Source organism: Deltaproteobacteria bacterium RIFCSPHIGHO2_02_FULL_44_16 (assembly GCA_001798185.1).
Classification (GTDB): Bacteria; UBA10199; UBA10199; order 2-02-FULL-44-16; family 2-02-FULL-44-16; genus 2-02-FULL-44-16.
Genome location: MGRM01000012.1, coordinates 52232 through 109902, shown reverse-complemented (window position 1 = coordinate 109902; position 57671 = coordinate 52232). Strand labels below are relative to the sequence as shown.

Sequence of the window (57671 nt, the reverse complement as noted above, 5' to 3'; positions counted from 1 at the left end):
ATAAGTGGCGTTGACCTTTTATGTTGAATCCGCAAATGTGCGTGTTTCTTCAGGAGGTATCCATGGTTCACAAAGTGATTATTCTTGGCTCAGGCGGTGCGGGACTCACGGCTGCTATTTATGCAGCCCGCGCTGATCTTCTGCCGCTTATTATTGATGGAACGCAACCCGGTGGTCAGCTCATGATTACCAGTGACGTTGAAAATTATCCCGGTTTTGAAAATCCGATTCTCGGTCCTGAGCTGATGGACGCCATGCGCAAACAAGCAGCACGGTTTGAGACGAAATTTGTGAACGGGACGGTGACCAAAGTCGACTTTTCAAAACGACCATTCAAGGTCGAAGTCGATGGAAAAAATGTATACGAATCTCACACCATCATTGTAGCAACCGGTGCGAGTGCCAAGTTGCTTGGGCTTCCCGCGGAGATGAAGCTTATGGGCAAAGGAGTTTCTGCGTGTGCGACATGTGACGGTTTTTTCTTTAAAGGTCAGGATTTGGTGGTCGTGGGTGGGGGAGATACAGCTCTTGAAGAGGCAACCTATCTCACGAAATTTGCAAGCAAGGTCACCATTGTTCATCGTCGCGATGAACTCCGTGCATCAAAAGCAATGCAAAAGAAAGCTTTTGAAAATCCGAAAATCGATTTTGTGTGGGATTCTGCTGTTGAAGAAATTCTCGATGTCAAAGCGGATAAAGTCACCGGCGTTCGCATGAAAAATCTCAAAACAGGAAAAGTTTCGGAGATTTCATGTGGAGGAGTTTTTATTGCGATTGGCCATCAGCCAAATACGGATGTTTTTCGCGGTCAGCTTGAACTTGAGCCGAACGGATATATCGTGACGAAAAAATCTTCGATGGAAACGAGTGTCCCCGGAGTCTTCGCAGCAGGTGATGTCCAAGACCACGTCTATCGTCAAGCAGTCACCGCGTGTGGCACCGGCTGCATGGCAGCTATTGATGCGGAAAGGTATCTGCATACTCTTGAATAAGAAGTCATTTCAAAAGAGATAATGATTCGGGTGACGCCGGAGGCTATTTCGGAAGCTTCCGCATATAAGCGGAGCTTACGGAATGCCGCAGGCGGCAGGACCCGTAACAAATGAACTTTTGAAATGACTTCTTATTTATGAAACGAATTTTTATTTTCGGGGTATTTTTTCTTCTTCCACGTATTGGCTTTGCCAATGACTTTCCCGCGCTCGGGCCACTGACGAATCGCATCCAGCATCCGATCTATCTTCAAAACTTAGGTCTCACTCCCATGCGTCCAGTTGCACTTCCGCAGGGGAAGTTGGAGTTACGCACTGACGTTGCGTTTTCAAATCTGTTTGAAGAAGCAGTTGCTGAGCATAGTGACGCTGATCTTGATATGGAGTTGTTGCGAACAGCAATTATTGCTCAGCTCGGACTTGGAAAGGGTTTTGAAGTAGGGGCCGAACTCCCTTTCTATCGTTTTGATGGCGGTTTTCTCGATTCCTTTATCGAGGACTATCATAGTCTCTTTCATTTCCCGCGCGGTGGGAGAGAAACGGTCAATAACGGTCGCTTTTCCTATCGACTGACTTCGTATGGTGTCGATCGCATCAACTATCCTGATCTTGGATGGGGAGTGGGAGATGTGACATTGCATCTTAAACACCAATTTCAAGAAACCCAGAAAAGGGCGTTAGCCCTTGCGTGGTTTTTGGATTTTAAGATTCCAACCGGTCAACAAAAACGTGGGCTGAGCAGTGGCAGTCCTGATTTTGGTCTTGGAGTTGCGCTTGAGAAAAAACTGGGAAATCGATTTCATCTCTATGCCAATGCGGGACCCTACATCACTCCTGGCAATTCGAAGATTGAAGATTATATGTACGAAGTCTCATTTCAGTTTATGGTCGCCGGAGACATCAATCTTTACAAAGACTGGTCAGTAATCGCTCAGTTGCAAGGCGGTTCGCCATTACTCAAGAGCTTAAGCGATCAATGGGGCGGTGTTCCCCTCGATCTTATTGTTGGGTTGAAAGGTGATCACAAAGAACTTTTGGGAAAACAAGATTTTATTTGGCAATTTGGTTTTGCTGAGGACATTACCGGACACGGCCCGTCAGTCGATTTCACGCTCTTTGCTTCGATTGGGATAAGAACTGCGTCATTGTTTGGTAAGTAATAATAAAAAACCAATTTCAAAACATTTAATTGTTACGGGTCCTGTCACCTCCGGCGTTCCACCTCCCCACCCATAAACCGTGGGTGGGGCACCCCTGGGATACACCGTCGGTGCCACCCGAATCATTTGTCAGTTTTGAAATTGGTTTTTTTAAAACGGCACATCATCGTGCACAGCATCAGCATCAAAAGAAGGCATCGATGGAGCTGTAGCAGTCGCACCTTCAAACGCCTGCGACTCTCCTTTGCTTCCACCTAAAAAGAGAACGCGCTGAGCTACGACTTCTGTCGTGTAACGCTTGTTGCCTTCTTTATCTTCCCATTGACGAGTTTGAAGTCGTCCTTCGATGTAAGCTTGACGACCTTTTGCAAGATATTGCGCGCAATTTTCAGCTTGCTGTCCCCAAACCACAATACGATGCCACTCGGTTTTCTCTTGTTTCTGTCCACTTTTATCGTTCCAGCGCTCCGAAGTAGCGACACTAAAATGAACCACGGTTTGGCCGCTTCCAGTCACTTTTTTTTCAGGATCTTGTCCTAAATTGCCGATGAGAATAACTTTGTTCAGACTTGCCATAGAAAACTCCTTTTATTGGGTAACCTGCGCGATCTTTTTTTCGAGCTCATGTGCCGTCATCTCCCACAAACGAAATGAAGTATCAAGCTTCCATTGCGGCGCTAACTTTTTTGCACGAACCAGTGCATCAAGGGATGCTGCGACATTGCCTTGGGCAAGCAGGTTTTCGGAGAGAGCGAGATGGTTTTCAGGATATTCCGGAGCAATGCGCAGCGCTTCACGAAGATGCTGTTCTGCTTTGGAAAGATCGCGAATGATTCCATTAGAGCGCGCCGTGGTTTTGGGAAGATTGGTGTAGAGCTGGCCTAAAAGACGATGGCACCCGGCATAATCATAAGAGGGATCAATGGAGATGGCCCGTTCACAGTCGCTGATCATCTGTTTGACACCGTCCTGATATCCAAAGATGTGAGCTTTATAATAGAGACCAACATGAGTGGCGCGATAGTAATAACAGGCTGCTTCTTCTGGAGCGCGTTCAATACATTTTTCTGCAAACTCACGGCCACGTTGTGCAAAATTTTTGATCTCGGAAGCTTCTGTTGCATGTTGAGCGCTTGACGAAGCTTCTTTTGCTTTTTCTGTCAGCTCTTCAACCGTCCAGGAAAGACCATTCCCTGTTTTGGCGTGTTCAGTTTGGGGAGAAGCGCAACCAAAAAAAAGTGCTCCCCCTCCTGCAATGAAGAGCAAAAGAAAAAATTGTTTCATAGGTGCTATTCGTATCATGCCTGGATATCGACATTCAAGCGTTTTCTTGACCGAAGTGAATGTGAATGGTAGTCCCTCAAAATTATTCGGCGGCGTAGCCAAGTGGTAAGGCGACGGTCTGCAAAACCGTTATTCACCGGTTCGAACCCGGTCGCCGCCTCAATTCGCGATTGCGAAGTAAATTCGCAATCGCTTTACCTTAAGGGGAGATATTGCTCTCCCCTTAAGAATCCCCATCGAGTTTTTTTTGATATGGCTGATTGTTGGAAATTTCGTATGCCCGGGTGGCGAAATCGGTAAACGCAAAGGACTTAAAATCCTTCGGGGAGTATATCCCCTTGCCGGTTCGAGTCCGGCCCCGGGCACAAGAAATAAAATGATGTTTTTTTTGTGCCAAGTGCACAACATGAGCATGCTCTGAGCCGATAATAACGGTGAGGAGCGTGCGCTGTGTCAACCCCAAGTGTCTCACAATATCTCGTAAAAACAGCACTTCGTGTCAATACGTCCTCCGAGCACGAGGTCGTGGCGATGAACCGTCGTGCCGGAGAAGAGCAGCTTGTGGCGCTTGCGCGTTCAAGTGAGGTGGAAGAGATATGGATCTATATTGAAGGGACAAATGCTGTTGGTCAAAAAGTTACAAATTGGTATGAAATCGGAACCGAAGAAAGAAAAACAAGGGCAGAATATGAAAACGAAATACTATTAGATATTTTGCTTTTGTTTCAAGATGGCTTCGAGACACAAATTTCTGTTTATCATATTCATCCTCAAAAATCGGTTTCTCTTGCTTCAAGAGCTAAAGTTGAAACACCATCTCCAGAGGACGTCAATCAAGCCTTTGACGATGCGAGAATTATTTCTGAAGTGGGTTTTAACGTTACCTTTGATCATCGTATCGTGACAGGAACTGGCATTTACAAAGCTTCGCTTTCAAAAGAAGTATTACAGCAACCTGAAGAAGAGTTTGAGAATTATAGAGATCATGTAGTTTCAAGAACCAACACGTTTCGCAAGTTTCTTTCTCCTACCACCGCTTATGTCTCTGGCAATGACCGCGATATTGCAGTTCAGAACCAATCGTTTGCCAAGGCTCTTTCGCAAGAGCCACTTTTTTGGTTAAGCTTCGAAACGTTTGTGATGCCCTAAAAAATCAATCTCAATACTGGACCTTTTCTCCTTCCTTTGGCATAGAGTCTTTCACTTTATCAAAAGGAGGGTGTGATGACACAGCAAGTTCCAGCACTTCAATTTATCGACAACGATCTTGTTCGTGAAGATCGAGGATTTCTACCGTACCCAGACCCACTTCCAAAACTTCCGAAAGGCAACGAAGAGTTTGCGCTTTATGATGACCTTGCGGCTGAACTTCCGCAGATGCTCTATGATGGGACGATTCGTGCGAAGCTTGAAAAAATCCCGGTGTTGCCAGTTGAAAAAATGAATCATGAAGCAGCGCTTGTGGCATTTCGTCACCTCTGTTTTCTTACGAGTGCGTATGCTTGGGCTGATTGTGTCAATGACATCGATGCTCCACATGCGAAAAATATGCCGCAAGGACTTGCAATTCCTTTTGTAAAGCTTGGCAAGAAACTCAATATGCAACCAATTCTTGCTTACAATATGTATGCAACGCAGAATTGGACTCGTGTTGATCAAAAAAAACCGATCCGTTTTGAGAATTTAAAACTCATTCAACATTTTACGATTCCACCTTATACGCGTGACGAATATGGTTTCATCTTGCCGCACGTTGAAATCGAGGCCAAAGCCGCGCCTGGGCTCCGTGCAATTCCGGCAGCGCAACTTGCGGTGGTAAATGAGAACAAAGAGGGTTTTATCAATGCTTTGAACAGCATGCACCATGCATTGCTCGATATGGGAGAGACATTCAAAACCATTCCGAGTGTCTGTAGTCCTGAAGTCTATTTCAAACATGTTCGTCCTTGGATCTTTTACTTTCAAGATATTACCTATGAAGGTGTTGGACATTTTGAACGATTGAAGGGGGAGACAGGCGCTGAGTCGCCGTCTATTATTTCATTTGATTGTGTGCTCGGCGTACATCATCAGCCGAGTGAGTTGATTGATCACTTAACAGAGCTCAAAGATTATCGTGCTCCACGCGAACGTGAATGGATTCTCGCGATCGAAGCTGGTCCTTCACTACGCGCCTATGCCACAAAAAATAAAACTGACGCAAATATTCGGAAAGCTTTTAACGAAGCTCATGACGCTCTTGCCGCATTTCGAATGTTGCATCTGGAAGCAGCGATTCAGTACATCAAAAAGAAAGGTCGCGGTCCTATTGCCACTGGTGGCACGGACTATGAGAAGTTTTTAGGAAAATTGATTGAAGAGACAAAAGAGAATCGAATCTAGGTTCTGTTGCAAAATCATTCTTGATGTCATCCTGACCCGCCACGATTCTTAGCGGGGAAGGATCCCATGAAGATCTCAACGAGATTCTTCACTCCGTTCAGAATGACAACGGGTACGAAAACCTTGTCATCTCTACCAAAAAGAGCTAAACACATAAAAACAACAGCAGGGGGGATGATGCCAGTTGTTCGATCTTGTCTTCTTTTTTCTATCTGTTTTTTCATTTTCGCCTGCGGCTCAAGTTCAACAACAAGCACGAGTTCTACGACAACGAGTACAGCCTCTGCTTGGGATGTAGTGACATCCAGTGGTACGGTCATTGACGGGACCGATTTTATCGGCACCGATCAAAGTGGTCTCATTGCAACAGGTGGAGTGACGCAAGGATCATCTTCTGGTGATTTTGATATTGCGATTGTCGATTCCGATACGACGAATGGTTGGGCAGTTGGAAGTTTGGGCGAAGTGCTCAAATCAACTGATAGTGGCACTACTTCAACTCGTCTCGATTTTTCAACACTCTCTGCTTCACGGCTCCGGGCAGTTGCTCCTGTTACTACCACACATGTCTGGATTGGCGGACAGGATTCCGTTAATTTAGGAGCATCGATCTGGGTCACGACAACCGGTGGCACGAGTTGGAGTTCTCAATTCAATACGGTGACTGCATTTCCCAATCGAAGTTTAACAACACTTGATCGTGTGAATTCTCTTTTCTTTTTCGATGAAAATACCGGTTATGCTGCCGGAGGTTATAGTGGCAATGTCAGTTTTATTCTGAAAACCACCAATAGTGGAAGCACATGGACGACAGTCTATGATACTCAAACAACAGGAACAAATGACGAAATCAATCGTATCTTTTTTGCCGATACCTCAAATGGCTATGCTGTCGGAAATCGCGCGGCAATTCTTGAAACGACTGATGGAGGAACAACGTGGACAAATATTTCAAGTACGTTCACCTGTCCCAATTCAGATCCCGATAGTTGTGATCTGCATGAAGTTTCCTGTTCAGATGTGAATACGTGCTATATCGGAGGAGAGGGTGGACTCATTGCAAAAACGACAGATGCTGCTGCCACCTGGACCGTGCTGACAACAGGAACGACCGAAGATATTTCTGCGCTGGATGTTCGTAGTGAGAAGATTTGGGCTGGTGGATTCAATGGAACCATTCTTTATTCTGAAAACTCTGGCACAACATGGACGGCTCAAACGAGCAATACAACCTACATTGTGCAAAAAATCGAAATGGTGAGTGATCTTGTTGGATACGCAGCTTGCGGAAATACAGCGACAAATACGGGTGCAATTTTGAAAACAACAACGGGAGGAAAGTGATTGAAGTCTTCGGAAACATCTGAAGTTCTGTCACGTCTTCAAGATGAACTCTCTTCCTGGTCGCAATCTTCTGAACAGCGACGGCTTTTTGCATATGCTGTTGAACGTCTTCAAACCTACGTTTCGGAAGAGAGTGAACTTTTCTTTATTTCGCTTCCATCGGCTGTCTATGAGGGGATTACCGCAAAAAAAGTTCCCATCTTGCTTCCAGTTCTCACGTCAATACTCTATTTGGGAATCGATATCCTCGATGATCTTGCGGATGGAGATTTGCAACACGAGGGAAAATTAACTCCTCAAGAAGGATTGATATTAGGAACAACACTTGTCAGCACGTTTCCTCACCTTCTTCTTGCAAAACTCTCTCTTTCGCATGAGCAGAAAAATCTCATGCATGAAACGATTGCGCGTGGGCTCCTCATCATGAGCGATGGACAGCAACAAGACATTGCATCTGTGAACAAGAGTAAAGTATCGACGAACGCAGTTGAGTTAAGTGTCATGAAAAAGAGTGGCGAGGAATTAGCGATGTTTGCAGCCCTTGCAGCACATACGGCAAATGCTCATCCAGAATGTGTTGAACATTATATGGCATACGCCAGGGCTCTTGGTGTTGCGGGTCAACTTTCGTCAGATTGTTATGATCTTTTTGAATCTCAACAGAGTAAGGATATCTCCAATGGCACGAGAACCTTTCCAATCGCTTTTTGTCTCGAGCGTTTGAAGGGAGTGGAAAAGCAAATTTTTTTGACGTCGCTTCAAGATGCAAAATCTTCTCTCAAAAGTCGACGTGCAATTCAAACACAGCTGAGTGCAACAGGAGCAAAGTGGATGACAGCGATTGTGACTGAAATTTATTGCGAGAAAGCACGTTCTGCGCTTATGGAAGCGCGACCTTTTGAGCCTGCAGCAAAAGTGCTGCAGAAGCTTATTCGCAACGCTTCATTTTTTTCAAAGGAGGAGGACGATGGGAAAAAAAGAAATCGACATGTTGTTCGACAAGTGGATGAACGACCAGATGTTTCGCAAGAACATGCGGCAGAATCCTGAGGACACGTTGCAAACAACGGGAGTGAAACTTACCCCCGAAGAAATGTCAGTGTTCCGCAAGATTGATTGGAAACTAAGTGATGAGGAACTAAAAACCAGAGTTTCTAAGATACCTTGATCAAAAGGAGGATATATGGTGCGCAAGGAGATTGAAGGATTGGTTGAGAAATGGACGAATGATATGGGATTCCGAACAAAGATGCGCAAAGATCCAATGGGAACGATCACATCGACAGGAGTGAAACTAACAAACGAAGAAATGGGTGCATTTCGCAAAATTGACTGGAGTTTAAATGACGAAGAACTTAAGGCAAGGATAAATAAGTATTAGTCATGAGAACGAAAATCATAGGGAGGTTATATGGTGCGCAAGGAAATTGAAATGTTAGTCGAAAAATGGACAAGTGATGCTGGTTTCAGAACCAAGATGCGAAAAGATCCGATGGCAACGCTTACATCAACAGGAGTGAAGCTGACACCAGAAGAAATGAATGCTTTTAAAAACATTGATTGGAAGTTGAGTGATCAAGAATTGCAATCACGTGTCAGTAAATGGCTTGCTTAAACAAGGAGGAAGAATGGCACGCAAAGAGATTGAAATGTTAGTTGAGAAGTGGGCGAATGACATTGGTTTTAGAACGAAGATGCGAAAGAACCCGATAGGAACATTGCAATCAACTGGTGTGAAGCTAACGGCAGAAGAAACAAATGCATTTCGCAAGATCGACTGGAAATTAAATGATCAACAGCTTACAGCAAAAATGAATAAGGGGATGTAATCAATATAAAATGACATCCAAAGATTACGTCAGGTTGCTCAAGAAAGCGTCCTTGTTTGCTTTATTTTCCGACAAGGCGCTTTCTTTTTTTTCAGAACATTTTCGGGAAGAGGTTTTTTCTTCCGGAGTGAAGATTGTCGCTGAAGGAGGAGAAGGGGAGCGCTTTTTCCTGATCCTTCAGGGGAGAGCCGAAGTTGCTGTTTCATCTTCCTCAGGACCAGTCGTCATGGCAACACTTGGTCCAGGAGAATATTTTGGCGAGATTGCGCTTCTTTCAAAACATCAAAAACGGACCGCTTCGGTATTTGCTCTTACCACACTTCATGCACTTTCACTTTCTCGTGAGGATTTTCTTGCCGCTCTTGATGAGTCGCCAGATGCAAAAAAACTTTTTGAAGAGACGGCCGAAATATTGCTTCGAGCCTCATTTCTGAAACAACTCTCTCCTTTTTCTTCACTTTCGGCTGATCGACTCAAAAAATTTGCAACATCTCTTCAGTCGAAAAGTGTTCGGTCAGGAGAAATTCTTCTTCGCGAGGGAGAAATGGGATCAGAATGTTATCTGTTGAGACAGGGAAAAGTTGAAGTGACAACTTCAGATCAAGTGGGAAATAAAAAGCCCCTCGCTTTTCTTGAAACCGGAGCAACATTCGGGGAAGCGGCTTTGCTTTCAGGAGAGAAACGAAATGCGACAGTCAAAGCCGTTGAACCTTCAGAGCTACTCGTTATTTCGCGCGATGCATTGCTTCAGTTCTTGCACGATGAGCCGAGCGCCCGACTCCAATTTATTGATCTTTTGCAACTTCGCGATCGTCCATGCCGACGCAAAACAATTATCATTCAAGAATATGAAACGAAAGATGGAATTCGTTCTTTCATCCTGAACGATCCAACGGCGCATCTTTATTATCGGCTGACACCAGAAGGATTGTTTTTGTGGGAACTTCTCGATGGTGATCATACACTCAAAGAACTCACCTTATCCTATTTTGAAAAATACAAAGCTTTTGCCCCTCATGTGATTGCCCAGCAAATAAGTGACCTTGGTGCTGCAGGCATGATTGAGGGGAGGAATGCGAAAACAAGAGACTTGAAGAATACGTTCCATTCCCGTCTCGTTTTATGTTTCAGTGTTCTTTCACGCATTCTTCAGTGGAGATACTATATTTCAGATGTTGATGCATGGATTGCAGGCATCTTCCAAAAAATATCTTGTTTGTTCTTTTCCAAAAAAGGCCAATGCATTATTGGCTCTGTTGTCCTTTTCGGTCTTTTCTCCTTTTCGTCTCAGAAGGTTTCGATTGTTTCTGCATTTCAGCGTGCGATGACTTTTCCCATCTGGTTATGGTGGCTTCTTCCTCTCTTTTTCATGAGCATTCTTTTTCACGAAGCAGGGCATGCGCTCACGGTAAAACATTTTCAACGTCGCGTGCTTGGAGTCGGTTTTGGCTGGTATTGGGTCGGCCCCATGTTTTTTGTCGATACCTCTGATATGTGGACTGCATCACGTTTCCCCCGCATGTCTGTTACACTCGCAGGCCCTTATGCTCATATGATTCCAGCCGGGATTGCTTCGATCATGGCATTCGTAATCGATCATGCGATGTTCGATTCTCTTGCGCTCCTCTTTGCTTCTCTTTCGTATGTTGTTGTTCTTTTGAATCTCTGTCCTCTCCTTGATTTTGATGGATATTATTTTCTTGCAGATCTTTTGGAATCACCGAACCTTCGCGCACGTACTTTAAGATTCCTAAAAGAAATGTTTCATGGAAATGTGAAACTCGTGCGACATCGATCAGAACTCATCTATATTGCGTCCTGTATGGGATTTGGTGTGATTTTTCTCCTTGCTCTTTTGCTTCTTGTGTTATGAAAGTTGTCATTCCCGCGAAAGCGGGAATCCAGAAATATCCAAAACACTGGATCCCCGCTTTCGCGAGGATGACAAAAATGTGAGAGAAAATATGAATTTTGATCAACAACGTTTCAACGATTTTCTTCTTACCCATAATGTCGTCGGTTTTTTCGAAAAACCAATGACGCTGAAGTCGGGCCGTCAGTCGTGTTGGTATGTCAATTGGCGAAATGTTTCCAATGATGTTGTTCTCCTGGATCAATTGACCGATTTTGTCATCGCTTTTGCTCACAGCAAACGTCTGCAGTTTGATGGATTTTACGGAGTTCCTGAAGGTGCAACGAAGCTCGGTATTCTTACCAATTATAAATGGGCGATGGCTCAATCAGACTGCGTTCCAGGAAAATATGTTCTTTCGATGGGAAGGGCGAAGCCTAAAGAACATGGCGCGCTGCAGGATAAATATTTTATCGGTGTTCCAAAAGGAAAAGTGATTGTGCTTGAAGATGTGACGACTACTGGCGGTTCACTTCTTGAAACACTCGAATCTCTTGCTCAAGTAGAGGTTGAAGTTGTAGCGGCAATTGGACTGACGAATCGAATGCAGAAAAGAGATGATGGCAAAAGTGTTGAAGAGGCTCTCGTAAAAAAAGGAATCACGTATTTTGCCATGAGTCGAGCAACCGACTTTTTACCTGAAGCAATGAAACGATTTCATCCATCGCAAGAAATTGTGAAATCGCTTCAACAGGAATTTGCTGAAATAGGTGTTAAACCATGTAACTTCAATATCGAAATGGCCGCAGGAAGCGTTTGTCGAGCGGCGTCTTCAGACGCCGGAAACGAAGCCTCAATACCCGGCAGGCTGAAGCGCAGGCAAAAATCTGGCGTCTGAGGATTTTTGCCGTAGCGAGACAACGCCTCCGAGAGACATTTCGATATTCTGTTAAGGAAACATTATGATCCTCGAACAAAATCGAAGTATCATTCCAGCGTGTGATGTTTCAGTAATACAATATGAGGCGCTGATCAAGGCAACGCATGATCTTCCAGGAATCGGCGCTTATAAAATTGGATTCATGCTCGGACTTTCGATTGGACTTCCGAAGGCAGTAGAGATCGCTCGCCGTTATACGGACAAACCCCTTATCTATGATCATCAAAAAGCTGGAACTGATATTCCTGATACCGGTATTTCATTTGCGAAAACGTGCAAGGATGCGGGAATTGATGCGGTCATTTTTTTTCCTCAAGCAGGGCCTGAAACCGAGAAAGCATGGATTGAAGCAGCGAGAGAACAAGAACTCGGTGTTATCGTTGGTGGGGTGATGACACACAAAGCTTATACGCTTTCTGATGGTGGTTGGATCGATGATAAAGCGATCGACAAAATCTATCTTACTGCGGCTCGCTGCGGTGTTACCGATTTTGTCGTTCCAGCAACAAAACTTGAGATCGTTCGTCATATCCGACGAATCATCACTGATGAAGGTGTTGATGCCTCTTTTTATGCTCCTGGTATCGGTGCTCAGGGAGGAGATTATGTTCAGATAGCAGAAACCGCAGGCTCGAAATTCCATGCCATTATCGGTCGGGCGTTGTACGGAGCAAAAAATATGAGAGTTGCAGCTGAAACTTTTTGTAAGTTGATTGCTGAGAATGCCTTATGAAAGAAATTGAAATACTCATTTCAGAAAAAGAAATTGCGCATCGCATTCAAGAACTCTCTCGCGCAATTGAAGAGGAATATCGAGGGAAAGAGTTGGTAGTGATTGGAGTCTTGAAGGGGGCTTTTATTTTTATGGCGGATCTTGTTCGCGCTCTTTCTTTTCCGATTGCATGCGATTTTTTACGCGTCTCCAGTTATAAAAATGATCGAAGCACCGGTATTATTCGCTTCGAATTTGACACCACTCAACCGATTCAGGGGAAAGATGTTCTTCTCATTGAAGATATTGTCGATACCGGTTCCACACTTCGTCATCTCATCAAGCATCTCAAAGACAAAGAACCAAAATCCCTCAAAGTCGCAACGTTGCTGTATAAAGAGACCGGAAATGGAGGTCGAACGCTTGTGGATTATATCGGCTTTGAAGTTCCAGATCGTTATGTGATCGGATATGGACTTGACTCGGAGGGACTTTTTCGGTCGCTTCCTTTTATCGGCGCTTTTACTTCTTCGTCATCCCCGTGAAAACGGGGATCTCCTGAAAAAATAATTACGGTAACCACGCCAACGTCTGGCGTCGTCACGGCCCTGGATCCTATGCTCAAGGCAACAGGTGGAGTCTGGATTGCGCATGGAAGTGGAAGCGCTGATCGCGATGTGGTCGATGCACTCGACCACATCAAGGTCCCACCTGCTTCTCCGCAGTATACACTCCGCCGCGTGTGGTTATCGAAAGAAGAGGAAACCGGTTATTATTATGGCTTTTCGAACTATTTTCTTAAAATCCACTTGTTGAGATTTTTAACGGTACACCTCTTTTCGATGGCCGATGTCGATGACAATGACAAGCAGTTTTGACTTTTGAATCTCGTAAATAATCCGATACGTGCCAACGCGATATTTGTAATATCCTTTCAATACTCCTCGAAGAGGAATACCTATTTCTGGGTCTTTGGCGAGATGATCAAGGGCAATCGCGACCCGTTTTCCCATGTGGGGTTGCGCATGCATGAGGACATCGAATGCTTTCTCTGCTTGTCGGGTGAGTTCGAGGATATACACACGCTGTCCTTAGAGTTGGTTTGCAAATCCTAGTATGTCATTGCGAGGAGCGTTAGCGACGAAGCAATCTCCTGCAGACAGTGATTGCTAGAGATCGCCACGCCCTCCGGGCTCGCGATGACACTCTTTAAACATGCTTTAAGAAAGATGATATTTTTTCTTCACGCTTTTCCAATCAACGGTTTTACCTTTTTTAGCTTCTTGAATCCCTTTTCGAATGCGTTTTAAATTTTCTTTATCTTCTTGTTCATTGAGAGTCTCAAGAAGACTTTCGAAATCGTCGAGTGCGAGAAGAATCGCAATAGGCTCTCCATGCTTGGAAATAATGTAGCGTTCAAGGGCTGTGTCAATCTTTTCAATCACTTTGGGAAGCTTTGGTCGCAACTCTTTAAGCGTAATATAGTGATACATGGTTCCTCCTGGCGTCGTCTGAGAGTATACAGAAAAGTGTACACTACGTCAAGAGGAGAGAGGTTTAAAACCCGCTCGTTTTCACAAATTTTCCTTCATTATCGGCGACCATGCCTTTGGCATTACCGAGTTGCTCCATGAGAACAACACCGCCTTGAGGACCTAAGATAAACATGGTGTATGCCATGCCTTGCGCGAGAGCGGCTTCCTTCATTGCAACCGTGGCCCCTTTGCAACAGACAGGAAGAGATTGCTTTGTTCTGGGATCGATCGGAGGAGTTTGGCGAAACTGAGCTGCGCTGACGGTAGCAACACCTGCGTTGCCAACGGTGAGTTTCATGGCGCGATGCGCATAGGTTCCTTCATCATCCTGAACTTGAATGCGCCAGGGACCGTTGAGCGAACGTCCTACTCCACGAAATGTATTTCCTACCTTGACCATCGCATGATGGATGCCAGCTCCATAAAGATAGCGAATAAGGTAATCGGCAAGATAGCCATCAAAAATAGCGTCGAAACGAACCGTCATTTTTTTCTTTTGAAGACGTACGCGCGAACCTTTTTCATCGAGTTTAATATTTTCATACGTGCCTACCGGAGACTCTGCGGCAATATCAAAAGCGCCTTCGGTCCATTCGGAAAGTCTGGCCGCAGCTTTAAAAATATTCAGCACTTCTTTGCTCACCGGATAAAATTTGGAACCACTGACTTGATTTAAACGAGCGACTTCGCTTTGGGGATTTTTCCAGTCGATGATTTCATGAAGGCGTTTTGCTTCACCTGCTGCGATTTCGAGAATTTTCTCGATCGTTGCCTGATCTTTGACATAGCCTAAAATGATGATGGCCCCTTGAGAGTTTCCGATTTCAAAGCGGCGACTCATTTGTCGTATGTCTTCTGTTGTTTGGGCGTGTGCAGATGATGAGAAAGAGAGCCATAGCAAAGGAAGGATTAACGCGCAGATACCTCTGAAAAAAGTCCGAGTGAGTGTCATCGCGAGCCCGAAGGGCGTGGCGATCTCCCGAGCAGAGCATCTCCAGGAGATTGCTTCGGAGCTTACGCTCCTCGCAATGACTTCTCGGTGATTTTTCAGAAGTTTCATTTTGGTTTCTCCTTTTTCTCATTTTGTTTCAATCCTTCAGAAATAAAAAGTGCTCCTGTTTGATCTACAATAATTCCTTCGAGCCCTGGAAATTTTTCAAGATAGCGAATACCGGTGAGAGCATCGAAGGGCGCTATTGCGACTGCAAACGCAATGGCATGGAGCGCATCTTTGGCCATCACCGTAATGCTTTTGACTTGTCCCTTCACCGGATTTTTTGTTTTTGGATCGATCAGAGGAGGAGTTATTTTTTCAGGAATAAGTTGTGCGACAGCAATATCCGACAAGCGATACTGAAAAGCTCGATGCGCATACGCATCTTGAACTCCTGGGATATCGATCTGAAGTCCCCATGGCGTGTGAATATCTCGGCCGATATGTTTGGAGACAGGTCCCACCTTCACTTCCGCTCGCTGAAAACCCGCTTCTTGAATGATCGCAAGCGCTGCATCGCACGCTGTTCCAGAGAGAAGCCAACGAAGATCAAATTTGAGATGTTTTTTGGTGAGCACCATTTCAGATGAAGCGGGACGTAGCTCAACGCGACGATAATCGCGCTGAACAAAAATTCCTTTTTTTGAAGGAGCGGTAATGTCAAACCATCCGTTGGTCAGTTTTGCGAGTTCAATGGCTTGTTCAAAGAGAAGAAAATAACCTTCGGGGAGTTTCAAAGGGGTATGTGGCTTTAAATGATTGAGTTGATCATGTAAGTTTCCCGTCGCAGCAGCGGGCGCAGCCCCGAAGTCCTGATCGAGTTTTCGAATCGCTGCAAGAGCGCGGTCAATAGTGGTGTTGGCGCGTTGTTCTTCTGATGCATTATCGACAATGGTGATTTCAAGAAGAGATCCATCTGTCAGCGCGGCTTCTTGAACGAATTGTCGAAGTTCCGTAGAAGCCATGAGAGGTCGGTTGCATAGACAAAGAAAAGTCATGAGCGCAAGAAAATGTTTCATGAAAGAAGTTCTCGTAAATAAAATCCGGTATATGAAGTAGGGTGGGCAGCAAGCTCTTCAGGTGTTCCTGTGGCGATGAGAAAGCCACCTTTTTCTCCCCCTTCAGGTCCCAAGTCGATACAGTAATCAGCAGACATGATCACGTCAAGGTTATGCTCAATGACGACAATAGTATTTCCTTGATCGATAAGCCGGTTGAGGACAGTGAGGAGTTTTCGCACATCATCAAAGTGAAGACCAGTTGTTGGTTCATCTAAGATATAAAGAGTTCTCCCGGTTGCGCGTCGCGCAAGTTCGCGCGAAAGCTTAATGCGCTGAGCTTCGCCGCCTGAAAGAGTTGTGGCTGATTGGCCAAGCTCAATGTAGCCCATGCCAACATCGATGAGCGTTTGAAGTTTATGATGAATCGACGGAATATTTTCAAAAAAAGTAAAAGCTTGATTCACGGTCATACTTAAAACATCTGCAATAGAAGATCCTTTATAATGAACCTCGAGTGTTTCGCGATTAAAGCGTTTTCCTGCGCAGACTTCACACTCGACATGCACGTCGGGGAGAAAATGCATTTCGATTCGAATGATGCCATCGCCTTCGCACGCTTCGCATCGGCCCCCTTTGACGTTAAAAGAAAACCGACCTGGTTTATATCCGCGCGCTTTCGATTGAGGGAGTTCTGCAAAGAGATCGCGGATATGCGTAAAAATACTCGTATAGGTTGCGGGATTGGAGCGAGGAGTTCGGCCAATCGGAGACTGATCGATATCAATGACTTTATCGAGCTTCTGCCATCCAATGATGTCATCTACCTTTCCTGCGGTTTCCTTGGATTGTTCGAGTCTTTGCTTCAGACCTTGTAAAAGGGTTTCATTCACAAGCGTCGATTTTCCCGAGCCTGAGACTCCGGTGACGCAGGTAAGAACTCCCAAGGGAATACAAATATCGATGTTTTTGAGATTATGCTCGCGTGCTCCTTTTATAATAAGTTCGTCCAGCAAAGAAGTGCGACGATCTCGTGGAACATCGATTTTCTTTTTTCCAGAGAGATATTGTCCGGTAAGCGATTTAGAATTTCGTTTGATATCACTCGGAGTTCCGGTGGCAACGACATAGCCCCCCCTCACACCCGCTTCAGGCCCGAGATCAATAATATGATCAGCGTGCTCCATGGTGTCGCGATCATGTTCAACGACGATAAGCGTATTTCCCAAATCGCGTAATCGTTTCATGGTTTGAAGAAGACGATCATTATCGCGTTGATGAAGACCAATCGAAGGTTCATCAAGGACATAGAGAACACCCGTAAGTGCAGATCCAATCTGCGTTGCCAGTCGAATGCGTTGATCTTCTCCTCCTGAAAGTGTTCCACTTGTGCGATCGAGTGTGAGATAGTCAAGTCCCACATCAATCAGAAAACCGAGACGTTCACGAATCTCTTTTAAAACTTTTTCCGCAATCGTTGCCTCTTTTTTGGTGAGGTCAAGCGTCGAAATAAAACGCATGCATTCGCGAATAGAAAATGCCGTGACGTGTGAAATGTTTTTTCCACCAATAAGAATACTTCTTCCTTCAGGACGAAGACGAGTTCCTTGGCACGTAGGACAGGGACGACGATTCATAAAACATTCGAGTTCTTCACGAATGTCCATGGAGCTTGTCTCTTTCCATCGTCGTTCGAGTTGAGGAATGATTCCTTCAAAACGTGTTTTTATTTTTTCTCGTTCTGTCCCTTCAAAGGCAAAGGTAATTTCTTCTTCCCCCGAACCCATAAGAATCGCATTTTGAATGTGAGGAGGAAGTTTGGCAAATGCCGTGCGAATATCGAATCCATAATGCTTTGCGAGCGCTTCGCAGAGATTAATATAGGCTGTTGAAGCTTTTGTTCGCCATGGCGCAATCGCTCCTTCGCGAAGTGAAAGGTTGTGGTTGGGAATGACGAGATTCGGATCGAAATAGAGTCGCGTCCCAAGACCTTCGCAAGCTGGGCAAGCTCCACGAGGACTGTTGAACGAAAAGAGTTGAGGATTAATTTCGGGATAACTGAGCCCACAATAAGCACACGCATGTTTTGCGGAGAAAAGAATTTCTTGATTGTCATCCTCGCGTAAGCGGGGATCCAGTGAATTTTTTGAGATTCCCGCCTTCGCGGGAATGACAGCATTGCTTATCAGTTCAATCTTCACAAGCCCTTCGCCTTGACCGAGAGCAGTTTCAAGAGAATCGGCAAGACGCGTGGTGATATCATCTTTAATCACGAGCCGATCGACATAAAGATCGATGTTATGTTTTTTCTTTTTATCGATCGTGATTTTTTGATCGAGTGACACCACATTGCCATCAACGCGCGCCCGTACAAAGCCCTGTCGGGCCAGTCGTTCAAGATCCTTCGTATATTCGCCCTTTCTGCCGCGTACGATCGGAGCTAAAATTCCGATCTTTGTTCCTGAAGGGAGTTTTAAAATCTGATCGATCATTTGTGAAACTGTTTGTGCCTGAATCGCACGTCCGCATTTGTAACAATGGGGCCGACCCGCACGAGCAAAGAGAACACGGAGATAGTCATAAATTTCAGTAGAGGTACCGACCGTTGAGCGAGGATTTCGGGAACTTGTGCGCTGTTCGATCGAAATCGCAGGGGAGAGTCCTTCGATAGAGTCGACGTCGGGTTTTTCCATCTGCTCCAAGAATTGGCGAGCATAGGCTGAGACCGATTCGACATAGCGCCGCTGGCCTTCGGCATAGATGGTGTCAAAGGCAAGTGACGACTTCCCTGACCCGGAAAGCCCTGTAATGACCACGAGTTTATTCTTCGGAATCGTCACATCGATATTTTTTAAATTGTGCATCCGGGCCCCTCGGATGACCAGTTCCTGGCGCATATCCTTCTCCCTGGCGAAAACAGAGTATCCAAACAGAATCACTCATGAATTGCAATCAAGCTCTTGTTCATCTCATCAACAAGGAATCAATAAGGAAGCAACCTTTTGAGAGATGAGACGATCAAACAGACTTGGGTGAAGAAGGAGTTTCTTATGTGCTACGCAAGTGGTGAGTTTACAACAATCAACACTTCTCAGGGAGCTATTCGTGTTGTTGCGAATCGAAACGGCGAAGTATGCAGAGATGATCTCCCCCTCTGTTTTGAGACTGAAGATATTCGGAATTTTTTGTCACCAATCGTCACATCGACAGCGCCACAATATCTCAATGATATCGTCAACATTGATTATATAGACGAAGCCAGAAAATTATTATGGCAGCACGGCATCCGCGATCTGCGTCCTGAAACAACTCCTGAAGCATTGAGAAAATATATTGAACGCTATCAAGCTTTGTATGTGAAAGTGGTTCATCCTGAATCACATGCTAGTATTATCGCTGATCTTTCAACACTTGCTCTCAATGCAAGAAGAGATGGTATTGTTATTGATACAACCCATGCTGCACTTTTATCCGCAATGGATGCATTCCATATCGAGGTCCCTTCAGAAAACGACGAAACCCGGCTAGAAAACGTACGTGCCTCAGCATATGGCACGCTTCAAGATGAAGATGAAAATACAACATGGATTTTGAGAACGAAAATTCCAGAGCAACATAATCCTTATAAAGCCTGTTTGGTCGAATTAATGCGTCGATTGTATGGTTTTTCCAGCACATCAGACATTGGTTTTGATAATTTTAGAAGATGTAATGGTTATGAATCAGATGCTTATTTTCGAGTGAGTGCTGAGCTCGTTTTTTCTGCCGTTCACAAGGCTCGAGAGTATTGGAATCAGAGGGTCAAAGTCATTGCTCTTGCGAAAGTGATTGAAACATCAAGTGCGATGCTCAGTTTCGAAAGAATGGTTAATAGAGTAGATGATCTGAAGCGTCTTCCTACTTCTTTGGACACTGACACAGGTAATGTCTTGCAGTATCAAATGGAAGTGAGTCGTCATCAAGCGGTATTAAATCAACACAGAAATTTATTAGTACATTATGAACAAGCCTATTTTGCCTTCTTCGCTGCTGCTGGAGCTTTTGGTATAGATCCTTCGGAGGATATTGAAATCCGCAATGCAGAAACAATAGTCATGCAACGTGGTTATCTTCCCTATCTTCAATATGCGTATTATCAAAGATCAGGAGCAAATCTTACGAATATGGAATTTGAAGAAATTATGCGGCCATTTATTGATACCATCAGAGTGCCATTTCAACCGGAAGAAATCCGTAATGCACGATGGCTTCTGATGCAAGTTTCGGATGTATGGATGGTCAAAGCAAAACGCCTTGCAAGTGAAGAAGATGCAAATATAGAAGATCTCCATATAATGGTCTTCCAAGCAGTGCGGAATAGTATGCTCGCCAGAGGCGCTGTGCCGCAGATAAAGCCAATTTATGAAGAACGAACTCGGTTGAAGAGTACCCCTATGATCCCACCACAAAATTAAATTCCCAAGATATCTTTTCTAAAAAGAAGCATCTTCTCTACTTGCGTCTTGGTTGGAGCTTCAGCATACCATGTGTCCTTGCTACGGAATCCGGAGGAACTTCTCCTCTACCGTAATTTATCTTTCTTGCTGAAATTCCTTGATCAAAGATTCAACAATGTTTCGATGCGATCCTGTTTTTGCAAATATTTGACGTTGACGTACCGCGCTTGGACCTGATTCCAGTATTTCAAAAATTGATTCCAGCTCATCTACACAATGAAGCGATTGCGCAATGGGATTGAGTTCTTGCAAAAGAAGCTTCACGGCATCGCGTATTTGCATACGTTCGCTGCTCTCTTGGGCGACAATCATTCCATCGAGACCATAGCGTGTCGCTTGCCACTTGTTTTCAGGTGCGAGCCAATATTGCTGCATATGAATGTGAGGAGATCGAAGTTGACGATCGAGTCCATCATCAATCCAGACAACGAGACAGTGGATGAGTGCAACAAGGGCAAGAGTTTCGCGAAATGTCGGGAGACCATCACATACACGTATTTCCAGAGTGCCGAAATCAAAGTGAGGACGAATGTCCCAGTAGAGATCCTTGATGGATCCGATAGCTCCTGTTGCTATGAGGGTTTCATAGTATTTTTGAAAACCTTTCCAGTCAGGAAAATAATAGGGAAGTCCTCCTGTTGGAAATGATTCAAGAACCGCCATTCTGCTTGAAGCAAGTCCCGTGTCAGTGCCTCCCCAAAAGGGAGAGCTTGCAGAAAGTGCCAGAAGATGGGGGAGATAGGAGATAAGGACATTGAGGATGTGGATGGCGCGTTCACCATCACGAACGCCGACATGCACATGCATTCCAAAAGTTGTCCAGCGCCGCGCGAGCCATTGATATTTTTCAAGAATCGAAAGATGACGCGTCGTTGGCACGACACGTCGTTCACGCCAATCCTGAAAGGGATGTGTTCCTGCAGAAGCGAGTTCAACCCCTAACGGTTCGACAATTTCTCGCAGTTTTGCACATTGTTTTCGCAAGCTTTTTTCCACTTCACGAATGTTCTGACAAATATCGGTATTCACTTCGATCATCGCTTCTGTCAGTTCAGCCTTGATATGAAAGTGTGGCAATTTGGATGCTTTTTGAAGGATTTGCACTGCAGCGCGCGAAAGATTTTTTGTTTCACGGTCGATCAGCTGGATTTCAAGTTCAACGCCGATCGTTGGTTTTGGTTGTGATGTAAAAGTAATCGTCATCGTTATAATCCGATATGTTTTTTTCCTTCTTGAAGCATGACTTCAACCTGTTTCATGCTTGGCGCTTCAGCGTAGATGCGAATGAGTGGTTCGGTACCAGAGGCGCGAAAAAGAAGCCAGGAATCATCATCAAAACGAAAATGATGGCCGTCAATTTTTGTATGCTGTGCTTGTTTATGTTCTGCACACGTTGTCACATTGAGCAAGTTAAATTTTTCTCGTACCTTCTCGATATGTTCTGGCGAAAGATGGTAATCGTTACGACGATAAAACATGGGACCACATTCTTTTTGTAAATCCGCAACAAGTTGACTGAGTGGTTTTTTTGTTACTGCCATGTGCTCCAGAAGAAGAAGATGAGAAAAAAGTCCATCTCGTTCCGGAATGTGGAACGGGAATCCATAGCCACCACTCTCTTCGCCGCCCATGAGAACTCCCGGTTCGTTCATCGCAGGAGAGATATACTTGAAACCAACAGGGACTGTTTCAACTTCAAGTCCATATTTTTTGCCGAGGCGATTGACCATCTGTGTGGTTGAAATCGACTTAATAATTTTTCCTCGTAGTTTTTTATGTTCCACGGCGTGACGAATCAAGAGAGAGAAAAATTCGTGCGTGGTGATATACGTGCCATGTTCATCAACGACAGCGGCACGATCTGCATCTCCGTCGAGAATGAGGCCACATGTATATTCCCCCGATTTCATACGTTCAAGAAGTTCATTGATATTGGGTGCAATGGGTTCAGGATTTAAACCGCCAAAATTTGGATCTGCTACTGTGTGGATCTCTTCAACATGATCGCCTAATATTATTTTCATCAATCCCGTTCCAGCGCCATAGAGAGGATCAACAAGAACTGGTTTTTGAAGTTGACGCATGATGTTTGGAAGGTCGACATAGGACATAATTGTTTTTAGATATTCTTGGGAAGGATCAAAAAAAGTGAGAAGTTTGTTCTTCTGAAGTTCTCCCTTTTTTGGTTTTCGGTGTTGAGCGTGATTTTTTCGGATCTGTTCTTCGATCGATCGGACATAGTTTTCCGATGCTGCTCCACCGGTGTGTTCTTTAAATTTAATGCCATTCCATTTCGGAGGATTGTGGCTAGCTGTGACCATAACACCGGCTGTTGCGTTTTTATTTTTCGTCATCCATGAGACAGCAGGAGTCGGACAATAATTTTTCGAAAGAATGACAGGAATTTTATTTCCTAAAAGAATGGAGGCAATAAGCTCTGCTGACTCAGAAGATTGATTACGCCGATCATAGCCCACAATCACTGGCCAGCCTGTGTGTGGAAGTGCAGGATAAAGATCGCAAAACGCTTGAATAACATCTGCGATATTTTCCGGCGTAAAATCTTCTCCCACAACAGCGCGCCAGCCGTCAGTTCCAAATCGAATCTCAGGCATGTTTTCTCCTTTTAATGCGTTATAAACATGTAAAAAAAACACCACAACATTTTTTATGGCTTGTCGAAGAAGAGAAAGAAGATAAAAGTAACGTCATGAAGGAGACAAACCATGGTTAAGATTCAAGAAGTCACGAAACATCAGTTCATTGAAACCCTTTCCGACTCTCTCTCTCTCTCTCTCTCTCTCATCTGAACAAGCCTCAGCCATAGGTGATTTGTACGACATTGCTGATGGTACTGTAGACGGTCTTATTCATGCTCAAGCAAGATCAATCACAACTGACGATATCCGAAAAACTCTCGGTGGGAGTCCACTTCTCTGGAGCAATGTGTTTGTCGATGGTATAGCAAAGAGCGCAGCTCAGATTCTCCCAGAAGAAACTCAAGAAACAGAAATTCCATCCATTGCTTTAGCAAGTATCGCACTTCCTTGGACGCCAGAGCTTCTTGGTGTTGGTGAAGGTATTGGTGTTGCAGGTGTTGGGACAGCAGTTGCCACGGGTGCAGCGATAGGAACTGGACTTTTGGGAATAGCGGCTCTGGCAGCATTACCTCAATCGATGAATCCAACGTATGATGTGATTCAATGGGATGAAGCGAAAGTACAAGAGCTGATCAGGCAACATCGACCTGATCTTTATTATGGCCAAGGTGGATCTGGTGCAGTGAGTATTGGTCCCATGCCCGGAACAGCATCAGATGACTTTGCAGGTCCGATGGAAACTCCGAAAGCAATGGCAATGGGAAAAGCTGATGAGACATCCAACCAAATACAAGGGGCTTCCGCTGAAAAGGATCCTACAGACGATGAGCTCGAGCAAAGATCTAGTGGTTTGTATCACGCTTTGATGAACCTAAGAGGAGGAAGACGCAAAGCAATAGGAGATCGAATTTATCATTTAGCTCTCAGATCTTTGCGAAAGGAAACAGATAGAAGTCACCGAGAAAGAAAGATTCTTTTGGGAATAGCTAATAAAGCACGGGGTTGTAGAGCAAGCGATCTTAGAGAACTTGAAGTGAGAATGGGTATTGTAGAAGCTGCATTTAATGCCAATCAACCTCTTGAACAATTTACTCCAAACGCGAAAAGGGCTGTTCGTGAACCTTTGCGTATTGAAGAGGCACAAAGGATCGCTCGAGCTGCAGAAGAAGATGCTGCCATTTTGAGAAAAGATATATCGCTTTTTACCACACATCTTGGAAGGATTCGTCAAAGAAATACTCTTACTTCTACCCAGAGAGAAAAGCTTGCAGAGTTAGAACCGCAGATAAGAGAAAATATGACTCGCTCTGAATTTGAAGCTACCCTCAGAGATGCCAGAGAGACATTTCCAGGAGAATTTTTGGAAACGCTTCCAGTGAATGTGAAAAGAAAAAGGTAGAAAATAAAATGGAAATAGCATCTTCGCAAACACTTTAGAGATGTAATAATGCTTTTTGAAAAGTTTGAGAATCAAGAGATATTGAAAAAAAGGTAAGCCAAAAGCGCAGCGACTGAGGAAACCATTGCCCTCGTCCTGGATGCGCGACAACAGATTTGATCGCAGCTTCACCATAGGTGCGATAGATCCATTGTACGGCTTCCCATTGTCCTCGATTCAGAACAGAGGTGATTACGACGGTTTTCTGCGTCTCCCACTCAAGCTTATCCGGGTTGGCAAACCAGACACAGGCTAAAACACTTTCAGGGATTTCTTTTGGGTTCAATTTTAGAGCCATTGTTTTGCGAGTCTCACGCTTTCTTTTTCAAAGAAGCTTTTTATTGTTGTCCATGAAATTTTTTCTTTGAGTTCTGTCCCGCGTCCAGATTCATCTTTTTCAGCATCATCAAAATAGGTAAGAGCTTTGAGGCAAACATGAGGGTCGAATTGAGAGAATTTTTTCCTTGTCCATAAAAACACCTGTTGCAAGGAATATTGTTTTGCAATGACATACATATCGATAAAGTCTCGCCGTAACCCCCGTTGGGAAATTGCAATGAGTTTCATTGCAGCAATATCTGCAATAGAACTCATTTCAAAATATTCCGATGAAATGAGAGGTTGTACATGTGGATAAGGATAGTGAAAGAAGCTCAAATCAACTCTTCCTATTTGTCCAATAAGCGTTCCATATGCCCGTTGGGTCACTTTTAATAAAGGCAGATTTTTTACAGCTGCATTTTCAAAACTTTGTTCATTGAATGGTGTCTCGGTATAAAAATCAAAATCGATCGATGTTCGATGGCCAATTTGAAGCGCTAAAGCTGTTCCCCCCGCAAGATAAAAACCAAATGACTTCAGAAACGAAAGATGGGGGAGTAATTGTTGTCGTTGAGTGTCGAGGATTTCCCAATGCATATTTGTTTATCTCCTTGTGGAGTGAAATTAGCACAGGTTTGCTTACTTGTCAGCGAATTGTTCCACGTCGATCGCCATCTTTATGGCAGCGAGCATGGCATGAGGTGAGACAATCCCTTTCCATGCAATGTCTTCGGCCGTGCCGTGCCCTGGGGAAGTTCTTATAAAAGGAAGACCAAGGGTGATATTCACTGCATTTTCAGGGTAGCGTGATTTCATCGGGATGAGTCCCTGATCGTGATACATGGCAATGACGGCATCATATTTTTCTTCCATCTTTCGCGCAAAAAATGCATCAGCAGAAAAGGGACCTTCACAGAAAATATCTTCTCGGAGCATTGCATTTCTTGCAGGAATAATGATGTCGAGTTCTTCTCTTCCGAGTTCCCCGCTTTCTCCTGCATGGGGATTGAGTCCAAGAAGAGCGATCTTTGGGGAAGCAATATGAAAAGAATTTTTGAGTGCAGATGCAACTGTTCGAATGGTTGCCGTTAATTTTTCTTTTGTCAGTGATTGCGAGACAGCGCTGAGAGGAACATGGGTTGTTGCAAGAGCAACTCGAAGTGGTCGTGCTGATGGCGTTTGTTCCCACGGCGCAAAAAACATTACCGCCCCTCCCGGAAGCACCTCCGGCGTCACCCGAATGATTGGAGTTTTACAATGAATTTTTGCCGCGAGATATTGTGTATGACCTGTGAAATGAGGAACAACAAGCTGAATCCGCTTTTTATTCACAGGCGCAGTTACAATCCCGTCGATCTTTTTTTGTTTTGCGTCATTCATTGCACGGTCAAGAGCAGCAAGCGCTATTGTTGCGGCATCGTGTTTTGAAAGTTTACGATGAGAAAGTTTTAAGTTTGAAGTGAAGACAATCTGTTTTTCAGGAATTGTTATTCCCGTGAGAGCGCTCGCTTCTTTGAGAATCGTAGAATCGCCATAAATAAAAACAGATTCACGCGTTATCGGCGAGAGTTGATCCCACGCTTTCAACGCAATTTCCGGCCCGATCCCAAGTGGATCGCCTATGGTGATAGCAATATACATAGAAGTCATTTCAAAAATGAGAATGAATTACGGGTGACGCCGGAGTGTGTTCCGGGAGGGTCTCCCCCGCTATTTATAGGGGGAGGGCCGGAACACCGCAGGCGGCAGGACCCGTAAGCAATAGATATTTTGAAATAACTTCTATGCATTTCTTTGTTCTCGTATGACAACGCCTCCGAGAGACTTTTTCATTATCTTATATCAATAAACGCCTTATGACGTTGTTGGCTCAGATAGTTGTTCAAGGCTTCCTGAATGCGTTCTTCATAGAGCACATCATAAATTTCCTCGCGAAGACGTTCAAAGTCAGCGCTGCTCAGCGTTGGCAACGCAATGAGTTTCACAATAAAAATAGCTTTTTCAGTGACAATGGGACGACTTACTTCGCCAACCTGAAGCATATGCACGGCGCGGGAAATTTCCGGAGCGAGAGATTTTAAATTCACCATTCCTAAATCTCCTCCTTTTTCAGCGTATGCATCTTTGGAATGTTTTTTTGCGAGTTGGGCAAATGCGTTTTTTGTTTTCGACGCATCTTGAGAAAGAGAATAGGCTTGTTTTACAAGCGTATCAAATTGTTCTTGAGACGTGATTCCTTCGACCGGAAGAAAAATTTGGGCAATATGCGCTTCATGAACTCCACGAAATTTTTCCTGATGCTGTTGATAATAGTCGCGTAAATCTTGATCGCTGATCTTCACTTGCGGGCCGATCACTTGATTCATGAATTTAAGTTTTCTAATTTCAAGACGAATCTGTTTTTTGTATTGTTCGTAGCCGATTCCTTTTCTTTTTAATTCTTCTTGCAGAAGTGGAAGAGAGATTTGGTTCTGTTTCAAAATATTATTAATAGCTCGAGCTAAATCATCGTCCGTAACTTCAATTTTTGCCTCTTCTAAGGCTTGTTCAAAAAGAGCATCGTCGATGAGCTCATCGAGCACACGCTGGCGAAGTTCTTCTTTCGATAGTTTGCGCGCCTCTTTTTCTTCGATCGATCTTTGTCGCGTGACCTGAAAATCATTCAACTCAGAGAGAGTAATGACGCGATCATTGACGATAGCTGCTATGCGATCAATGATTTCGGTATATGCAGTGTGAGAAAAAGTCAGAGAAATAAAAAAAGAGAAACAAAATATTGAAAAAGTCCGCAGGAGGCGATGGTCGAGCGGCGTCTTCAGACGCCGGAAACGAAGCCTCAATACACGGCAGGCTGAAGCGCAGGCAAAAATCCGGCGTGTGAGGATTTTTGCCGTAGCGAGAAATCGTCTCCGAGAGACTTTTTCAATGATTTTCTTCAAGTGTCATCTCCTGTAATTTATCTTCATAGACCGTGATGGGTGTGATGGCTTGTAATGAATCAATAAGAGCGAAGACTTCTTCGGATGAAAGCCCATGCGTTATTTTCTCAATCAGAAAACGACGTCGTTGTTGCGATCTCCAATTTTCGTAAGAAAGTTTTCTCTCTTCAAGCGCTTTTTTTGTCATCGCGAGATCGACACCAATCTTCTTTAAATTCTGATCCAACTCTTCTTCTGAAATCTCTTTTCCTCTTCGTTTGACTTCAGCAAGGAGAAGTTCTTCTTGAATACGTCGTGTCAAAATGGATTTTCGAAAGAGTTCAAGATTTTCATCTGCTTTCAGAAAAGAGAGATCGTAATTGTTTTGCGCGAGTTTCATTGACATCTCTAGATCATAAGCGCTGATCGCGGTGTTGCCCACACGAGCAATCGTCTTTTGCTGTTGTGAGCAGTGCACGGCGGTAAAACCGAGAAGGAGAGAGAAAATGAAGAAAAAAGATTTCATGAAGGTCTGGCCGTAACATAGCTGAGAAGCTCTCTCAAGAGGGATTTCAGGCTCTCCATGGCCTCAGCGTGAGGATGAAAGTGAATATGGTTCGGAGGGACGAGTTTCAAGGTTCCTTGATGCTTTGACTGAAGTTTCAAGAAGATTGTTGGATCGATAGGGGTTGAACTATCACATTCACAGTTAAAACGTGTGCCATCAAAACTGACAGAGAGGAGACGAAGTTCACGAGCGAAAATTTTTATGTTCATGACATCGATCAGATTTTTTACTTCGAGGGGAAGCGCTCCAAAACGATCGATCATCTCTTCTGCAAGCATGTCGACTTCGTCTTCTGTGCGACGATTGGAGAGACGTCGATACATTTCAAGTCGAGCTCCATCATCCGTAATATAATTCTGCGGGAGAAGAGCTGTCATACTGAGGTGGAGTTCAGGATCGATTTCGCTGAAATCTTTTTCTCCGCGATATGTGCGAATTGTGCGTTCTAAAAGTTTGATGTAAAGTTCATAGCCGACATCGGCAATATGACCTGATTGATCTCGACCGAGAAGATTTCCAGCGCCACGAATTTCCAAATCATGCATTGCGATTTGGAAGCCACTTCCAAGCGCAGTGAATCGTGCAAGAGCGCTGAGTCGGCGTTTGGCGATTGCGGTGGTGGTCCCATCAGCAGGAATCAAAAGATACGCATACGCTTTTCGATCTGATCTCCCCACGCGACCGCGAAGTTGATAAAGTTGAGAGAGCCCAAGCATGTCAGCACGATGGACAATGATGGTATTTGCATTTGGAATATCGAGCCCTGACTCGATAATCGTCGTGCACAGTAAGACATCATATTGATGATGATAAAAATCGACCATCACTTTTTCAAGTTCAGTTTCATTCATCTGTCCATGTCCCATTGCAATGCGTGCTTCAGGCACAATGGTTTTTAATTGTCTTAAAAGAGATCCAATGGTTTCCACGCGATTATGCACAAAAAAGATCTGTCCCCCTCGAGCGATCTCTTGTCGAATTGCATGTCGGATGAGGTTTTCATCAAACGGAGCCACGTGTGTTGCGATGGATTGTCGATTTGCGGGAGGAGTGTTAATGATACTGATATCGCGCATCCCCATTAGAGAAAAATTGAGCGTGCGGGGAATGGGTGTTGCCGACATAGAGAGCGCTTCCACCGTGGCCTTCAGTTTTTTCAGGCGTTCTTTATGTTGCACGCCAAAGCGTTGTTCTTCATCGACGATCAAAAGACCGAGGTCTCGAAATTCAATATCTTTTTGAAGGAGACGATGCGTGCCGATGAGGATATCGACACTCCCTTTTTTCACTTTTTCCAGAATTTCTATTTGTTCTCTTGTACTTCGAAAACGAGAAATCATTTCAATGGTCGCAGGAGTTTTTTGAAAACGCTGCGTGAAGGTTTCAAAATGTTGAAAAGCAAGAATCGTCGTTGGGACAAGCACTGCAACTTGTTTTCCTGCCATGGTTGCTCGCATTGCCGCGCGCATGGCAACTTCTGTTTTTCCGTATCCGACATCTCCGCAGATGAGTCGGTCCATTGGCTGTGTTGTTTCCATATCGCGCATGACATCTTGAATCGCACGCTCTTGATCGGGAGTTTCATCATAAGGAAAAGCTGCGCTGAAAGCTTCATAAGACTCGTCAGGAGGAGGAAACGCTGTTCCGGTGCGAAGTTGTCGCTCAGCCGCGATTTTCAGAATTTCTTTCGCAATGCTTTGCATCTCTTGCCGCACTCGCTTTTGAATACTCTTCCAACGCGTTCCCCCAAGTCGATCCAGAAGTGGAAATGACTCTCCGGCTCCGATATAGCGTTGAACAAGATTCATGCGATAGACAGGAAGATAGAGTTTGTCATCACCGAGATAAGAAAGCAGAAGATAATCTCCAACCTCTTTTCCAAAACTCAAATGCACAAGTCCGCCAAAACGCGCGATACCGTGATGTTCATGAACAAGATAGTCTCCTTCTGCCAGCTCTGAAAAAGACGTGAAGGGTTCTGAAGGTGGAGGAGCGCTCGTTGCACGTCGAAGTTTTTTGGTTCCAAAAAGTTCTTCTTCAGAAATAACTATGAGTTTTTGATCATACCAGCGAAATCCTTTTGAGGCGCGTCCAAGAACGAACGAAAGTTGAAGGGAAGATCGTGAAAGAAGAGGAAGAATGGGTTCATGTTGAAGTGTGGCTGTCAAGTTATCGCTTTGCAGGAGATCCGCCAAGCGCATAGCCTGCACGTCAGTATGACAAACAATAAAAATACGATGTTCTTCTGCAAGCCAGGTTTTTATTTTTGTGCGAAGCGAAGAGAGCATGCGGTCGCTTGAACTTTCTTTTTCAACCAACGCACGCAACTCAGTATTTCCTTCGAGAGAAAGAGTTTGTGGCGCTGAACGAAGCGTATTGATTTCCAGAAACTCTTCGGAAGATGAAAAGTGTTTGATAAGCTCGGAGAAGGGAAGAAACAGATCTTCTACCGGAACAATTCTTTCGCGGTTCTGTGAAGTTTCAACCAGAGAACGAAGAGAAGTGAGAAAAGTAGTGGTATGCGCTTCGCCCACATGCGGTTCGTCGATAAGAACGGTGGCATGCGACGTGTAATCGTTAAAAGTTGACGTGGTTTCATGAAAAAGATGAAAAAAAGAATCGAGCCCGGGAAACGAAATTCTTTCGCGTATTTGTTCGGTTAAAGAGCGTCGCTCGCTTGCAGGCATTTCAGAGCGTTCAGCGAGTATCCGTATTTTTTGCAACGCTTGATCGCGCGTTTTTTCGGAATAAAGAAAATCGCGAAGTGGATGAAGTTTTACCGAATGGATGTCCTCTTTTGAACGCTGAGTTCCAGGATGAAAAAATCGGAGTGAAATAATAAGTTCATCTTCAAGTTCCAGTCGAACTGGCGAAGCAAGGTGAGGTGGCCAGAAGTCGACAAGCGCTCCTCGTTTGGCAAGTGTTCCGCGTTCATCGACAAGAGGACTCTCTTCGTATCCAAGTTCGAGAAGTTCTTCCAAAAAAGAATCACGCTTCAGCAGTTCGCCTTTCTGAATCGAACGAATGGTGTTGCCGAGAAATGAAAGAGGCGGAAGCCTCCGAATCACGGCTTGGGCTGAGGCAACAATGAGAGATGGCTCTTTTCGTAAAAGTCTCTCCATGACTTCAAGACGGCGTGCCTGAAGGATCACATCAGGATCCATTTGTGTATAAGGAGCCACGTCGAGTTCGGGAAAAAGAAAGAAACGCTGACGATATTTGTCAGGGAGAAAAAGAGCGACATCATCAAGAAGCGCTTGGGCATCTGTCTCTGTGGGAAGGATGACGACAAAAGTATGTTGCGGATGTTCTTCCCATGCTTTTGCCAGCACATATCCTCGCGCAGATCCATAAAGGCCGTTGATGGTGCGAATGGGTTTGTTTTCTTGGGGGAAGATATTTTTGAATACAGAAGACATGAGCGGTCTTCCTTAATAACTCTGATGACAAAATTCAATAGACCTCTTGCGGAGTTGGAAATAGCGTAAAAAATTTCGACAGCATTTGAAGTTTGCGTTCCTTTTCTCAATCATCTATAGCCGCGCCTTACCATCATGCGTAAGACATCACTTTCACTCATTTTTTTGGTCGTCTTTCTCGATCTTGTCGGTTTTGGGATCGTGATTCCGGTGCTTCCGTATTATGCAAAGATTTTTGGCGCGAGTGCGACTGAGCTTGGTTGGCTCATGGTCTGTTATTCCGGAATGCAGTTTCTTTTTTCTCCGTTTTGGGGGCGACTTTCTGATCGGATCGGCAGAAGGCCCGTGCTGCTCACGTGCATTCTCGGTATTGCGATCTCGTTTCTGATTCTCGGATCTGCGCGGTCGCTCCTCTGGCTCTTTATCGGGCGTCTCTTCGCAGGACTTTTTGGAGCAAATATTTCGGCGGCATCTGCCTATATTGCTGACATTACGCCTCCTGAAAAGCGCGCGAAGGGGATGGGGCTCATCGGCGCTGCATTTGGACTGGGGTTTCTGTTCGGGCCAGCGCTTGGAGGTTTGCTTTCAAAATGGGGATATCATGTTCCAGCCCTTGTCGCCGCAGCGCTCGCTGCCATCAATTTTCTTTTTGCTTTTTTGAAACTGGAAGAGCCAAAACTCACTCTCGAAGAACGCACTGCGCATCGACATCATTTTACGTTTCGCAATTGGATCGAAACCGTTACCTCTCGTCAGGTTGGATTTTTCATTGGACTTTTTTTTCTCATGACCATGGGCATCGCCCAACTTGAGACTTCGTTTGCTCTTTATCTCTTAGCTCGCTTCGGGCTCGATGCTTTGCATGCAGGAGTGATCCTCGCGATGATGGCAGTTTGCATGATCGCTATTCAGGGAGGAGGGATTGGTCCTCTTGTGGCACACTTTGGAGAACGTTTTTTGGTGGCAACTGGAGCTCTCCTCATGACTTGCGGACTCGTGGGTGCCATGCTAAGCCCCACCGTACATTGGTTTGTCGTCGCTTTACTGTTTCATGCGGTGGGATATGCGCTTGTCACTCCTTCCCTTTCTGCGCTGACATCTAAAACAGTTGAAAGTAGAGTGCAGGGAGCGACGATGGGAGTTTATCAGTCTGCAGGAAGTTTAGGTCGTATTGTGGGACCACTTCTCGCAGGTATTTTATTTGATCGAGTCGGTATGTCCATGCCGTTTTATGTTGCTGCAGGATTTTTTATGATCGCGTTTATTTTATCAGTGAAAAGTTATCGTAGTATGTCATCCTCGCGTAGGCGGGGATCTCATGAGATTCCCGCTTAAGACATGCGGGAATGACAGAATTCTATTTTATAAGGAGTCATAATATGAAACCACGACGACATAGTCACGAAGTTACGATTGGAAATGTAAAAGTCGGTGGAAAAAATCCGGTCATTGTACAGTCAATGACAAACACTGACACTGCTGATATTGAAGGTTCTGTAAAACAGGTTATCGAACTTGCAGATGCCGGCTCTGAGCTTGTTCGCCTCACGGTCAATGTTGACGATGCTGCCAAAGCAATCCCTCACATTAAAGAAAAACTTCTCGCGAAAAATTATGAAACTCCTCTCATCGGTGACTTTCATTATAATGGGCACACGCTTCTGACAAAATATCCCGATTGTGCTCAGGCGCTCGATAAGTATCGCATCAATCCCGGCAATGTCGGTTTTGGACAAAAGCATGATGAAAATTTCAAGCAGATGATTGATGTCGCGCTGAAAAATAACAAACCTGTGCGCATTGGCGTGAACTGGGGTTCCATTGATCAATCAATTGTAATCCGCCTGATGGATTCGAATACGAAAGCGGCCCACCCGAAAGCAGCGGGTGACATTATGATCGATGCCATGGTGGAGAGTGCGCTCAGTTCTGTGAAGATGGCGAATGAGTATGGAATGTCGGACGATAAAATTGTGATCAGCGTAAAAATGAGTGTGCTGCAAGATATGGTGAAAGCTTATGAAATACTGGCCAGCAAGTGCAATCATGTATTGCACTTAGGGCTTACGGAAGCTGGTATGAGTTTTAAGGGAGCAGTCTCATCATCTGCAGCTCTTTCGATTTTATTGCAGCAGGGGATTGGAGATACCATTCGTGTTTCACTGACCCCTCAACCAGGTGCATCGCGCACAGAAGAGGTTCGACTTTGTCAGTACATCTTGCAATCGCTTGGTGTGCGACAATTTAAGCCGTCTGTTACCGCATGTCCTGGATGTGGTCGTACAACAAACACGCTTTTCCAAGAAATGGCACTCGATATGGAACAATTTTTTGATGCGAAACTTCCGGAGTGGAAAAAGAGAGGATACAAAGGTGTTGAACAGCTTCGTATTGCGGTGATGGGATGTATTGTGAACGGTCCTGGTGAATCAAAGCATTCAGATATCGGCATCTCACTTCCAGGAACCGGAGAACATCCGAAAGCGCCGGTGTTTATCGATGGCGCGAAAGTGACAACGCTCGAAGGTCCGCAGATGATGACAGAGTTTAAAAAGCTCGTGGAAGATTATGTTGAACGGAAGTATGCTAGCAATGAATGAACAATGTATTGATTGCTTGCTCCTCAGCGAAAACTCTCGAAGGCCGCGTCCCGATCCGGGTCATCCCGTCTCGGTCGCTTACGCTCAGCGATTTTGTTGATCATATCCCGTTTGAGAAAATCGCTTCCGCGATACCTTCTGCGAGTTTCCCCTTCGCGCAAGCAATGGGATAAAAAGTTTTAAAATGACTTCTCACAAAATGAATAACACTTATCATTGCCTTACCTTACCAGTACCCAAAAAATTAGGCCCAAAGCCGTTGCTCATTTTTGACCAAAAACTTTTGGCGTGTATCAAGGGTTTTTCTTCTTGGATGAAACAGTTTCCACTTCGATATCCAGTTATTGCCGGAGAGAAGCTCAAATCGATTGAGTCCTTTTCATATCATCTTCAAAAAATAGTTCGACTCACGAACTCTCTTTCGCGAAAGGATCTGACGATTGTTTGCATTGGAGGCGGATCAGTTTGTGACTTTGGCGGATTTGTGGCGAGTGTGTTGAAGCGTGGAGTTCGGCTCATCCATATTCCAAGCACATGGCTTGCCGCTATCGATGCCGTGCATGGGGGAAAGACAGCGCTGAATGTCGGCGGTGTCAAGAATCAGATTGGGACATTTTATCCCCCAAAGAAAATTTTTATTGTCCGTGAACTTTTAGAAACACAACGTGAAGCGCTTGCGCAGGAAGCTATGGCAGAACTCGTGAAGATCGCGCTGATTGATGGGAGTGAATGGGTCAATCGACTTCTTTCCAATGCCAATTTCGATGCAGCGCGCCTGTCTGCTCGATCCTCGCGCGCGCCCGCTAAACACCTCGCGGGTGCTGACGAGGAACGTCGCAGCGGCGCAGCGATTTCTCAGATAATGTGTGCCTTTCTGAATGAAGCGGTTCGAGCAAAATATCGCATTGTAAATGCTGACCCATACGAAACAGGACCACGACAAGTGCTCAACCTTGGTCACACTGTCGGACATGTTTTTGAAACGTACTACGGTTGGTCTCACGGAAAAGCAGTAGCAAATGGTCTTCGTTTTGCACTTGAGTGGAGCAAGCTGAAGTTCCATTTATCTCAAATGCGTGAGGTAGAAAATCTTCTCGAAAAGTCTTTGATTAAATTTTTTCCGAAGCGCATTGAAAAAATCCCAGAAAAAACTTTTCGTCAACTTCTTCTCAGCGACAAAAAATCTCTCTCAAACGATAAACTCACATTTGTCTTTTTGAAAAAAATCGGACAACCAATTCTGAAACCAGTTTCCGTAGATGAGATTGCGCAAGAAGCCAAAAGACAAGGATGGGTCGAATGACATTTTCTTATCACGGTTCACTCCCGGCATCGAAGTCGATGCTCAATCGACTTCTTTTGATTCAATATTATTTTTCGAATATGAATTCTGTTATGTCATCCCTGCCCCCGCCTAAGACATTCGGGGGTAAACTCCAGCAGGGATCTCCTGAACTTCATGAGATTCCCGCTTTCGCGGGAATGACAGCACAGTTTCAAATTGAAGGGGATTCGCAGTGTGATGATGTGCTGTTGATGCGAAAAGGATTAGAATCCTTAAAAGCAAATACTCCGATTGACTGTGGAGCAGCAGCTTTTGTGTTCCGGCATCTTGTGCTTGCAGCATCGCGCATTCCAGGAAAGCATCTTCTTCGTGGTACATCTCGTCTTCTTGGTCGTCCTCATGAACCTGTACAAAGTATTTTGAGGCACCTTGGTGTTTCTGTTCAGATCACAGAAGATTCATGGATGGTGATTTCGGAAGGATGGAAGCAGCCAACTCTTCCACTTCGTATTGAGACAAATGTTTCAAGTCAGTTTCTCTCAGCTGTCATTCTTAATGCATGGCAGCTTCCTTTTGATCTGCATCTTCTTCCCTCCGGAGATGCTGTTTCAGAAGGATATACTGCCATGACCATTGAACTTGCGAAACGTGCTGGAATGAAATTTCAATTCGATTCCAACAAAATGATTTTGGCTGCTCAGCAAACACCGCTGGCAGGAACATATTCTGTTGAATCAGATGTAAGTAGTGCTTTTGCGGTCTGTTCACTTGCAACGGTTGCAGGAGAAGCGATTATTCAAAATTATCCTCACGAGAGTCTTCAGCCAGATCGTATTTTTCCAGAACTTCTCAAAGTACTCGGAGCAAATGTTGCTATAGATGGCGATAAACTTTGTGTGAGGCAAAAAACGAAAATGTTATCTCCTTTACGCTGGAATTTTCGAAATACTCCCGATCTTTTTCCGATTGCAGCGATTTTATGTGGTCTTGCACGTGGGACTTCATCGCTTGTGGGAGCTCCACATCTTGCACATAAAGAATCAGATCGTATTCTCAAAACAGCGCAGCTGTTGCAGAAAATGGGATGTCCTACGCGACGTAGAGATAGCGGACTTGATATCATGGGCCAAGGTATGGCCTTTGGCGCTAAGGCAGTTGAATTCGATCCTGATGACGATCATCGATTAGTTATGGCGGCGGCAATTGCGAATGCCGCTGGCCATAAGATAAAGGTTCACAACAAAGAATGTGTGCGCAAAAGTTTTCCAGAATTTTTAGAGATTGCGAAGGAGTATTTATGATCACTCTTCTTATCGATGATATCGTGAAGGGGTCAAGTCTTGACTTTTACTTTATTGCAACAACAATGCCTAAAATTTTAAAAATTTCACACAACAAATTCTAAGAATAGTCGAAAATAGGAATAGAAGGGGTTCAAGAGGAGGTTTTTATGACGCAGCCAGTGCAAGCAATTGGATTCGCAGGATTTGGGTACTCAGATGAAATTAAAGGGCAGAATAATCCAGCGGTCCAAGTTAACTTTGGCCTTGGTCTTATGGAAAAATTGAGTGTTTCAGAAGGAGAATTTGAAGGGATGATTGTGCGGCATGGACTACTATTCAATTTAGATCTAAATCTGGGAAGGAATAGCGTGTTTACGGCAGCCCCCACCTATACTTTAACAGATTACGGCACAAATTTAACGTTAGGTGTTCAGCCAAAAGTAGGGGTGCAATTTGGTGACCAAACGACGCTTGCTTTTGGGGGCCGTGTTTTCCTTTTTTCAGATATAATCGTAGTACCTTTTATTGACTTAACTTGTACGCCACGAACAGATGAGCTAAGAGTTACGGGTGGTATTCAACAATTTTTTGACGTCTTTGCACTTGGGGAAGCCATAGCGACAAGTCTAGCCAAGTTGGACTAAAAGTTTAAGCATTCCACTACATTTTGGTCGTGGCCAATGTCGAAGGGTCAAGTCTTGACTTTTCATTTCTCTCGAATAGACATGATCTATGTCTCGCCCACTTCGTGTTCAATATCCAGGCGCTTGGTATCATGTGATGAATCGCGGCGCGGGAAAGCAGCAGATTTTTCGTGATGCTCGAGACTATACGGCATTCTTAACTCTCCTTGGTGAAACATCACTCATGTGGAAATCAGAAGTGCATGCTTACTGCCTGATGCCAAATCATTATCATCTCTTAATCAGAACACCGCTTGCGAATTTATCTCGGGTCATGCGTCACATCAACGGCGTCTATACACAGCGATACAATAGGCGCTGGAATCGAGACGCGTCGCTTTTTCGGGGACGTTTTAAGGCGATCCTCGTTGAAGAAGATGCTTATCTTGATGAGCTTGTGCGCTATATCCATCTCAATCCCGCAAAGGCAAATCTTACTTCAAAGGCGCATCATTATATATGGTCGAGCTTTCCGTATTATTTAGGCAGATCAAAAAAACCGCAGTGTCTTGTTACTGACATCATTTTGCAGCGATTTGGACAGCGACAGAATAAAGCACGACGCGAGCTTGTGCAATTTATCGCTGCTGGAATTCCTGAAACTCTTCGAGCAACTTTGGACGGAACTCGTTGGCCGAGTATTTTGAGCAAAGATTCTTATCAAGAATGGATTACACAGAATTATCTATCACCTCGTTCTGATTCCGAAGTTGTTGTTCGATTGCAAGAGCCTCGGATATTATCGATTTTGCAAATCAGAAAAGTGGTTTGTACTCTTTCTCAACTTTCTTGGAGAACAATGAAAAGAGGAAAAGGATCAGATGCCCGTTTTTGGCGAAAGACTTTTATTTTAGCTCTCCGACAAGAATTAGGTTTAAGTTATCAGAAAATGAGACATATCGTCGGACACATTCATCCCTCCCAGGTTTCGCGCCTTATCAATATCGATCGGTTCAAGATAGAAAAAGATGGGCGCTGGAAACGACTTGATTGTGAATTGAAAAGTGAAAAGTCAAGACTTGACCCCTTTGGACCATCATGATCACGATTCTCATCGGACATCGGGGGGCGGGGAAGACATCGCTTCTGAGAAGAATTCAGTCGTATGTTCCACATGCGACAACGGTTGATCTGGACGAAGTGATCGAAAAGGCCGAAGGCCCCATCAATGATATTTTTTCTCGGCAGGGAGAAAAAAAGTTTCGCGAATTGGAAAAAAAATACTTTGAACAAATTCTTGCTTCTGAAAAACAGAAGCCGCTTTATATTTCAATCGGTGCAGGTTTTGAAGGAGACTTTCCACAAGATGTTCGTGTTCTTTGGGTTCGACGTGAAACCGACAAATATGGACATATTATTCCTGGACGCCCGCGTTTGAATCCTCAGGCAAGTGAACTTGCTACGTATCGTGAGCGTTTTCTTTCGCGAGAAGATCGTTATCGTTCTGAGTCGCATGAGATTCTCACGATTCCTGAAGGATTCAATCGTCCAAACAACGAAGAGAAAAACTTTTTCTCTCATCAATTAAAGAATGTGGGTGGCATGATAACGATTTTGCCGAACCAAAAATTAGATCAACAATGGTTGAATGATCGTCTTCAGTTTGGAATCGATGCATTTGAACTGCGCGATGATCTTTTAACTTCTGAACAAAAAGAGTGGCTGTTGAAACATGTTCCAGAAGGGAAGCTTCATTTTCCAGAGAGTGTGCATGACCTGCATCATCGAGATGAGGGAGAGACCTTATCAGATGTTCTTGCTCATCTTGAAGCCACGAATAATGCGAAGAAACCATTGAAATTGGCCGTGAAAATTCACTCCTTTCAAGAACTTCTTGAAGGGGATGAATGGATGCAAAAGGATCCTCACAACCGTTCCTTTTTACCGCGATCAGATGATGGACGGTGGCAATGGTATCGTCTGCTGCGATATCAGATGAAGCTCAATTTTATTCGAGAGGATGAGTGGAGCGCGCTTGATCAGCCGCTTCTCTTAGATTGGGTGAGGCGGCCGCCTCATGCCAAAATATTTGCCGCAGTTCTTGGTGATCCTGTTGCGCACAGTTTTACTCCCGCAGAGCATTCTGAATTTTTTGCATCCAAAGAAATTCCTGTTTTTCGTATTCGTATGACTGAAAATGATTGGAAGAGTGGCGCTTTGGATATTTTGCAGAAATTTGGTTTACGCTATGCCGCTGTCACATCGCCATTGAAGTATAAAGCAGCGATGCTTTGTAGGGGCGCACGGCCGTGCGCCCCTACATTCTCATCAATAAATACGATTATGTGGAATGATGTCACACAAGAATGGCTGGGTATAAATACAGATTATCTGGGATTTGAAGTTCTTATTTCCGACATCCGAGACAAAAAAAATATTGTTGTCTGGGGCGGGGGTTCGCTTCTTCCCATGCTTCAACATTTTCTTCCAGACGCATCTTTTTATTCTTCGCGAACTGGAAAGTTGAAGCAGGGAACTCATCTTGAAAAGCCTGATGTTATTCTTTGGGCAACTGGACATGAAGGATCACATCCGCCTCTTTCTTGGAAGCCAAAGCACGTCGTTGATCTTCATTATCACGACTTTTCTCCAGGCCTTGACTATGCGGAGCGAATCGGAGCAGCGTATATATCGGGTATGACAATGTTTCAGAAACAAGCAGAAGGACAGAGAGAGTTTTGGAGAGAATATGCCCGCTAATTCTTTCGGACAACACTTTCGCATTACCACGTTTGGTGAAAGTCATGGGATCGCACTTGGCGTTGTGATCGATGGATGTCCTGCAGGAGTTTTATTTGACGAAACGTTGCTTCACGAATGGATGCAGCGCCGTCGACCTGGATCGAGTTCAGTGGTTTCATCTCGAAATGAATCGGATATTCCTGAAATTTTAAGTGGCATGTTTGAAGGAAAAACTTTGGGAACACCGATTGCAATAATTGTTCGCAATCAAGATGCTCGTTCTGAAGATTATCAGAAGATAAAAAACAATCCGAGGCCAGGACACGCAGATGATGTGTGGCAAGAGAAGTTTGGTCATGCTGACTATCGCGGTGGAGGACGAGCTTCAGGTCGTGAAACAGGAGCGCGCGTAATGGCAGCAGCGATAGCACAGATGTTTGTGCAAACAATCTCTCCAGAAATTTTAATTCAAGGAGTGATCACCCAAATTGGTCCACTGACATTGACTCCCGAAGAGCAAAAAAATCATTTCACAGGACGAGTTGAAAAATTTCTCTTGCAAGCAAAGGAAGAGGGGAAAAATTATGGTGGAGTGGTTGATCTTACGATTGCGGGAGCTCCAAAAGGTCTTGGACAACCTGTTTTCCACAAATTCAAATCAGATCTGGCATCGGCATATATGAGTGTTGGCGCAACGTCGGCCGTAGAAATTGGAGATGGTTTCGCTTCTGCATCAGCAGAAGGATCAGAGTTTCATCGACGAGGAGAAACAGAATCTCCCTATGGTGGAATTCGTGGAGGGATTACAACAGGCGAACCGATTTCTGTTCGCGTTGCCTTCAAACCTCCGGCATCTGTGCTCGATGTTGCCAAAAAAGGTCGCCACGACCCTTGCATTGTCCCACGAGCACTTCCTGTCTGTGAGGCCATGACCTGGCTCGTTCTTGCGGATCACCTCTTATGGCAACGATTGGATCGAATTATATAGGGCTTCTCCTCCTGCGCAACTTTTCCTCTTTCTCTCCGATACAAAAAGGATCATAAGTTCTTTACGAGGCTTCCCATGGCTGGTAGTACCGTTTATAGTGATCAAAGGCTTTATCTTCTGAATTCTCATACTATTAATGAATTGTATGCTTTTCTTCGCACAACGCAGTCGTCTGCTGAACTGACGTATTCAACAGAAGCTGGAGTGTTTACGTTTGATGCACAGGTAGCTAAAAATCTTTTGCGTACTTTAGAAAATTGGGATGCGAGTGAAAGTGTTTCTGGAAAACCAAATAATGATATCGATCCAGCGACCATTTATTCAAAGCTGGATACAAAGCGTTTCCATGCGAACAGCGGTTTTGAACTGCCATTTAAACGTTTTCAACCAAATGAGCTTTGGTTGCAAAATTATCGTCATATTGAACAAGCCATGGCAAATGGCTGGATACGACTTACCCCTGAATCGAATGTTGGAATTTATTCAGATCAAGAAAACCTTTGGCAAGTGATTACAGACGCAACTCTTTCTGGTGCAACCCCGGAACGTTTTTCTGAGATTGCACAATATTGCGGTTCAGCCTCCAGTACTTATCTTTATGCTCTTAAGTGGTGGTCGCCTTTTAGACATACTTCAACAGTAAAAAGAGACACTCATGAACTGACGCAAGTTATTTATGCGAATTTTTCTCAATCGCTTGATAATGCTGCCGGAGATTGTGTTCATGAAAGAGGACATGGTCTTTATCTAAAAGCCGCAGTGGATGGCGGGTACAAGCTCTTTCGAGATCTTATCCTTGCTCGCGCTGTGAAAGATCCAAAGTACCGTCATGCTGCTTCTGTAATGCAAGAAGTCCTTGAATGGTCGCAAGCAAATCCACGTTTCGCCGGTGCCACCCAGTATGATACTCAGTATACGATTGAAGAAATGGGAGATGTGGCATTTTTTCAACACATTAATTCTTCCTTTATTGATCAGGACCGAGCAGAATGGTCGAAGCATTTTGCCAACGCGTTAAAGATGAATCAGGAAGATTTCAACCTGTTCAACCGCAACCGCTTTGGTATTCCTGTTGGCACTGCTCTTTATTGGGGATTTTTTATCCATCGTGCTGAAGGACAGCAGGTGAGCCCCGACATAATCACCAGTTTAAAAGCGAAAGTAAAAAAATCCCTTCAAGGGGATGCACGAGCGCTCAAACTTTTTGATGCTATGTTGACATTAGGAAAAGTAGTCGATGCCTATATCGCTTCACCAGAATTCACAGCTTTGATCCGAGAATACATTCCACAGACATTCGCGAAGAAATAATTTACTTCACCATTCCTTTATACATCCACGCCACACCGCCGGTGAGGCTTCGATATTCAACCGACGAAAACATTGTTGTTGCTTGCATGAGTTTTACAAATTTTTCGCGACAAGGAAAATATTCTGAGGAATTGTGAAGGTATTCATAAGCATCACGTTTCCCCGTGATGAGTCCGCCTAATTTTGGGAGAAGATACTTTGAATAAAACTGATAACATTCTTTCCAGATCGGAAATGTTGGCTGACCAAACTCGAGAACCATCACACATCCACCAGGACGAGTAACGCGAGCAAGTTCGGAAAGACCCTTTATCGGATCAGCCACATTGCGAATACCAAAGGCGATGCTCGTAATGTCAAAAGAATTTTCCGGATATTGAAGTTTTAAGACATCAGCTTCTTCAAAAGGGATTGTCATCCCTTTTCTGGACGCTTTTTCGGTAGCAAGTGCGAGCATTGCAGACGAAAAATCTGTACCGATGACTTTCCCTTCAGATTCCACTGCCTTTTTAAAGGCAATTGCAAGATCACCTGTTCCAGTTGCGCAATCCAGAATATTCATTCCCTGCGAAGCGCCGCTCCACGCAACAACTTTTTTTCTCCAAAGATGATGAATGCCGCCAGAAAGAATTGTGTTTGCACGATCGTATCGATGCGAGATGGCGTTAAACATCGATTTGATTTTTGTCGCATCAGGTGAATTCTTGAGGAGAGAAGTCATTTCAAAACTCCATCATTCGGGTGACGTCGGAGGCTATTTCGCATGTCTCCGCATGTCAGCGGAGACTGCGGGATGCCGCAGGCGGCAGGACCCGTAACAATAAACCGTTTTGAAATGACTTCTTTCACATAAACCTCATCATCGGACGATCAACAGCCTTCCCAATACGCTCTACTTTTGCCATGAGTGAAATAAATGCATCGCCGTCGATGGATTGATGTCCATCTGAAAGAGAGGCTTCGGCATTAGGATGAACTTCGATGAGTAATCCGTCGGCTCCTGCCGCAATGGCAGCAAGTGACATTGGCTCGACGAGTTCACGTCGACCAGTGCCATGTGAAGGATCAACCAGAATCGGAAGTGATGAATGGCGCTTGACATAAGCGACGGCGGCAAGATCAAGAGTGTTACGGGTTGCAGGTTCAAAGGTTCTAATGCCGCGTTCACATAAAATAATATTCTGATTTCCTTCACTCTCAATATATTCAGCGGAGAGGAGCCATTCTTCAATCGTAGCTGAAAAAGAGCGTTTCAAAATAACCGGTTTTGAAATTTTTCCGAGTTCTTTGAGAAGAGGATAATTAAACATATTACGTGTTCCCACTTGAAAAACATCAATCGTTTCCAAGAGCGGCTCAATCTGTCGTGGATCTGTTACCTCAGAAACAAGAGGAAGACCAATTTGTTCGCGAACAGAGCGAGCAATGCCAAGTGCAGCTTCTCCTAAACCTTGAAATGATTGCGGGTGCGTTCGGAGTTTATAAATCCCACCGCGGAGAAGATGTGCTCCTCCAGATTTGGCGGTTTTTCCAGCTTGCAGAAATTGGGCTTCAGATTCGATCGAGCAGGGTCCAGCAATAACGACCAGTTCTTTGCCACCGATTCGAACGCCTCCAACCTGAACGACGCGAGTTGACTTGACCATAGAGGGCGTATTAATCACGTTATTTCCTCTGATTCAAGAGCCGAATTTATGGATGATTTTTTGACATCTGGTGCAATTTTACAAATTGCGTCAAATCGCTATCTTCTGGCCAAAGGGCCTTTTGAAGAGAATTCCACTCGCATTTCAAATCGTCTAGCTTTTTTCGTCCCGGATTTTTTTTTAGATGATCTCACTCCATGGAAGCATCCTGCATCTTATGACGAAGTCGATAAAAAAGAGATCCTCTCTCTCCTTCAAGATTTTTCTTCTCCTCATGTAAACATTGTATGGAGCGCTCCCAATCCAAGCCTCTTTCGCGAACTCTTTTTCGATCTTCAGAAAAATATTGCTGCTGATATTCTTCAAAAAGCTGTTCCTCTTGCTTTTGAAGAGGGGTTATTGCGTGACAATCATCCAGCATTGATAACAACACTGGTCAAAAAATCACTTGAGCTTCCCTCAACACTTTCGGTGTATGGTTTCTGGAATAAAAAGAGTGGAATTTTTGGGGCAACTCCTGAAATTCTTTTCGCGCAATCTGATGCTGCGCATATCACTACCGTTGCTCTTGCCGGCACAAGTAAAAATGGAAAGGGCGCAGCCCTGAAAAATTCGAAGGAACAACAAGAACACCAATATGTCCTGCACGATCTTCAGAATGTTCTTTCATCGCATGGAAGTATTGAGTTTGGACCTACTTCCGTTTGTACAATTCCAATGCTTTCACATTTAAAAACAGGCATTTTTGTAAAACTTCATCATCCGCTCAATTTTGAAACGATCATTCGCATCATGCATCCAACAGCAGCTCTTGGAGCAATGCCGCGTGAAGCAGGTATGAAATGGCTTCGTTACCAAGAATCTCTTTTTCCGCGAGGGCTCTTTGGCGCTCCTTTTGGAATTGAATGGCCAGATCAGAAGAGAAAATGTTTTGTCGCGATACGAAATGTGATGTGGAAAGAGCGACAAATTAAACTTGGTGCTGGATGTGGTGTGATTGCAGAAAGTCATGTGGATGATGAATGGAATGAAATTTTACTGAAACAACGTTCAGTCAAGGAGATGTTTTCATTATGAGTAATATGCATCTCGCAAGAGAACTTGTTTCAGTGTTGATAAAACATGGTGTCCGCGAAGTGGTGCTTTGTCCTGGTTCGCGAAACGCTCCTCTTGTGATGACATTTCAAAAAACAGAAACAATAAAAATATGGACACACTTTGAAGAGCGATCAGCAGCTTTTTTTGCGCTGGGGCGAGCGCGTTGCAAACAAGAACCGGTTGCTGTTGTGACGACATCGGGAACTGCAGTTGCTGAACTTCTCCCTGCAACGATTGAAGCTTATTATTCCTCGACTCCATTAGTTCTGGTAACTGCTGATCGGCCAAAGCACTATCGAGGTACAGGTGCTCCTCAATCCATTGAGCAGGAAAATTTTTTTTCTCCTTACGTTTCGAAATCATTTGATCTGGAAGGGGATGTCTCGATTGATCTTTCTCTCTGGGATCGAACATCGCCGATTCATCTCAATATCTGTTTTGATGAACCTTTGCTTGATGAAGATACCGCATGTTTGCAGAGCTCTTGTATGTCATCCCTGCGTAGGCAGGGATCTCCTGAACTTCATGAGATTCCCGCTTTCGCTGGAATGACACACCAAAATGTAGATTGTTCTTCACTTCAACTTTTTTTAGAACGATCACAGCGACTTGTTGTTCTTCTCGGAGCCTTGCAGCCAGAAGATCATCAACCGGTCAGCGGTTTTTTATTAAAGTTGAAAGTTCCTGTGTATGCTGAGGCACATTCCGGTTTACGTGAATATGTAGGGGCGTGTGGCACACGCCTGGGCGAACGCCGTTCGCCCCTACCGCTTCTTCACTCTGCACATCTTTTAAATGAAATAAATTTTGATGCTGTTCTTCGATTAGGAAGTGTCCCGACAACACGTTTCTGGCGAGATCTCGAAGTGAAATGGAAAGAGCTTCCAGTCTTTTCGGTTTCACGATCTCCATTTTCTGGGCTCGCTCGCAAAAATACTCTTCTTCATGTTTCAAATTTTTCTGCTTTGTCTCAAGTTGAAGTGAAGACATCTTCAGAATCCTTTTCAGATTTCTTTGAGCAGGATCGTTTACGATCGCTTCGGCTGAAAGAATTGTATGAAGTCTCTCCATGTGCAGAACCGAGTTTGATGCATACGCTTTCGCAAAAAATTCCAAAAGGTTCTCTGGTTTATCTCGGCAACAGTCTTCCTCTTCGTGAATGGGATCTTGCGGCAACGCGAGAAAGTCGTGAATATCACGTGCTGACAAATCGTGGAGCCAATGGTATTGACGGTCAACTTTCAACATTTTTTGGTTTATGTGAAGAACATCGAGAAAATTGGGCGATCGTCGGTGATCTTACAGCACTTTATGATCTCAGCGCTCCCTGGATTTTAGATCAGCTCTCACCAGAAATGAATATTCGTTTTGTGGTGATTAATAATAAAGGGGGAATGATTTTTTCGCGTATGTTTGACGATAAAATTTTTCAACATCGACATTCAAAATCATTTGAAGCATGGGCAGTCATGTGGAATCTTGACTATCAACAATGGAATCGAATTCCAGATAAACTTGATCTTGGAAAGAGAGTAGTGATCGAATTGATTCCAGATGAAAGCGAGACAGCAAAATTTTGGGATGAGTATCAAGAATTGAGAAGAATGTAGAGTTAAGATGTCATCGCGAGCCCAAAGGGCGTGGCGATCTCATGCGCTCTCTTTCTCTGAAATGTTTTTGATTATGTTTGTCATCCTCGCGTAGGCGGGGATCCAGTCGTTTCTAATGTTTTCTGGATTCCCGCTTTCGCGGGAATGACAATAAAAAGTGATTTGTAAGATAGCCGGGAGATTGCTTCGTCGCTCACGCTTCTCGCAATGACAATTAAATTTTAGGAGATAAATATGACACTGTGGTCCCCAATAAAAACATTTGAGGATATCAAATGCGAAAAGACAATTGATGGTGTTGCGAAAATTACGATCAATCGTCCTGAAGTACGAAATGCTTTTCGACCTCTCACGGTCAAAGAATTAAAAGAGGCATTCGAAATTGTGCGCGATGATCCGGAAGTTGGCGTTGTCATTCTGACAGGAGAGGGTGACAAAGCCTTTTGTTCGGGTGGAGATCAACGTGTTCGTGGAGAGGCTGGATATGTGGGTGATGATGGCGTCCCGCGTCTTAATATTCTCGATGTGCAAAAACAGATCCGTTCGCTTCCCAAACCTGTCATCGCGATGGTCGCTGGATATGCGATTGGCGGAGGACACGTGCTTCATGTGGTGTGCGATCTGACGATTGCAGCGGACAATGCGATTTTCGGTCAGACTGGTCCCAAAGTTGGTTCGTTCGATGGAGGCCTTGGAGCAAGTTATTTAGCTCGCATTGTGGGTCAGAAAAAAGCGCGCGAAATTTGGTATCTCTGTCGACAATACGATGCGCGTGAAGCACTTGAGATGGGACTCGTGAATAAAGTCGTTCCTCTTGAAAAATTAGAAGAAGAAACGCTGAGCTGGTCTCGCGAAATGCTTGCGCATTCGCCACTTGCGCTTCGATGTTTAAAATCAGCGATGAATGCAGATTGTGATGGTCAAATGGGACTTCTCGATTTTGCAGGGAATGCCACGCTTCTCTATTACATGACCGAAGAAGCTGCAGAGGGGAAAAGAGCCTTTTTGGAAAAGCGGCCTCCCAATTTCAAAAAATTTCCAAAACTTCCTTAGAGCGTGTTTGCAAAGATGTCATCGCGAGCCCGAAGGGCGTGGCGATCTCCTGACAATCAAGAGATTGCTTCGTCGCTTAGGCTCCTCGCAATGACATACGAGGACTTTGCTCTAGAAGGGAATCTCAAAACGAGAAATTCTCAAGCTGAGAATTTTTTGAGTCATATTTTAACGAAAAACCAACTACTTAGAATGCAGATGGCCTGGCATGCTCCTTGCTCTCTCTTCCATGTAAGTAATACAGGAAAAGGGGAGAGAAATGAGATTCAAACACCTATACATCTTTATGGTCCTCTGTATCTCTGCCGCATGTGGAAGTGGCCTTGAGAACTCAGTGACATTAGAAGCAGAAGCTGTTGAGAAAACAGCAAAAACAAAGCATCACACCGCTCGTTTTTCTTCAAATGGTTCTTATAAGGCTTCGTCTGCTCACTATCAAATGAATGGAGCTTCATTTGAAACGTTTTCCTATTCTGCGGAAGCTTTAGAAAATCTCATTGTTGCGGATTCTTTAAATATTCTGAATAAGGAGATGCACAAATGAAATCTTTAAAACTTCCTTCTCTTGTAATTGTGATGATGATTCTTTTCAGTTCTCTCCGTGCGTATGCAGAAGGACAGAATCTCTTTCATCAAGGTTTTGTCGCCGATAAAACGGGAGAGGCTCTCAATGGAAGTTATGAAATGACATTTCGTTTTTATGAAGAAGCCAATAATGGGGAAATCCTTTGGGAAGAAACGCATGTTTTGGATATTCAAGATGGTCTCTATTCTGTCTCTCTGGGAAGTGAGAAAGTCTTATCTGATGACATCTTTTCAAAAGAACAACTTTATCTCGCCATTAGCATTGAAGAGGATGCGGAATTTGCTCCTCGTTTAGCGCTTCAGAGTGTTCCTGTTGCTCGCTATGCAGGACTCGCCAAAAAAGCAATGTCACTTGATGAGAGTGCTTCACTGAAACGAGTGGTGATCGAAGGATACGGTGAAGTCATCAATGATCAAGGTGCGTGGGTAGGACCTGCAATCAGTGGGAATGGACAAAGTTCGCAAGGATCTGCTGGGCCGCAAGGACCAACTGGTGCCACAGGCGCTCAAGGTCCAGCCGGAGCTACTGGCGCTACTGGTGCCACTGGAGCGACGGGACCAATTGGTCCTCAAGGACCACAGGGATTGACGGGCGCCACTGGAGCGACTGGATCACAGGGCCCTCAAGGGGGAGGGTTGTACACAGCGAAAACAGCTCTTTATGTTCGAACATCGACAGGTAGCACTCTTACCGTTTCCAGCAATTCTATGGCTGATGCATCACAAACAGCTTCTTGCGATGATTCGAATGATATTGCCATCAGTGGCGGATGTTCTTTCAGTGTTACAAGCTGGGATCGTGAATTTAATCTGAACGTGACGGAATCAAATCCCGTCACATGGGAGAGTACTTCAACATCAGCCGGTTGGAGCTGTGGAACGCATGCCAATAATGATGATAACGCATCGCATTCCTACACTATCACCGCAAAAGTCTATTGCATCTCTCTTTAATCTTTCTCACCCTTGACGCATCTCATCTGACCCACTATGAATCTCACTCATGGAAAAGGTGAGTACGTTTCAAGCCTGGATTCTTGCATCTCGACCAAAAACACTTACCGCAGCATTCGCTCCTCTGATCGTTGCTACTGCCCTCATTGCATCGCGTGGTCATTCTCTTGTGTGGTGGATCACTCTCTGTGCCCTTTTTGTCGGAGTCGGAATTCAGATCGGCACCAATCTTTTTAATGATGTTCTCGATTTTAAAAAAGGGACCGATACTCATGAACGTTTAGGTCCTCTGCGAGTGACACAAGCCGGTCTTCTTTCCCCAAAAGCTGTCTTCATCGGAGCTTGCATCAGCTATGCAGTTGCAGTTCTGTTTGGACTTCCTCTTATCTTCCATAGTGGATGGATTATTTTGCTGATCGGTTTTATCTGTTTGTTTCTTGGGTATGCTTATACAGGTGGTTCCTTTCCCATTTCCTATCTTTGGATTGGAGAAATTTTTGTCATTCTCTTTTTTGGTCTCACCATCATCGGCGGAGTCAGTTATCTCCAAACAGGGACAGTCGGGAAAGAAACATTTCTCGCAGGTTTGCAGATGGGACTTCTCTCGACGGTAATGTTAGCAGTGAATAATTTAAGAGACGTCGAAGGAGATCGAAAAGCACAGAAGCGTTCATTCGCAGTTCGTTTTGGTGTTGAGGCTGCACGAAAGGAAATTGCATTTCTCTGTTTTGCTCCTTTTGTTCTTAATTTTTTCTGGTTTGTGTGGGGAGATATTGCCGCAGCACTTCTTCCGTTTCTTGTTTTGCCACTTGCAATGAAAGTGACCAAGGGAGTTTTTATCACTGAACCGAGTCGAACCTATAATCAATTTCTTGCCAAAGGAGCTCTGCTTCATCTCCTTTTTGGAATTTTTCTCTCTGTCGGACTTCTTCTCGGATCAGTGTAAATGAAAACCACTCATCACATCATGTGGGACTCACCTGAATCACATATCTTGTTAAATCCACGTTGTTCAGATGATTTGCGAGTTCGGTTTTTAAAAATGTTTGAATATGCTCCATCCTTTGAACGTCATGTTTGGCTTGCGACATCAGGGAGTAGTGGAAAGTTAAAACTCGTTGCACTTTCAAAAGAGGCGCTTCTCTGTTCTGCTGAAGCAGTGAATCGTCATCTCGATGCTAGCTCCAATGATCGTTGGGGTTTAGCTCTTCCCAAATTTCATGTTGGTGGGATCGGAGTTCTTGCAAGGGCTTATGTGAGTGGGGCTTCCTCTGTGGAAATGACCCCTTGGGATGTGAATTTTTTTCAGAAACAACTTTCTGATCAACATGTGACCCTTGTGTCGCTTGTTCCCACGCAAATTCATGATCTTGTGCACATTGGATGCGAAGCTCCCCCTCTGTTGCGAGCGGTTATTGTGGGAGGTGGACCACTCTCCCCAAAACTTTATCTTCAAGCACGAAAGCTCGGTTGGAATCTTTTGCCAAGTTACGGTCTGACAGAATGTTGTTCGCAAGTGGCCACTGCTTCCCTCGAGACGCTCGATGGTTATGAGAATCCATCTTTGAAGATTTTGGATCACATGAAGGTACGGGTAAGTTCACAAGGACTTCTTGAATTTTGTGGGAACTCTCTTTTCACGGGTCATCTCTGTGAGCACGAAGAGGGCGCGATTTTTTCTGATCTCAAAAGAAACGGTTGGTTTACTTCTGATGATCGCGGTTCTCTTTTCGGAGATCATCTTCTCTTTCACGGTCGTGTGGATGACATGATCAAAATTGGAGGAGAGAGTGTTGATCTCACGCGTCTTGATCATTTGCTTCACGATCTCGCCATTGAAATCGGTTTTTCAGGAGATGCTGTTCTGATCCCTGTTTCCAACGAACGTCTCGGATCAGTCATTCATCTTTTTGTGGCGCAAGCGCGAGCAGATCAGGTGAGTGAGCTCTATGTCCGCTTCAATGCAACTGTCCTTCCCTTTGAACGCATTCGTGTGGTCAATCAAATGAAGGAACTCCCTCGTTCTTCTCTCGGAAAGATTCTCAAGAATGAAATGAGAGCTTTTAAGGAACCTCAGTCACGTACATAAGTCCACCAGCCTCGCCGTATTCGCCGGTGAGGAAAATTTCTCGTCCATCTGGAAGTTGTCGATAACCTTCGAGTTCGCCGCGTCCTGTAAAGCAGATATTCTGTTCTATTTCACCTGTATCGAGGTTCAAAGAGGTCAATTGCATGCCGAGTACATTCTCGATATTTCGAACGAGCAAAAGTTTATCATTTTGCCACACAAGTGATTGCACAAAAGGAGGCATTGCGATGGTTTTAAATAAAACACCTTCTTCGATTGTAGAAGCTGCTGTGCGCAGTTTCTCAGCATCATAAAGTCTTATGTTACCCACATAGTCGCTGGTGGCGAGATAGGTTTTACCATAGAGCGTGACATATTCGCCGCGGCTAAAATTCTCTGCCAGAGGATCTGCAATATCACGCATGATGGCACGACTGAGGTTTCCATCCTGTCGAAAAAGGTCCCAGTTAATGACCAGAAACTTTTGGTTGATTCCCAGAAGCGCGGGGAATCCTTTTTTGTACGCAAGCGAGGTGGCGTGGCCCGCAATTTTGGCTGGAGTGTCAAGATCGCCGCGCCAGATTTCTTCGAGGTCACTGTTCAATTCAATAATAGCAGCAGAGCTTCGTTTTGATGCGCTACTTATAAGATAAAGATGATTATCGATCAGTTGTGCTGATTGACCTGTGAGGTCACGATAATATCGTCCTGAAATGGCGAGAGTCTTGCAGAGCGGCTCTTCTATAAGTCCTGTTTCTGGAGGTGTTACGACATTTCCCAATAAAGTGTCTTCATGAGAAGGGGGGAGAGAGATGGAGTCGAAATGATATACTTCTTCATCAAATGGAACTGCACACGAGAAACTTAAGGATAAAACAATAAATATGAACGCGCAAAAAAAGGTTATGTTTATTTTCATGAGGCAATGTTTTGTACTACTCTTGAGAGAAAAATCAATATTCTTAGTGATTTAGGGCCTGTTTACACAATCATTCCTGATGCTCAGAATGATAACGAGTAGCTGTGAAGCTAGAGAATCGGTATTCCGACCGTGATATGCAATCCAAATGCTCCTGCATTAAAGTCAGAAGAAAACTTTTGGCCATCTGGAAGTAACATCGGATTCTCGAGTTTTCGCATATGGACGTAACCTGCGTTTGCTCGAAAGAGAAACGATTCAGATGAAGTCTCGAAACCAGCTCCCGCAAAGAGCGTCATAGGCGGTTCATTCTTAAAACCTGTACTGCCCAAACGATGAGTTGTGGCAGCAAGAATGCCGAAATGAAAATTTTCTGATTTTTTCCACATTAAACTCATTTCCGCTCTTCCAATCATGAATTGGCTATCAAAGTCGTCCTGACTATAATTCATAACACCAAGCTCCCCGCCAAGAGAGACATAGAAAGGACTGTCGGGAAGGCCTAATTTCAACTCTGCTCCTCCTGTCAAACTCTGTTCAAATGTGTTTCCTGGATACTGCGTTGTTACTCCAACAGTTGTCCTTGCATTTAATTCAACATCAAGCAGTGCCATAGATCCTCCTTATGTTTATAGTTCATGTGCAAACCAGAAAGTGTCTGACGTTTTCTGGTTTTTTCTTTTTATTGATCAAGTGATAGCCAGTTGCTGCCCGTAAGCTGAAACATAAGAAATTCAAAATTGGTATTTTGCGACGTCACTTCTTCAGCGCCGACATAGAGATCAAAGTTATGAAAGGCCATTGCTCGTGCATTCGTATAGGGACGCATCAATGTGATTTGCGTCCAACTTCCGTCAAATTCCTGTTTCCAGATGTGATTGTTTGATGCGCTGACATAAAGTGTGTCGGGATCGAGGACGATTATATCGGTGAAAACATCTGCGTCACCGGGCCCTGGTTTTTTTGTCATTGTACGACCGTGGACTTCAAAAAAGAGAGCGCTTTGCAGTCTTGATGGATCGTGTGCGGTGACGAAGAGTCCAATGTCAGTTGCAATTAGCGCGTCGATAGCATCTGCGGATCCAACAGGAAGGGTATGAGCAGACCCAGATGATACAGGCGAGAGTGCAATCCATGCTCCGGAGGTATATTGGAGAAGACCTTGTGCGCGTGGTTCCTCTCCCGGGTTTTCACGCGTTCCCACATAGAGATCGCTGCTGTATTCCGCTATTTCAGAATAGAGAAGTTCTTTGCCGAAAGGAGCAGGAATTGTTTCCGTCCACTGAAAACTTGTATCGTCGTATTGAAAAATACCTTCTTTATCTACTGCAACCGTAAGACGATTTTCAAAAAAAGTGATATCAGCAATTGCTTTCCCTTCAAGGCCCACTCCAACAGGAACCGCAGAGTCGTCAATTTCATCGTATTTAAAAATACCGCTCTTTTTCGTGATGAAATAAAGTTCAAGACCAATCACTTTCATCTGAATGATTGCTGTTTCGGGTTCTCCATTTTGCAGAATGGGAATCCATTGTGCTCCATTCCATTTAAAAGGACCGCTTGCATAAAGATTTCCATTGAAGCTGACGAGCTCTGAAAAAACGAGAGGAGCAACGTCAGGTTCTGTTTCTGGTGGTGAAGTATTTTCTTCCGACGTTGAACTTTCATCAGTTTGGCTTTCCTCTTCAGGAAGAGGACTTACATTATTCTCTTCGCATGAAGAGGGGAGTGTGCACGTGGGGGTGATGATTTCTGATACGACGTTTTTCTCATCACCGCACGCAACAAACAGAGTACTGCAGAAAAGCATCAGCGTCATCTTGAGAGTTCCATTTTTTAACTTCATCGCTTCCTCCTTGAGAAATAGGTATGTTCTTCTTACCCTGGTTATCGGAGAAAGACGAGTTCAAAATGACTCTATTTTGAAAATATTGAATTCTATTAGTACACAAAACTTATGAGCCTTTAAATAAAGAATGTTATATATTAAATAGTTATAAATTATTAATTGTATTCTCTTATTTTTATTTATAAAAAATGTGTACTTTAGAGTATCATTTATAGTATTATTTTTCTTGTCATCATTTCTTTTAAGAGGTAAGGATCATGGCTGATGTATTTCACTATCTCGATTTTCGTCTCTTCTTGAAGGATGCGTTTGAGGAACTTAAAAAGAGGCGAGAACGTTTTTCATATCGCGCATTTTCACGACTTGCAGGATTTCGTTCCAGTAATTTTCTTATGCTCGTGATCCAAGGGAAACGAAATCTTTCCGGAGATGGTATTCAAAAAGTAGCAAGAGCGCTCAAGCTGAAGAAAGAGGAAGTCGATTTTTTCGAAAACCTGGTTCGCTTTCATCAAAGTAGCAACGACGAAGAGAGAAATTTTTATTATGCGAGAATTGGGAAGCATCGACGATATCTTGAAGCAAGAAAGATACAACAAGAACAATTCGAATATTATTCAAAGTGGTATCATAGTGTGGTTCAAGAACTTGTTCTCTTTCCTGGATTTCGAAAGGACCCAGAGTGGATTGCGCGACAGTTTGATCCTTTTCTCACAATTCGAGAAGCAGGAGAGTCATTCGCATTATTAGAAAAACTCGGTTTTGTGGTGCGGGGCGAAGATGGAAAATATCGACAGCAACACCGCCATCTTCAGACAGATGATGAGGTGATGTCCTTGGCGATTGCGAATTATCATCGACAAATGATCGAACGAGCAGGAGAATCTATTGACAAAACTCCAGCTGAACATCGCGAGATTAGCTCAGTCACCTTTGCAGTTTCAAAGGAAAGGCTCAAGAGGTTAAAAGAGATGTTACAAGAGTTTCGCAAAAAAGTTTCACATTTTCTCGCTGAAGAAAACGAAGCTGAAGCTGTGTATCAACTCAATTTTCAACTTTTTAATGTCAGCAGACTTCCAAAGGAGTAGAGACAATGAAGATAAAATTTCTTTTTTATTTTTTTCTTCTCGTCTGTTCAGGGTGTTTTGATCTCACGAGTAAGCCCGCTCCGCTGACGAGCACAGGAAACCCTTGTCTTCCGGGACAGACCTGCTCGTTGACCCCGGGAACAGTAGAAGAAAATATTTATACAAATCAAACTGCAAAACTGGTGGTGACATTTCCAGAGACATGGTCGGTCGAAGAAACGAAAGTCACTGACACTTCTTATGATGTTGTTTTTTCGAGTCCCGATACTACAGAAAAAACAATTGCGACAATGACACTTTCTCTTTTAATCTCTCAACCTGAATCGCTTGATGAGTATCTTCAGGATGAATTCCCCACACTCTCTATAACGCCAGTCTCAACAGCACATCTTTCAGGATTTTCTTATAATGACCAAGCTCCAGGTCCAAATGGGGGCGATCTCCAACGTTATTTCTTTTTGAATAAACACATTTTCGTCGATATCAAAGCAGAAATCTTTCCTTCGCGCATGCAGGAATACAAAACACTCCTGGATGGAAGTAAATTTACGGAGTGAATGAAAAACTTGCCCAAATGGGAAGATGATCGCTTGCGGTGAGCTTGAGGTTCCCCACCTCTTCAAGTTTCAGAGCATCATTAAAGAAGATATGATCGATTTTCTTTGTCGGCTTCCAGCTTTGTGATGAATAAAGGGGAGTTTCTTTTTCTGCATTGTGGAGCTGTGTGGTTGCTGTAAATGTGGAAATATTTCTTTTCTGCATCTGAAGTTTCATTTGTTCTGAGGAGGAGAAGCTCTTTTCCTGAAACTCTGAAGGACTATTAAAGTCTCCGGTCACAAGCACGATATCACTTGGATGATTGACCACTTCGCGAGCCAGAATTTCAGTTTGTTCTCGTTTGGAATCTTCTTTAAATGTTTCCAGATGGATATTCCAAATGGTTGCTTTTTTCCCTTCAATCTCCACCTGAATGCGTTGTGTAATGCGTTCCAGATAAAACCAGTTGTACCAAAAAGCGTTTGCTTTCGGCTTCTCAAAACGGAGCAATGTCTGCTCTGTAATGGGATGTCGACTTAAGATGGCTTGTCCTGAAACGATACGACCAAAGTGTCGTGAAGGTGGCCAATAAGGCCATGGGACATAACGCTTATTCCAGGTGACCACATAAGCTGCGTAAGGAAGGTGAAGTTCTTCTGCGAGATATTCGAGTTGATCAATGTCATACGTTCGCGATGAACGAAAATCGACCTCTTGGAGAGAAATGATATCGGCATTCATCGGAAGAAGCGAAAGTACCATGTTTTTGAGATTTGTTTCCACCTCCTGCTGCGTCACAGGTTCTTCGTTATTTTTTTCTCCAGAAGCATACCCAATATTATAGGTGATCACTTTGAGCTGATCATCGTCAGGAAGAGGTTCAGTTTGAAAGGCGAGTACTCCTCCAGGCGGAAGTGAAGAAGCAGGCAAAAGCGAATAACCGAGAAAAAGAAAAAAAGTGATGGTCAAAATCAAAAGAAAAAGGGCGCAGCCCTTCATGTGAATAAACCGTATCGTCCCGCGGTGGCGACAATAATGGTGGTGATGCCAAGGAGTAAATTCACAAGAACAAGTATACGAATCTGTTTTAAATACTTCATTCCGAGTTCAGTATTGTTTTCGCTGACGGCTTTTTTGAAACGTCGATAGGGAGAGAAAAAAACGTGCATGAAAAGAAGCATCATGAAGATGCCGATTCCTTGCATCAGATTGATATGGAGCGCTAACCCTTTCATGCCGCCAAAGAGAGCAAAGATAAGCCAATAACCGGTGAGAAGAAGGGTGATAATTGCTCCCCAAACCCAAGGGAAAAATCGGCGCAGTGTTTCAGCCCAAAGTTTTAATCGAAGTGAAACTTCAAGACTATAGGCAGCAGGACGAAGTGCCATGAAGGCAAAGAACATTCCTCCAACCCAAATGACAACCGAGAGAACGTGAAGTGCAATCGCGAAGGCCATAAAGTTTTTATAGGAGAAAGAGAAAAAGAGGTAAAGAATCATTTTTCTCCTGAAATTATTCTTGAAAATAATATTTTTGATACGTATACCGGAGAACCGGGGAATTGTTTTGGTGATCGGAGAAAGGGAAATTTATGAAAAATTTTTTTAGGTTTACTGCTCTGTTGATGTTTGCTCTTGTTTTTATACACTGTTC

General features: G+C 44.2%; 55 protein-coding genes and 2 tRNA genes. 35 read left to right on the top strand and 22 right to left on the bottom strand.

Features of this window, described 5'->3' with window-relative positions; translation table 11 throughout:
• Positions 1-20 precede the first annotated feature (20 nt).
• Both A3C46_09280 and A3C46_09275 read left to right on the top strand, forming a co-directional pair.
• Positions 21-992: a thioredoxin-disulfide reductase gene (locus A3C46_09280; GenBank protein ID OGQ22457.1), complete on the top strand. Its 972-nt coding sequence runs from the start codon at positions 21-23 to the stop codon at positions 990-992.
• Between the two features lie 137 nt (positions 993-1129).
• Positions 1130-2152: a hypothetical protein gene (locus A3C46_09275; protein OGQ22456.1), complete on the top strand. Its 1023-nt coding sequence runs from the start codon at positions 1130-1132 to the stop codon at positions 2150-2152.
• A gap of 150 nt (positions 2153-2302) precedes the next feature.
• Here A3C46_09275 and A3C46_09270 read toward each other — a convergent pair whose 3' ends face one another.
• Together A3C46_09270 and A3C46_09265 are read right to left on the bottom strand one after the other, a co-directional pair.
• Positions 2303-2728 (bottom strand): single-stranded DNA-binding protein, encoded by a 426-nt coding sequence (locus A3C46_09270; protein OGQ22455.1) that lies wholly within the window; start codon positions 2726-2728, stop codon positions 2303-2305.
• 12 nt (positions 2729-2740) lie between these two features.
• Positions 2741-3436: a hypothetical protein gene (locus A3C46_09265; GenBank protein ID OGQ22454.1), complete on the bottom strand. Its 696-nt coding sequence runs from the start codon at positions 3434-3436 to the stop codon at positions 2741-2743.
• 88 nt (positions 3437-3524) lie between these two features.
• Between A3C46_09265 and A3C46_09260 the strand changes: the two genes are divergently transcribed.
• From A3C46_09260 to A3C46_09200, 13 genes are all read left to right on the top strand, one after another.
• Positions 3525-3599 (top strand) — tRNA-Cys (locus A3C46_09260).
• Between the two features lie 115 nt (positions 3600-3714).
• Positions 3715-3804 (top strand) — tRNA-Leu (locus tag A3C46_09255).
• Between the two features lie 82 nt (positions 3805-3886).
• Positions 3887-4585, top strand: coding sequence for a hypothetical protein (locus A3C46_09250; GenBank protein OGQ22453.1), 699 nt, complete (start codon positions 3887-3889; stop codon positions 4583-4585).
• A 75-nt stretch (positions 4586-4660) separates the two neighbouring features.
• Positions 4661-5818 carry a hypothetical protein gene (locus A3C46_09245; protein ID OGQ22452.1) on the top strand — a complete coding sequence of 386 codons (1158 nt, stop codon included), beginning with the start codon at positions 4661-4663 and terminating at the stop codon, positions 5816-5818.
• Between the two features lie 177 nt (positions 5819-5995).
• Positions 5996-7162 carry a hypothetical protein gene (locus A3C46_09240; protein OGQ22451.1) on the top strand — a complete coding sequence of 389 codons (1167 nt, stop codon included), beginning with the start codon at positions 5996-5998 and terminating at the stop codon, positions 7160-7162.
• The gene (locus A3C46_09235; protein ID OGQ22450.1) at positions 7163-8212 is read left to right on the top strand and encodes a hypothetical protein; all 1050 of its coding nucleotides are present in this window, start codon (positions 7163-7165) and stop codon (positions 8210-8212) included. It abuts the gene before it with no gap.
• A gap of 133 nt (positions 8213-8345) precedes the next feature.
• The gene (locus tag A3C46_09230) at positions 8346-8543 is read left to right on the top strand and encodes a hypothetical protein (GenBank protein OGQ22449.1); all 198 of its coding nucleotides are present in this window, start codon (positions 8346-8348) and stop codon (positions 8541-8543) included.
• A gap of 30 nt (positions 8544-8573) precedes the next feature.
• Positions 8574-8777 (top strand): hypothetical protein, encoded by a 204-nt coding sequence (locus tag A3C46_09225; GenBank protein OGQ22448.1) that lies wholly within the window; start codon positions 8574-8576, stop codon positions 8775-8777.
• Positions 8778-8790: 13 nt separating this feature from the next.
• Positions 8791-8991, top strand: coding sequence for a hypothetical protein (locus tag A3C46_09220; GenBank protein ID OGQ22447.1), 201 nt, complete (start codon positions 8791-8793; stop codon positions 8989-8991).
• Between the two features lie 10 nt (positions 8992-9001).
• On the top strand, positions 9002-10864 hold the full coding sequence (locus tag A3C46_09215; protein ID OGQ22446.1) for a hypothetical protein: 1863 nt from the start codon (positions 9002-9004) through the stop codon (positions 10862-10864).
• Positions 10854-11741, top strand: coding sequence for a hypothetical protein (locus A3C46_09210; GenBank protein OGQ22445.1), 888 nt, complete (start codon positions 10854-10856; stop codon positions 11739-11741). The genes A3C46_09215 and A3C46_09210 overlap by 11 nt, the downstream gene beginning before the upstream one ends.
• 64 nt (positions 11742-11805) lie before the next feature.
• Positions 11806-12516 carry a hypothetical protein gene (locus tag A3C46_09205; GenBank protein ID OGQ22444.1) on the top strand — a complete coding sequence of 237 codons (711 nt, stop codon included), beginning with the start codon at positions 11806-11808 and terminating at the stop codon, positions 12514-12516.
• Positions 12513-13040 (top strand): hypoxanthine phosphoribosyltransferase, encoded by a 528-nt coding sequence (locus A3C46_09200; protein OGQ22443.1) that lies wholly within the window; start codon positions 12513-12515, stop codon positions 13038-13040. The genes A3C46_09205 and A3C46_09200 overlap by 4 nt, the downstream gene beginning before the upstream one ends.
• Before the next feature lie 276 nt (positions 13041-13316).
• Here A3C46_09200 and A3C46_09195 read toward each other — a convergent pair whose 3' ends face one another.
• The 5 genes from A3C46_09195 to A3C46_09175 all read right to left on the bottom strand — a co-directional run bounded on the left by A3C46_09195 (position 13317) and on the right by A3C46_09175 (position 18919).
• Complete coding sequence (locus tag A3C46_09195; protein ID OGQ22514.1) at positions 13317-13526, bottom strand: hypothetical protein; 210 nt, start codon at positions 13524-13526, stop codon at positions 13317-13319.
• A gap of 189 nt (positions 13527-13715) precedes the next feature.
• Entirely contained in the window at positions 13716-13988 is a 273-nt protein-coding gene (locus A3C46_09190) for a hypothetical protein (GenBank protein OGQ22442.1), read from the bottom strand.
• A gap of 64 nt (positions 13989-14052) precedes the next feature.
• Positions 14053-15090: a hypothetical protein gene (locus tag A3C46_09185; GenBank protein OGQ22441.1), complete on the bottom strand. Its 1038-nt coding sequence runs from the start codon at positions 15088-15090 to the stop codon at positions 14053-14055.
• Positions 15087-16043: a hypothetical protein gene (locus A3C46_09180; GenBank protein OGQ22440.1), complete on the bottom strand. Its 957-nt coding sequence runs from the start codon at positions 16041-16043 to the stop codon at positions 15087-15089. The genes A3C46_09185 and A3C46_09180 overlap by 4 nt, the downstream gene beginning before the upstream one ends.
• Complete coding sequence (locus tag A3C46_09175) at positions 16040-18919, bottom strand: excinuclease ABC subunit A (protein OGQ22439.1); 2880 nt, start codon at positions 18917-18919, stop codon at positions 16040-16042. The genes A3C46_09180 and A3C46_09175 overlap by 4 nt, the downstream gene beginning before the upstream one ends.
• A 153-nt stretch (positions 18920-19072) precedes the next feature.
• Between A3C46_09175 and A3C46_09170 the strand changes: the two genes are divergently transcribed.
• Positions 19073-20476, top strand: coding sequence for a hypothetical protein (locus A3C46_09170; GenBank protein ID OGQ22438.1), 1404 nt, complete (start codon positions 19073-19075; stop codon positions 20474-20476).
• Positions 20477-20593: 117 nt separating this feature from the next.
• Here A3C46_09170 and A3C46_09165 read toward each other — a convergent pair whose 3' ends face one another.
• Together A3C46_09165 and A3C46_09160 are read right to left on the bottom strand one after the other, a co-directional pair.
• Complete coding sequence (locus A3C46_09165; protein OGQ22437.1) at positions 20594-21721, bottom strand: hypothetical protein; 1128 nt, start codon at positions 21719-21721, stop codon at positions 20594-20596.
• A gap of 2 nt (positions 21722-21723) precedes the next feature.
• A complete protein-coding gene (locus tag A3C46_09160) occupies positions 21724-23133 on the bottom strand; it encodes a hypothetical protein (protein ID OGQ22436.1) in 1410 nt (469 codons plus the stop codon).
• 148 nt (positions 23134-23281) lie between these two features.
• Between A3C46_09160 and A3C46_09155 the strand changes: the two genes are divergently transcribed.
• Entirely contained in the window at positions 23282-24517 is a 1236-nt protein-coding gene (locus A3C46_09155) for a hypothetical protein (GenBank protein ID OGQ22435.1), read from the top strand.
• Positions 24518-24551: 34 nt separating this feature from the next.
• Here A3C46_09155 and A3C46_09150 read toward each other — a convergent pair whose 3' ends face one another.
• The 6 genes from A3C46_09150 to A3C46_09125 form a co-directional block, all read right to left on the bottom strand.
• A complete protein-coding gene (locus A3C46_09150; protein ID OGQ22434.1) occupies positions 24552-24854 on the bottom strand; it encodes a hypothetical protein in 303 nt (100 codons plus the stop codon).
• Positions 24845-25474, bottom strand: coding sequence for a hypothetical protein (locus A3C46_09145; protein ID OGQ22433.1), 630 nt, complete (start codon positions 25472-25474; stop codon positions 24845-24847). Before A3C46_09145 ends, A3C46_09150 begins: the two co-directional genes overlap by 10 nt.
• Before the next feature lie 42 nt (positions 25475-25516).
• Positions 25517-26527, bottom strand: coding sequence for a 4-hydroxythreonine-4-phosphate dehydrogenase PdxA (locus tag A3C46_09140; protein ID OGQ22432.1), 1011 nt, complete (start codon positions 26525-26527; stop codon positions 25517-25519).
• A 182-nt stretch (positions 26528-26709) separates the two neighbouring features.
• Positions 26710-27816, bottom strand: coding sequence for a hypothetical protein (locus tag A3C46_09135; GenBank protein OGQ22431.1), 1107 nt, complete (start codon positions 27814-27816; stop codon positions 26710-26712).
• Complete coding sequence (locus A3C46_09130; protein ID OGQ22430.1) at positions 27800-28321, bottom strand: hypothetical protein; 522 nt, start codon at positions 28319-28321, stop codon at positions 27800-27802. Before A3C46_09130 ends, A3C46_09135 begins: the two co-directional genes overlap by 17 nt.
• A complete protein-coding gene (locus A3C46_09125) occupies positions 28318-31782 on the bottom strand; it encodes a transcription-repair coupling factor (protein ID OGQ22429.1) in 3465 nt (1154 codons plus the stop codon). Before A3C46_09125 ends, A3C46_09130 begins: the two co-directional genes overlap by 4 nt.
• 135 nt (positions 31783-31917) lie before the next feature.
• On the opposite strand from A3C46_09125, the gene A3C46_09120 reads away from it, so the two are divergent.
• The 9 genes from A3C46_09120 (at position 31918) to A3C46_09080 (ending at position 42614) form a co-directional block, all read left to right on the top strand.
• Positions 31918-33117: a hypothetical protein gene (locus A3C46_09120; GenBank protein ID OGQ22428.1), complete on the top strand. Its 1200-nt coding sequence runs from the start codon at positions 31918-31920 to the stop codon at positions 33115-33117.
• 11 nt (positions 33118-33128) lie between these two features.
• Positions 33129-34382, top strand: coding sequence for a 4-hydroxy-3-methylbut-2-en-1-yl diphosphate synthase (locus A3C46_09115; protein ID OGQ22427.1), 1254 nt, complete (start codon positions 33129-33131; stop codon positions 34380-34382).
• Positions 34383-34566: 184 nt separating this feature from the next.
• Positions 34567-35685: a hypothetical protein gene (locus A3C46_09110; GenBank protein OGQ22426.1), complete on the top strand. Its 1119-nt coding sequence runs from the start codon at positions 34567-34569 to the stop codon at positions 35683-35685.
• On the top strand, positions 35682-36968 hold the full coding sequence (locus tag A3C46_09105; protein OGQ22425.1) for a hypothetical protein: 1287 nt from the start codon (positions 35682-35684) through the stop codon (positions 36966-36968). Before A3C46_09110 ends, A3C46_09105 begins: the two co-directional genes overlap by 4 nt.
• A 149-nt stretch (positions 36969-37117) precedes the next feature.
• Positions 37118-37594 carry a hypothetical protein gene (locus A3C46_09100; protein OGQ22424.1) on the top strand — a complete coding sequence of 159 codons (477 nt, stop codon included), beginning with the start codon at positions 37118-37120 and terminating at the stop codon, positions 37592-37594.
• 88 nt (positions 37595-37682) lie between these two features.
• Complete coding sequence (locus A3C46_09095) at positions 37683-38675, top strand: hypothetical protein (GenBank protein OGQ22423.1); 993 nt, start codon at positions 37683-37685, stop codon at positions 38673-38675.
• Positions 38672-40333 (top strand): hypothetical protein, encoded by a 1662-nt coding sequence (locus tag A3C46_09090; GenBank protein ID OGQ22422.1) that lies wholly within the window; start codon positions 38672-38674, stop codon positions 40331-40333. Before A3C46_09095 ends, A3C46_09090 begins: the two co-directional genes overlap by 4 nt.
• Positions 40323-41303 (top strand): chorismate synthase, encoded by a 981-nt coding sequence (locus tag A3C46_09085; GenBank protein OGQ22421.1) that lies wholly within the window; start codon positions 40323-40325, stop codon positions 41301-41303. Before A3C46_09090 ends, A3C46_09085 begins: the two co-directional genes overlap by 11 nt.
• A 75-nt stretch (positions 41304-41378) precedes the next feature.
• Positions 41379-42614, top strand: coding sequence for a hypothetical protein (locus A3C46_09080; GenBank protein OGQ22420.1), 1236 nt, complete (start codon positions 41379-41381; stop codon positions 42612-42614).
• A gap of 1 nt (position 42615) precedes the next feature.
• Here A3C46_09080 and A3C46_09075 read toward each other — a convergent pair whose 3' ends face one another.
• Together A3C46_09075 and A3C46_09070 are read right to left on the bottom strand one after the other, a co-directional pair.
• Complete coding sequence (locus tag A3C46_09075) at positions 42616-43335, bottom strand: bifunctional demethylmenaquinone methyltransferase/2-methoxy-6-polyprenyl-1,4-benzoquinol methylase (protein ID OGQ22419.1); 720 nt, start codon at positions 43333-43335, stop codon at positions 42616-42618.
• Between the two features lie 124 nt (positions 43336-43459).
• The gene (locus A3C46_09070) at positions 43460-44260 is read right to left on the bottom strand and encodes a 3-deoxy-7-phosphoheptulonate synthase (GenBank protein OGQ22418.1); all 801 of its coding nucleotides are present in this window, start codon (positions 44258-44260) and stop codon (positions 43460-43462) included.
• Positions 44261-44308: 48 nt separating this feature from the next.
• Between A3C46_09070 and A3C46_09065 the strand changes: the two genes are divergently transcribed.
• The 7 genes from A3C46_09065 to A3C46_09035 all read left to right on the top strand — a co-directional run bounded on the left by A3C46_09065 (position 44309) and on the right by A3C46_09035 (position 51649).
• Positions 44309-45337 carry a hypothetical protein gene (locus tag A3C46_09065; GenBank protein ID OGQ22417.1) on the top strand — a complete coding sequence of 343 codons (1029 nt, stop codon included), beginning with the start codon at positions 44309-44311 and terminating at the stop codon, positions 45335-45337.
• Entirely contained in the window at positions 45334-46968 is a 1635-nt protein-coding gene (locus A3C46_09060; protein OGQ22416.1) for a 2-succinyl-5-enolpyruvyl-6-hydroxy-3-cyclohexene-1-carboxylic-acid synthase, read from the top strand. Before A3C46_09065 ends, A3C46_09060 begins: the two co-directional genes overlap by 4 nt.
• A gap of 234 nt (positions 46969-47202) precedes the next feature.
• Positions 47203-48021 (top strand): 1,4-dihydroxy-2-naphthoyl-CoA synthase, encoded by an 819-nt coding sequence (locus tag A3C46_09055; GenBank protein OGQ22415.1) that lies wholly within the window; start codon positions 47203-47205, stop codon positions 48019-48021.
• A gap of 286 nt (positions 48022-48307) precedes the next feature.
• The gene (locus tag A3C46_09050; protein ID OGQ22414.1) at positions 48308-48565 is read left to right on the top strand and encodes a hypothetical protein; all 258 of its coding nucleotides are present in this window, start codon (positions 48308-48310) and stop codon (positions 48563-48565) included.
• Complete coding sequence (locus tag A3C46_09045) at positions 48562-49560, top strand: hypothetical protein (GenBank protein OGQ22413.1); 999 nt, start codon at positions 48562-48564, stop codon at positions 49558-49560. The genes A3C46_09050 and A3C46_09045 overlap by 4 nt, the downstream gene beginning before the upstream one ends.
• Positions 49561-49609: 49 nt before the next feature.
• A complete protein-coding gene (locus tag A3C46_09040; GenBank protein ID OGQ22412.1) occupies positions 49610-50506 on the top strand; it encodes a 1,4-dihydroxy-2-naphthoate octaprenyltransferase in 897 nt (298 codons plus the stop codon).
• Positions 50507-51649: a hypothetical protein gene (locus tag A3C46_09035; protein ID OGQ22411.1), complete on the top strand. Its 1143-nt coding sequence runs from the start codon at positions 50507-50509 to the stop codon at positions 51647-51649.
• On the opposite strand, the gene A3C46_09030 is transcribed toward A3C46_09035, so the two are convergent.
• From A3C46_09030 to A3C46_09020, 3 genes are all read right to left on the bottom strand, one after another.
• The gene (locus A3C46_09030) at positions 51624-52547 is read right to left on the bottom strand and encodes a hypothetical protein (GenBank protein ID OGQ22410.1); all 924 of its coding nucleotides are present in this window, start codon (positions 52545-52547) and stop codon (positions 51624-51626) included. The genes A3C46_09035 and A3C46_09030 overlap by 26 nt on opposite strands.
• Before the next feature lie 110 nt (positions 52548-52657).
• A complete protein-coding gene (locus A3C46_09025; protein ID OGQ22409.1) occupies positions 52658-53161 on the bottom strand; it encodes a hypothetical protein in 504 nt (167 codons plus the stop codon).
• A 68-nt stretch (positions 53162-53229) separates the two neighbouring features.
• Positions 53230-54393 (bottom strand): hypothetical protein, encoded by a 1164-nt coding sequence (locus A3C46_09020; protein OGQ22408.1) that lies wholly within the window; start codon positions 54391-54393, stop codon positions 53230-53232.
• A gap of 260 nt (positions 54394-54653) precedes the next feature.
• Here A3C46_09020 and A3C46_09015 point away from each other — a divergent pair, with 260 nt between their 5' ends.
• Entirely contained in the window at positions 54654-55481 is an 828-nt protein-coding gene (locus tag A3C46_09015) for a hypothetical protein (protein OGQ22407.1), read from the top strand.
• Positions 55482-55486: 5 nt separating this feature from the next.
• The gene (locus A3C46_09010; GenBank protein ID OGQ22406.1) at positions 55487-56038 is read left to right on the top strand and encodes a hypothetical protein; all 552 of its coding nucleotides are present in this window, start codon (positions 55487-55489) and stop codon (positions 56036-56038) included.
• On the opposite strand, the gene A3C46_09005 is transcribed toward A3C46_09010, so the two are convergent.
• Both A3C46_09005 and A3C46_09000 read right to left on the bottom strand, forming a co-directional pair.
• Complete coding sequence (locus A3C46_09005) at positions 56028-57017, bottom strand: hypothetical protein (protein ID OGQ22405.1); 990 nt, start codon at positions 57015-57017, stop codon at positions 56028-56030. The two genes, A3C46_09010 and A3C46_09005, sit on opposite strands and share 11 nt — an antisense overlap.
• Positions 57014-57475 carry a hypothetical protein gene (locus A3C46_09000; GenBank protein ID OGQ22513.1) on the bottom strand — a complete coding sequence of 154 codons (462 nt, stop codon included), beginning with the start codon at positions 57473-57475 and terminating at the stop codon, positions 57014-57016. Before A3C46_09000 ends, A3C46_09005 begins: the two co-directional genes overlap by 4 nt.
• Positions 57476-57671 lie beyond the last annotated feature (196 nt).

What these genes read in the sequence shown, in the direction of transcription:
- A3C46_09215 (OGQ22446.1), top strand. Translation starts at nt 9,002, where the DNA reads ATGACATCCAAAGATTACGTCAGGTTGCTCAAGAAAGCGTCCTTGTTT.
- A3C46_09010 (OGQ22406.1), top strand. Translation starts at nt 55,487, where the DNA reads ATGAAGATAAAATTTCTTTTTTATTTTTTTCTTCTCGTCTGTTCAGGG.
- A3C46_09005 (OGQ22405.1), bottom strand. Translation starts at nt 57,017, where the DNA reads ATGAAGGGCTGCGCCCTTTTTCTTTTGATTTTGACCATCACTTTTTTT.
- A3C46_09240 (OGQ22451.1), top strand. Translation starts at nt 5,996, where the DNA reads ATGCCAGTTGTTCGATCTTGTCTTCTTTTTTCTATCTGTTTTTTCATT.
- A3C46_09200 (OGQ22443.1), top strand. Translation starts at nt 12,513, where the DNA reads ATGAAAGAAATTGAAATACTCATTTCAGAAAAAGAAATTGCGCATCGC.
- A3C46_09060 (OGQ22416.1), top strand. Translation starts at nt 45,334, where the DNA reads ATGAGTAATATGCATCTCGCAAGAGAACTTGTTTCAGTGTTGATAAAA.
- A3C46_09220 (OGQ22447.1), top strand. Translation starts at nt 8,791, where the DNA reads ATGGCACGCAAAGAGATTGAAATGTTAGTTGAGAAGTGGGCGAATGAC.
- A3C46_09000 (OGQ22513.1), bottom strand. Translation starts at nt 57,475, where the DNA reads ATGGCCTTCGCGATTGCACTTCACGTTCTCTCGGTTGTCATTTGGGTT.
- A3C46_09090 (OGQ22422.1), top strand. Translation starts at nt 38,672, where the DNA reads ATGATCACGATTCTCATCGGACATCGGGGGGCGGGGAAGACATCGCTT.
- A3C46_09110 (OGQ22426.1), top strand. Translation starts at nt 34,567, where the DNA reads ATGACTTCTCACAAAATGAATAACACTTATCATTGCCTTACCTTACCA.
- A3C46_09230 (OGQ22449.1), top strand. Translation starts at nt 8,346, where the DNA reads ATGGTGCGCAAGGAGATTGAAGGATTGGTTGAGAAATGGACGAATGAT.
- A3C46_09050 (OGQ22414.1), top strand. Translation starts at nt 48,308, where the DNA reads ATGGTCCTCTGTATCTCTGCCGCATGTGGAAGTGGCCTTGAGAACTCA.
- A3C46_09080 (OGQ22420.1), top strand. Translation starts at nt 41,379, where the DNA reads ATGGCTGGTAGTACCGTTTATAGTGATCAAAGGCTTTATCTTCTGAAT.
- A3C46_09180 (OGQ22440.1), bottom strand. Translation starts at nt 16,043, where the DNA reads ATGAAACATTTTCTTGCGCTCATGACTTTTCTTTGTCTATGCAACCGA.
- A3C46_09265 (OGQ22454.1), bottom strand. Translation starts at nt 3,436, where the DNA reads ATGAAACAATTTTTTCTTTTGCTCTTCATTGCAGGAGGGGGAGCACTT.
- A3C46_09130 (OGQ22430.1), bottom strand. Translation starts at nt 28,321, where the DNA reads ATGAAATCTTTTTTCTTCATTTTCTCTCTCCTTCTCGGTTTTACCGCC.
- A3C46_09170 (OGQ22438.1), top strand. Translation starts at nt 19,073, where the DNA reads ATGTGCTACGCAAGTGGTGAGTTTACAACAATCAACACTTCTCAGGGA.
- A3C46_09095 (OGQ22423.1), top strand. Translation starts at nt 37,683, where the DNA reads ATGTCTCGCCCACTTCGTGTTCAATATCCAGGCGCTTGGTATCATGTG.
- A3C46_09075 (OGQ22419.1), bottom strand. Translation starts at nt 43,335, where the DNA reads ATGACTTCTCTCCTCAAGAATTCACCTGATGCGACAAAAATCAAATCG.
- A3C46_09140 (OGQ22432.1), bottom strand. Translation starts at nt 26,527, where the DNA reads ATGACTTCTATGTATATTGCTATCACCATAGGCGATCCACTTGGGATC.
- A3C46_09040 (OGQ22412.1), top strand. Translation starts at nt 49,610, where the DNA reads ATGGAAAAGGTGAGTACGTTTCAAGCCTGGATTCTTGCATCTCGACCA.
- A3C46_09035 (OGQ22411.1), top strand. Translation starts at nt 50,507, where the DNA reads ATGAAAACCACTCATCACATCATGTGGGACTCACCTGAATCACATATC.
- A3C46_09055 (OGQ22415.1), top strand. Translation starts at nt 47,203, where the DNA reads ATGACACTGTGGTCCCCAATAAAAACATTTGAGGATATCAAATGCGAA.
- A3C46_09100 (OGQ22424.1), top strand. Translation starts at nt 37,118, where the DNA reads ATGACGCAGCCAGTGCAAGCAATTGGATTCGCAGGATTTGGGTACTCA.
- A3C46_09195 (OGQ22514.1), bottom strand. Translation starts at nt 13,526, where the DNA reads ATGCATGCGCAACCCCACATGGGAAAACGGGTCGCGATTGCCCTTGAT.
- A3C46_09280 (OGQ22457.1), top strand. Translation starts at nt 21, where the DNA reads ATGTTGAATCCGCAAATGTGCGTGTTTCTTCAGGAGGTATCCATGGTT.
- A3C46_09225 (OGQ22448.1), top strand. Translation starts at nt 8,574, where the DNA reads ATGGTGCGCAAGGAAATTGAAATGTTAGTCGAAAAATGGACAAGTGAT.
- A3C46_09270 (OGQ22455.1), bottom strand. Translation starts at nt 2,728, where the DNA reads ATGGCAAGTCTGAACAAAGTTATTCTCATCGGCAATTTAGGACAAGAT.
- A3C46_09085 (OGQ22421.1), top strand. Translation starts at nt 40,323, where the DNA reads ATGCCCGCTAATTCTTTCGGACAACACTTTCGCATTACCACGTTTGGT.
- A3C46_09105 (OGQ22425.1), top strand. Translation starts at nt 35,682, where the DNA reads ATGACATTTTCTTATCACGGTTCACTCCCGGCATCGAAGTCGATGCTC.
- A3C46_09205 (OGQ22444.1), top strand. Translation starts at nt 11,806, where the DNA reads ATGATCCTCGAACAAAATCGAAGTATCATTCCAGCGTGTGATGTTTCA.
- A3C46_09120 (OGQ22428.1), top strand. Translation starts at nt 31,918, where the DNA reads ATGCGTAAGACATCACTTTCACTCATTTTTTTGGTCGTCTTTCTCGAT.
- A3C46_09175 (OGQ22439.1), bottom strand. Translation starts at nt 18,919, where the DNA reads ATGCGCCAGGAACTGGTCATCCGAGGGGCCCGGATGCACAATTTAAAA.
- A3C46_09165 (OGQ22437.1), bottom strand. Translation starts at nt 21,721, where the DNA reads ATGACGATTACTTTTACATCACAACCAAAACCAACGATCGGCGTTGAA.
- A3C46_09160 (OGQ22436.1), bottom strand. Translation starts at nt 23,133, where the DNA reads ATGCCTGAGATTCGATTTGGAACTGACGGCTGGCGCGCTGTTGTGGGA.
- A3C46_09065 (OGQ22417.1), top strand. Translation starts at nt 44,309, where the DNA reads ATGGATGATTTTTTGACATCTGGTGCAATTTTACAAATTGCGTCAAAT.
- A3C46_09275 (OGQ22456.1), top strand. Translation starts at nt 1,130, where the DNA reads ATGAAACGAATTTTTATTTTCGGGGTATTTTTTCTTCTTCCACGTATT.
- A3C46_09185 (OGQ22441.1), bottom strand. Translation starts at nt 15,090, where the DNA reads ATGAAACTTCTGAAAAATCACCGAGAAGTCATTGCGAGGAGCGTAAGC.
- A3C46_09020 (OGQ22408.1), bottom strand. Translation starts at nt 54,393, where the DNA reads ATGAAGTTAAAAAATGGAACTCTCAAGATGACGCTGATGCTTTTCTGC.
- A3C46_09025 (OGQ22409.1), bottom strand. Translation starts at nt 53,161, where the DNA reads ATGGCACTGCTTGATGTTGAATTAAATGCAAGGACAACTGTTGGAGTA.
- A3C46_09190 (OGQ22442.1), bottom strand. Translation starts at nt 13,988, where the DNA reads ATGTATCACTATATTACGCTTAAAGAGTTGCGACCAAAGCTTCCCAAA.
- A3C46_09030 (OGQ22410.1), bottom strand. Translation starts at nt 52,547, where the DNA reads ATGAAAATAAACATAACCTTTTTTTGCGCGTTCATATTTATTGTTTTA.
- A3C46_09015 (OGQ22407.1), top strand. Translation starts at nt 54,654, where the DNA reads ATGGCTGATGTATTTCACTATCTCGATTTTCGTCTCTTCTTGAAGGAT.
- A3C46_09070 (OGQ22418.1), bottom strand. Translation starts at nt 44,260, where the DNA reads ATGGTCAAGTCAACTCGCGTCGTTCAGGTTGGAGGCGTTCGAATCGGT.
- A3C46_09245 (OGQ22452.1), top strand. Translation starts at nt 4,661, where the DNA reads ATGACACAGCAAGTTCCAGCACTTCAATTTATCGACAACGATCTTGTT.
- A3C46_09125 (OGQ22429.1), bottom strand. Translation starts at nt 31,782, where the DNA reads ATGTCTTCTGTATTCAAAAATATCTTCCCCCAAGAAAACAAACCCATT.
- A3C46_09150 (OGQ22434.1), bottom strand. Translation starts at nt 24,854, where the DNA reads ATGGCTCTAAAATTGAACCCAAAAGAAATCCCTGAAAGTGTTTTAGCC.
- A3C46_09115 (OGQ22427.1), top strand. Translation starts at nt 33,129, where the DNA reads ATGACAGAATTCTATTTTATAAGGAGTCATAATATGAAACCACGACGA.
- A3C46_09045 (OGQ22413.1), top strand. Translation starts at nt 48,562, where the DNA reads ATGAAATCTTTAAAACTTCCTTCTCTTGTAATTGTGATGATGATTCTT.
- A3C46_09145 (OGQ22433.1), bottom strand. Translation starts at nt 25,474, where the DNA reads ATGCATTGGGAAATCCTCGACACTCAACGACAACAATTACTCCCCCAT.